Source organism: Treponema sp. Marseille-Q4130 (assembly GCF_014334325.1).
Classification (GTDB): domain Bacteria; phylum Spirochaetota; class Spirochaetia; order Treponematales; family Treponemataceae; genus Treponema_D.
The window spans coordinates 1-44086 of record NZ_JACSET010000016.1 but is presented as its reverse complement, the minus strand read 5'-3'; the positions used below and the strand labels follow the sequence as shown (position 1 = coordinate 44086).

At 48.8% G+C, this 44086-nt stretch carries 59 protein-coding genes, 1 rRNA gene and 1 pseudogene; 11 read left to right on the top strand and 50 right to left on the bottom strand.

Going from position 1 to position 44086, the window contains the following annotated elements; translation table 11 throughout:
* The 5 genes from H9I36_RS12695 to H9I36_RS12675 form a co-directional block, all read right to left on the bottom strand.
* Positions 1-2521: phage tail protein (locus H9I36_RS12695; protein ID WP_486389541.1), on the bottom strand; the 2521-nt coding region annotated here is incomplete at its 3' end.
* Positions 2502-2879 (bottom strand): NlpC/P60 family protein, encoded by a 378-nt coding sequence (locus H9I36_RS12690; RefSeq protein WP_187385710.1) that lies wholly within the window; start codon positions 2877-2879, stop codon positions 2502-2504. The genes H9I36_RS12690 and H9I36_RS12695, both read right to left, overlap by 20 nt.
* Positions 2876-3331, bottom strand: a complete 456-nt coding sequence (locus H9I36_RS12685; RefSeq protein ID WP_187385709.1) for a hypothetical protein — start codon at positions 3329-3331, stop codon at positions 2876-2878. Before H9I36_RS12685 ends, H9I36_RS12690 begins: the two co-directional genes overlap by 4 nt.
* Positions 3328-3669 carry a hypothetical protein gene (locus H9I36_RS12680; protein WP_187385708.1) on the bottom strand — a complete coding sequence of 114 codons (342 nt, stop codon included), beginning with the start codon at positions 3667-3669 and terminating at the stop codon, positions 3328-3330. Before H9I36_RS12680 ends, H9I36_RS12685 begins: the two co-directional genes overlap by 4 nt.
* Before the next feature lie 8 nt (positions 3670-3677).
* On the bottom strand, positions 3678-6113 hold the full coding sequence (locus H9I36_RS12675; protein ID WP_187385707.1) for a coiled-coil domain-containing protein: 2436 nt from the start codon (positions 6111-6113) through the stop codon (positions 3678-3680).
* Positions 6114-6169: 56 nt separating this feature from the next.
* On the opposite strand from H9I36_RS12675, the gene H9I36_RS12990 reads away from it, so the two are divergent.
* Complete coding sequence (locus H9I36_RS12990) at positions 6170-6298, top strand: hypothetical protein (protein ID WP_255422757.1); 129 nt, start codon at positions 6170-6172, stop codon at positions 6296-6298.
* Here the strand turns inward: H9I36_RS12990 and H9I36_RS12670 are convergent.
* The 40 genes from H9I36_RS12670 to H9I36_RS12475 form a co-directional block, all read right to left on the bottom strand.
* A complete protein-coding gene (locus H9I36_RS12670) occupies positions 6290-6835 on the bottom strand; it encodes a Gp15 family bacteriophage protein (protein ID WP_255422756.1) in 546 nt (181 codons plus the stop codon). The genes H9I36_RS12990 and H9I36_RS12670 overlap by 9 nt on opposite strands.
* Complete coding sequence (locus H9I36_RS12665) at positions 6832-7335, bottom strand: hypothetical protein (RefSeq protein ID WP_187385705.1); 504 nt, start codon at positions 7333-7335, stop codon at positions 6832-6834. The genes H9I36_RS12670 and H9I36_RS12665 overlap by 4 nt, the downstream gene beginning before the upstream one ends.
* A gap of 4 nt (positions 7336-7339) precedes the next feature.
* Positions 7340-7729 (bottom strand): phage tail terminator protein, encoded by a 390-nt coding sequence (locus H9I36_RS12660; RefSeq protein WP_187385704.1) that lies wholly within the window; start codon positions 7727-7729, stop codon positions 7340-7342.
* Entirely contained in the window at positions 7701-8069 is a 369-nt protein-coding gene (locus H9I36_RS12655) for a minor capsid protein (RefSeq protein WP_187385703.1), read from the bottom strand. The genes H9I36_RS12660 and H9I36_RS12655 overlap by 29 nt, the downstream gene beginning before the upstream one ends.
* Positions 8066-8395 carry a putative minor capsid protein gene (locus H9I36_RS12650; protein WP_187385702.1) on the bottom strand — a complete coding sequence of 110 codons (330 nt, stop codon included), beginning with the start codon at positions 8393-8395 and terminating at the stop codon, positions 8066-8068. The genes H9I36_RS12655 and H9I36_RS12650 overlap by 4 nt, the downstream gene beginning before the upstream one ends.
* A complete protein-coding gene (locus H9I36_RS12645; protein ID WP_187385701.1) occupies positions 8392-8769 on the bottom strand; it encodes a hypothetical protein in 378 nt (125 codons plus the stop codon). The genes H9I36_RS12650 and H9I36_RS12645 overlap by 4 nt, the downstream gene beginning before the upstream one ends.
* Before the next feature lie 162 nt (positions 8770-8931).
* Complete coding sequence (locus H9I36_RS12640; protein WP_187385700.1) at positions 8932-9807, bottom strand: hypothetical protein; 876 nt, start codon at positions 9805-9807, stop codon at positions 8932-8934.
* A 33-nt stretch (positions 9808-9840) separates the two neighbouring features.
* Positions 9841-10383: a phage scaffolding protein gene (locus H9I36_RS12635; protein WP_187385699.1), complete on the bottom strand. Its 543-nt coding sequence runs from the start codon at positions 10381-10383 to the stop codon at positions 9841-9843.
* A gap of 159 nt (positions 10384-10542) precedes the next feature.
* On the bottom strand, positions 10543-10893 hold the full coding sequence (locus tag H9I36_RS12630) for a hypothetical protein (protein ID WP_187385698.1): 351 nt from the start codon (positions 10891-10893) through the stop codon (positions 10543-10545).
* A 20-nt stretch (positions 10894-10913) separates the two neighbouring features.
* Positions 10914-11072, bottom strand: coding sequence for a hypothetical protein (locus tag H9I36_RS12625; RefSeq protein WP_187385697.1), 159 nt, complete (start codon positions 11070-11072; stop codon positions 10914-10916).
* Between the two features lie 16 nt (positions 11073-11088).
* A complete protein-coding gene (locus tag H9I36_RS12620; RefSeq protein WP_187385696.1) occupies positions 11089-11352 on the bottom strand; it encodes a hypothetical protein in 264 nt (87 codons plus the stop codon).
* Positions 11349-11558: a hypothetical protein gene (locus H9I36_RS12615; RefSeq protein ID WP_187385695.1), complete on the bottom strand. Its 210-nt coding sequence runs from the start codon at positions 11556-11558 to the stop codon at positions 11349-11351. The genes H9I36_RS12620 and H9I36_RS12615 overlap by 4 nt, the downstream gene beginning before the upstream one ends.
* Positions 11555-12148 carry a peptidoglycan recognition protein family protein gene (locus tag H9I36_RS12610; protein WP_187385694.1) on the bottom strand — a complete coding sequence of 198 codons (594 nt, stop codon included), beginning with the start codon at positions 12146-12148 and terminating at the stop codon, positions 11555-11557. Before H9I36_RS12610 ends, H9I36_RS12615 begins: the two co-directional genes overlap by 4 nt.
* Positions 12145-12438: a hypothetical protein gene (locus H9I36_RS12605; protein ID WP_187385693.1), complete on the bottom strand. Its 294-nt coding sequence runs from the start codon at positions 12436-12438 to the stop codon at positions 12145-12147. Before H9I36_RS12605 ends, H9I36_RS12610 begins: the two co-directional genes overlap by 4 nt.
* 158 nt (positions 12439-12596) lie before the next feature.
* Positions 12597-12857 carry a hypothetical protein gene (locus tag H9I36_RS12600; protein ID WP_222864704.1) on the bottom strand — a complete coding sequence of 87 codons (261 nt, stop codon included), beginning with the start codon at positions 12855-12857 and terminating at the stop codon, positions 12597-12599.
* Positions 12858-13205: 348 nt separating this feature from the next.
* On the bottom strand, positions 13206-13478 hold the full coding sequence (locus H9I36_RS12595) for a hypothetical protein (RefSeq protein WP_187385691.1): 273 nt from the start codon (positions 13476-13478) through the stop codon (positions 13206-13208).
* Positions 13475-15319 carry a phage minor capsid protein gene (locus tag H9I36_RS12590; RefSeq protein WP_187385690.1) on the bottom strand — a complete coding sequence of 615 codons (1845 nt, stop codon included), beginning with the start codon at positions 15317-15319 and terminating at the stop codon, positions 13475-13477. Before H9I36_RS12590 ends, H9I36_RS12595 begins: the two co-directional genes overlap by 4 nt.
* Positions 15320-15463: 144 nt before the next feature.
* A complete protein-coding gene (locus H9I36_RS12585; RefSeq protein WP_187385689.1) occupies positions 15464-15730 on the bottom strand; it encodes a hypothetical protein in 267 nt (88 codons plus the stop codon).
* 24 nt (positions 15731-15754) lie between these two features.
* Complete coding sequence (locus H9I36_RS12580; protein WP_255422755.1) at positions 15755-17116, bottom strand: phage portal protein; 1362 nt, start codon at positions 17114-17116, stop codon at positions 15755-15757.
* Positions 17117-17167: 51 nt separating this feature from the next.
* Positions 17168-18463 (bottom strand): PBSX family phage terminase large subunit, encoded by a 1296-nt coding sequence (locus tag H9I36_RS12575; RefSeq protein WP_187385687.1) that lies wholly within the window; start codon positions 18461-18463, stop codon positions 17168-17170.
* On the bottom strand, positions 18447-18800 hold the full coding sequence (locus H9I36_RS12570) for a hypothetical protein (RefSeq protein WP_187385686.1): 354 nt from the start codon (positions 18798-18800) through the stop codon (positions 18447-18449). The genes H9I36_RS12575 and H9I36_RS12570 overlap by 17 nt, the downstream gene beginning before the upstream one ends.
* A 129-nt stretch (positions 18801-18929) precedes the next feature.
* Positions 18930-19184 carry a hypothetical protein gene (locus tag H9I36_RS12565; RefSeq protein ID WP_187385685.1) on the bottom strand — a complete coding sequence of 85 codons (255 nt, stop codon included), beginning with the start codon at positions 19182-19184 and terminating at the stop codon, positions 18930-18932.
* Positions 19181-19684 carry a helix-turn-helix domain-containing protein gene (locus tag H9I36_RS12560; RefSeq protein ID WP_187385684.1) on the bottom strand — a complete coding sequence of 168 codons (504 nt, stop codon included), beginning with the start codon at positions 19682-19684 and terminating at the stop codon, positions 19181-19183. Before H9I36_RS12560 ends, H9I36_RS12565 begins: the two co-directional genes overlap by 4 nt.
* Positions 19685-19691: 7 nt before the next feature.
* Positions 19692-20003, bottom strand: coding sequence for a hypothetical protein (locus H9I36_RS12555; protein ID WP_187385683.1), 312 nt, complete (start codon positions 20001-20003; stop codon positions 19692-19694).
* A gap of 426 nt (positions 20004-20429) precedes the next feature.
* Positions 20430-21176, bottom strand: coding sequence for an ATP-binding protein (locus H9I36_RS12550; protein ID WP_187385682.1), 747 nt, complete (start codon positions 21174-21176; stop codon positions 20430-20432).
* A complete protein-coding gene (locus tag H9I36_RS12545; RefSeq protein ID WP_187385681.1) occupies positions 21173-22114 on the bottom strand; it encodes a DUF6291 domain-containing protein in 942 nt (313 codons plus the stop codon). The genes H9I36_RS12550 and H9I36_RS12545 overlap by 4 nt, the downstream gene beginning before the upstream one ends.
* Entirely contained in the window at positions 22107-22442 is a 336-nt protein-coding gene (locus H9I36_RS12540) for a DUF4406 domain-containing protein (protein WP_187385680.1), read from the bottom strand. Before H9I36_RS12540 ends, H9I36_RS12545 begins: the two co-directional genes overlap by 8 nt.
* A gap of 4 nt (positions 22443-22446) precedes the next feature.
* Positions 22447-22620, bottom strand: a complete 174-nt coding sequence (locus tag H9I36_RS12535) for a hypothetical protein (RefSeq protein WP_187384747.1) — start codon at positions 22618-22620, stop codon at positions 22447-22449.
* Between the two features lie 290 nt (positions 22621-22910).
* Positions 22911-23951, bottom strand: a complete 1041-nt coding sequence (locus H9I36_RS12530; RefSeq protein WP_187385679.1) for a DNA cytosine methyltransferase — start codon at positions 23949-23951, stop codon at positions 22911-22913.
* Complete coding sequence (locus tag H9I36_RS12525; RefSeq protein WP_187385678.1) at positions 23948-24139, bottom strand: hypothetical protein; 192 nt, start codon at positions 24137-24139, stop codon at positions 23948-23950. Before H9I36_RS12525 ends, H9I36_RS12530 begins: the two co-directional genes overlap by 4 nt.
* 1 nt (position 24140) lies before the next feature.
* A complete protein-coding gene (locus H9I36_RS12520; RefSeq protein ID WP_187385677.1) occupies positions 24141-24566 on the bottom strand; it encodes a hypothetical protein in 426 nt (141 codons plus the stop codon).
* 11 nt (positions 24567-24577) lie between these two features.
* Complete coding sequence (locus tag H9I36_RS12515; protein ID WP_187385676.1) at positions 24578-25126, bottom strand: single-stranded DNA-binding protein; 549 nt, start codon at positions 25124-25126, stop codon at positions 24578-24580.
* Positions 25127-25361: 235 nt separating this feature from the next.
* The gene (locus H9I36_RS12510) at positions 25362-25556 is read right to left on the bottom strand and encodes a hypothetical protein (protein ID WP_187385675.1); all 195 of its coding nucleotides are present in this window, start codon (positions 25554-25556) and stop codon (positions 25362-25364) included.
* A gap of 11 nt (positions 25557-25567) precedes the next feature.
* Positions 25568-26485 carry a DUF1351 domain-containing protein gene (locus H9I36_RS12505; RefSeq protein WP_187385674.1) on the bottom strand — a complete coding sequence of 306 codons (918 nt, stop codon included), beginning with the start codon at positions 26483-26485 and terminating at the stop codon, positions 25568-25570.
* 1 nt (position 26486) lies between these two features.
* Positions 26487-27311, bottom strand: a complete 825-nt coding sequence (bet, locus tag H9I36_RS12500) for a phage recombination protein Bet (protein ID WP_187385673.1) — start codon at positions 27309-27311, stop codon at positions 26487-26489.
* Positions 27312-27414: 103 nt separating this feature from the next.
* Positions 27415-28146, bottom strand: coding sequence for a hypothetical protein (locus H9I36_RS12495; RefSeq protein WP_187385672.1), 732 nt, complete (start codon positions 28144-28146; stop codon positions 27415-27417).
* 2 nt (positions 28147-28148) lie between these two features.
* On the bottom strand, positions 28149-28496 hold the full coding sequence (locus H9I36_RS12490; protein ID WP_187385671.1) for a hypothetical protein: 348 nt from the start codon (positions 28494-28496) through the stop codon (positions 28149-28151).
* 15 nt (positions 28497-28511) lie between these two features.
* Positions 28512-28859, bottom strand: a complete 348-nt coding sequence (locus H9I36_RS12485) for a VRR-NUC domain-containing protein (RefSeq protein WP_187385670.1) — start codon at positions 28857-28859, stop codon at positions 28512-28514.
* Positions 28856-29026 (bottom strand): hypothetical protein, encoded by a 171-nt coding sequence (locus tag H9I36_RS12480; protein WP_187385669.1) that lies wholly within the window; start codon positions 29024-29026, stop codon positions 28856-28858. The genes H9I36_RS12485 and H9I36_RS12480 overlap by 4 nt, the downstream gene beginning before the upstream one ends.
* Positions 29027-29230: a helix-turn-helix transcriptional regulator gene (locus H9I36_RS12475; protein ID WP_021329273.1), complete on the bottom strand. Its 204-nt coding sequence runs from the start codon at positions 29228-29230 to the stop codon at positions 29027-29029.
* Between the two features lie 260 nt (positions 29231-29490).
* On the opposite strand from H9I36_RS12475, the pseudogene H9I36_RS13095 reads away from it, so the two are divergent.
* From H9I36_RS13095 to H9I36_RS12460, 4 genes and pseudogenes are all read left to right on the top strand, one after another.
* Positions 29491-29679, top strand: a pseudogene (locus H9I36_RS13095) (helix-turn-helix domain-containing protein); the annotation flags it as partial.
* Positions 29680-29736: 57 nt separating this feature from the next.
* Complete coding sequence (locus H9I36_RS12470; RefSeq protein WP_370586978.1) at positions 29737-30117, top strand: S24 family peptidase; 381 nt, start codon at positions 29737-29739, stop codon at positions 30115-30117.
* 204 nt (positions 30118-30321) lie between these two features.
* Entirely contained in the window at positions 30322-32040 is a 1719-nt protein-coding gene (locus H9I36_RS12465; protein ID WP_187385667.1) for a DNA repair helicase XPB, read from the top strand.
* A complete protein-coding gene (locus H9I36_RS12460) occupies positions 32034-34109 on the top strand; it encodes a helicase-associated domain-containing protein (RefSeq protein WP_187385666.1) in 2076 nt (691 codons plus the stop codon). The genes H9I36_RS12465 and H9I36_RS12460 overlap by 7 nt, the downstream gene beginning before the upstream one ends.
* A 100-nt stretch (positions 34110-34209) precedes the next feature.
* Here H9I36_RS12460 and H9I36_RS12455 read toward each other — a convergent pair whose 3' ends face one another.
* Entirely contained in the window at positions 34210-35058 is an 849-nt protein-coding gene (locus H9I36_RS12455; protein ID WP_187385665.1) for a hypothetical protein, read from the bottom strand.
* 45 nt (positions 35059-35103) lie between these two features.
* On the opposite strand from H9I36_RS12455, the gene H9I36_RS12450 reads away from it, so the two are divergent.
* Positions 35104-36930 carry a hypothetical protein gene (locus tag H9I36_RS12450; RefSeq protein WP_187385664.1) on the top strand — a complete coding sequence of 609 codons (1827 nt, stop codon included), beginning with the start codon at positions 35104-35106 and terminating at the stop codon, positions 36928-36930.
* Here H9I36_RS12450 and H9I36_RS12445 read toward each other — a convergent pair.
* Complete coding sequence (locus tag H9I36_RS12445) at positions 36920-37471, bottom strand: MBL fold metallo-hydrolase (RefSeq protein ID WP_187385663.1); 552 nt, start codon at positions 37469-37471, stop codon at positions 36920-36922. The genes H9I36_RS12450 and H9I36_RS12445 overlap by 11 nt on opposite strands.
* The gene (locus tag H9I36_RS12440; RefSeq protein ID WP_187385662.1) at positions 37468-38133 is read right to left on the bottom strand and encodes a pentapeptide repeat-containing protein; all 666 of its coding nucleotides are present in this window, start codon (positions 38131-38133) and stop codon (positions 37468-37470) included. The genes H9I36_RS12445 and H9I36_RS12440 overlap by 4 nt, the downstream gene beginning before the upstream one ends.
* Before the next feature lie 134 nt (positions 38134-38267).
* On the opposite strand from H9I36_RS12440, the gene H9I36_RS12435 reads away from it, so the two are divergent.
* Entirely contained in the window at positions 38268-38471 is a 204-nt protein-coding gene (locus H9I36_RS12435; protein WP_255422754.1) for a hypothetical protein, read from the top strand.
* Entirely contained in the window at positions 38468-39307 is an 840-nt protein-coding gene (gene murI, locus H9I36_RS12430) for a glutamate racemase (protein ID WP_187385661.1), read from the top strand. Before H9I36_RS12435 ends, murI begins: the two co-directional genes overlap by 4 nt.
* A gap of 62 nt (positions 39308-39369) precedes the next feature.
* Here the strand turns inward: murI and H9I36_RS12425 are convergent, their stop codons facing one another.
* Positions 39370-39642, bottom strand: a complete 273-nt coding sequence (locus tag H9I36_RS12425) for a hypothetical protein (protein WP_255422753.1) — start codon at positions 39640-39642, stop codon at positions 39370-39372.
* A 488-nt stretch (positions 39643-40130) separates the two neighbouring features.
* On the opposite strand from H9I36_RS12425, the gene H9I36_RS12420 reads away from it, so the two are divergent.
* The 3 genes from H9I36_RS12420 to H9I36_RS12410 all read left to right on the top strand — a co-directional run bounded on the left by H9I36_RS12420 (position 40131) and on the right by H9I36_RS12410 (position 43665).
* Positions 40131-41492 carry a PFL family protein gene (locus tag H9I36_RS12420; RefSeq protein ID WP_187385660.1) on the top strand — a complete coding sequence of 454 codons (1362 nt, stop codon included), beginning with the start codon at positions 40131-40133 and terminating at the stop codon, positions 41490-41492.
* A gap of 97 nt (positions 41493-41589) precedes the next feature.
* Complete coding sequence (locus H9I36_RS12415; RefSeq protein ID WP_187385659.1) at positions 41590-42540, top strand: GNAT family N-acetyltransferase; 951 nt, start codon at positions 41590-41592, stop codon at positions 42538-42540.
* Between the two features lie 222 nt (positions 42541-42762).
* Positions 42763-43665: a lysophospholipid acyltransferase family protein gene (locus H9I36_RS12410; RefSeq protein WP_187385658.1), complete on the top strand. Its 903-nt coding sequence runs from the start codon at positions 42763-42765 to the stop codon at positions 43663-43665.
* Between the two features lie 307 nt (positions 43666-43972).
* On the opposite strand, the gene rrf is transcribed toward H9I36_RS12410, so the two are convergent.
* Positions 43973-44084 (bottom strand): 5S ribosomal RNA (gene rrf / locus H9I36_RS12405).
* Positions 44085-44086: the final 2 nt, after the last annotated feature.

Sequence of the window (44086 nt, the reverse complement as noted above, 5' to 3'; positions counted from 1 at the left end):
CAACCGTCGCCGTGTTGTCAAACAATGTTCCGTCGGCTTTGCACGGCACGCTTTGTATTTCGGGCGATACGTCGAGTACATAAAACGACGGGCTTATGATGGTGCGCTGTACGCGCGCCAAATCTTCAGGCGTTACCGTCTGCGCGGGGATCGTGCCTGTCGCGCCCTCGCCCGACTGCGAGATGTTTGGCGTGTAGTTTGGGATATCGCCCGCGTCATAAATCGCCTCGTTATAATCGACGAGCGTGAGCGTATAGCCGTCGTCATCGGGCTGTATGCCCGTAATAAGCATCGGGCTTGTAACGGTTTCCGTTTGATAGCCATAGGATAAAATATCACCTGCGTGCGGCTGTATCGGACTTGTAAGAGGGATAGGCTCTTTAAACTCGATCTCTTTTGTGCGTCCGTTGTAACGATTTATCGCGCGGGCAAGCGGCGCGCAATAGTCGCTTGTGATACACTGGATAATCACGTTAAAATCGTGCGCAGTATCGAGCGTTACGGGTTCGTATAAGCGAAGACCCGTAATATTCGCGCCCTCTGTTATAACCGTTTTTATTTGCGCACTTCCGAGCCCTATTTTAAGCGAGGGGTGTTGCACGAGCACCTTCGCAAGCGGGGTAAAAAATATCCCCTCTTTACCGACGCACGCGGTTGCCGTTTTCGGGCGCAGTTCGTCGCACGCCATAACGTAGCGCGCATATTTTACAATCTGCGCGTACTCGGTAATACCTGTTACGTTCATATCGCGTAAGATACTCTCGCTGTTCCGTACCGAGCCTTTACGCATGACAAGGCACGTGTCTTCGGCGTAGTCCGCTGCGCGGCTGATGTACTTTATTTTTATCCCGTCGGTACGCCGTGCGAGGTCTTTTTCGTATGAAAACGATATGAGGTTTTGCTCGTTCAAAACGGCGATCGCGTTTTCTTTTTTGCTGTCCGATACGACCGATATTTTCCCGTAAATATCCTGATACAGCGTCGCGTAGCACGTTTGGCAGATTTTCTGCAATACGTTTTCTTTCGGCTCGCCGTCCGTAAGTACCATATCGCAGGTGAGCTTTTCGCGTTTGCAAAATTCATAGAGCGCGCCGAACGATGCGAGGTCGATTTCGCTGTCGTCGCACTGCGAGGGCGTATGTGTCGGAGAGGTAAGCACTTCCAAAAGCCATGCGGCGGGATTTCGCGTCGGCGTTTTCTCCGCGCTCCATTGTACACCGTTCCACGTACGGGCGACGCCGCTTGTTATGACGTTTATTTTTTTGAGTTTATCTTGATTGCTTGTCGTCGATTTTATTTTTAAGCCGATAGTCGTCGAGAGCTTCGCTTCGGTCTCCCCGATGATTTTCTCCGGCACAAAACCCGTTTTCGATTCGTCGGGGTTGTAGATTGTCGACTGCACCCATTGCACATAACACTGATCGTATGCGGAGCCCTTATACTTCGGCGTTGTACACGAGAGCTTTATCATAATCGGCTGATTGAGATTTTTTACTTTATTAAAATCAAAATCAATATGCGCGTTAAAACGCAGTTGATTAAGCGTTTTATAAATAAATACATTTTGATGAGCGCCGTTTTGATTAAAATAAAACTGCGTCCATGTTTTCCCGCCGTCGAGCGAGTATGACGGTGCTACAACGACCGCGCGCTCTGTTTTATTGCCTTTATCGTCATACGCCAAAAGCCCGTTAAATAAAATGCACACGTCGGCTGCCATCGAATGACGTTCGAGCGTATAAATCAAATCCTCGTACTGTTCATCATCTTTTTTTCGAAGATTGTCGTTCAGCGTTTGCTGTACGACTTTTTTATTAAATTCGGAAATGTCGAAAGGCTTTCCATCTTGCGCAATTTCGATGATCGATCCCGCGTCATAAAATACGCCTGCGTCGAATTGATATACACCCTCTTGCGGTGTATCGCCGCTCCACGTTTTAAGCGTAACATCGTCGCTTGCAAGGCGGCGTAGAACCTGTTTATTAAAACCGCCCTCGAGAACAAGGACATAATATTGATTTTTCCCGTTCTCGCCGTCGATAACCGAATACCCGCGATATTTACCGCCGGAGTTTAAAATATAAGGCGTGAATAAATGTTCCCCGATGATATACGGTTCGGTTTTACCCGTCGCGACGGTGTTTGATGCACCGCGAATATACGGCAGATTTATGATGCCGTCTTTCGCGCGGTTTTTCATTTTTTCGATTTCTTCTTCGGCGCGTTTTGCCGCCTCTCGCGCCTGATACGCTTTTACCCCTGCGTATACGCCCGCTCCGATTGCAATGACGCCTACGACGATCGCCGTGATGAAAGCCGCCGTTGAAAAAGCAGCCGGCACGGTACGGATAATAATCACATCGTTTTCCTGCACAATATAATCGGCGGGTTGTGTTTTTCCGTTTACGATAACGACGGTATGCTCGCGATCGATTTCGATAATATGATTGATCGACTTTCCGACTGGGACATCGACAACATCAAACGCATCGGATAAGTTTTTATACACAAGCGCTTTCATTTTTTATCACCTCATAAAATCGTACGTGCCGAAACGCCAAGAGCGGCGATACGCGCATCCCCTCGTATGTCATGTGTAAAACGGTTTTTGTATCAATCAAAAAACCGATATGCAAATTCCCTTCATATTCGCATTCGATAACCGCGCCCGCTTCCGCGCGCTCTATCGGGCGAACGTTTACTTTTCGCGTGTAAAAACTAAGCGTATCGGCGGAAATCTCCGTGCCCTCGTAGCGCACGTCGCGGAGCGGCGTTCCAGCCCTTCTGCAGCATTCCAATACAAGTCCGTAACAATCCATGCCAGACATATCGCGTCCGTTCGCTTTATACGGCACGGTCAACAGGTCGTCCCACTTCACGAGTTCCCCCGATTATTAAATGCGCTCCAGATAAGCGCGGGGAATGTCATCGATAAGCGGTCATCTTTTTCAAATGTAAACTTCGCCGTTGCCCTATCGGTTTTAACTTTCCCGTAATGATGACGAAACGATTTCAGCTCCGCTATGTTTCCGTCCTGCATAATACAGCCGACAACCTCAAGACGTACTTCGCGATAAGTTTCGATTAAATCGATAACAGTGTTTCCCTGTACGCTTATTTCAAGCGTCCCGCCGCCGGTAAATCCCTGTTCGCTTGCATTCGGTTTGTAACTAAATGTTCCCGCCGTGTACACGTCGCCGTTAAATGTTACGCTTTTTACGTCGTTTACAAATCGCATAATAATTGTATTTTTCTCGTCGTGTAATTTAATAAGATACGGGAGCGAATACCGCCCGTGCTGCTGGGCGAGCTTTTCAAAACTTGCGTTCATACTTCCCTCACGGTGATCGATACGGTTTTCGGCATCTGCCCCGAAACGGACGGAGTATCGGTCATGATATACTCCGTGTTTCCCGTATGCGTAAACAAATCGGGAAACAAAAACGATTCACTTCCCGAAAGCAACACGTGGTCATACCACGTCCAAAATGCGCGTTCTTCCTCGTCCGACCAAAAATCGATATTGAATGAAAATGTATGTTTCGGCGCAGAATTTAATAAAAACGAACGCGCTTTTCCGCTTTCAAACTCCGTCATTTTGATATTTTCTTTTACGCCCGTATTCATACCGTAGGCTGATTTATTTACCCCTGCAGGCCACAAAACCATATATCCCCCTAATTTGTATATCGCGTACCGCCGAACGATGATTGCGCGGCAATAAGGCTTTTATTCATGCGTCCGCTTCCGATGTCGTCGCTTACGATTTTTCGTATCATGATCCGCATTCCGTCTTCGGTCATCTCCGGCCGTGCCGATACTTCGTTCGAGGCGGAATTAAATATTTTTACGTTCATCTGCGGCTTCGTGCCGAGTTGATTCGAGTTTATGCTGTCGAATAAATGCCGCTGCTGCATTCGGTTTAAAATCATCTCGCCGGAGTTTACATTCGCCGTAACGCGATCGCCGGTATAACTCGTACCGCCGACAATACCGCCGGTTGCAAAATTACTCGGAGGGATCGGTTTATTTGCAATAATCGTTGCAAGCTGCGCCCCGCCTGCGGCGGCAACCATCGCCGCCATTGCGATTTTTAATGCCGCCGGTCCCGCTTCCTGTGCAAGGGTTGATACCATAGCTTGCGCGGTGTTTGCCGTTGCCTGCGCAATGCTTCCCGTCCATTGCCACATCTGTATACGATATGTCTTTTCGGCCGCTTCTTTTTCGATTTCGCTTTTTCGTTTTGTGTATTCTTCTTCGCTGATAATTCCTTGCTGATATTGCTTTTCGACTTCCGCCTGTTTTACCGTCGCTTCGTTTTTTGCCTGCTGTGTTACAAGGTCGGAGATGGTCGCCAAAATACTCGTATACTGCGAGGCAAACGAGGTTATGATTTCGATCTTCTTTTCGACCGATTCAAGCGTCGCCCGCTCGTCAGCCGCTTTTTCTTCGGCGATTAGTTCCTTTCGTTTCTCGGATAATTCTTTTACTTTTTGCGTATATTCTTCATTGATTTCCGCTTTCTTTTCAGCGGTGAGCTTTTCATATTCGATTTCAAGGTCGGATATTTGTTTCGCCATAATTTCCGACTGCTTCAATTTTTTATCACCATCGAGTGCGTCGTCAAGGTCTTTCAGTAGCGCTTTTTTCGCATCTTCGGCTTCCGCTTCTTTTTGCGCGCTTGTCGTTTTTTCTGTAAGCTCAAGTATTTTTTCGCGCTCGATACGCTCGCGTTCGGCATCCCCCGTTATCGTCCCTTGCGCGTCTTGTATCAATTTGATATACGCGGCGATCCGCGTTTGGAGCATTTCCTCGTTTTCCTGCTCCTCTGTTATGTTTTCGCCGAGTTCTTTGCGGAGTTTTAATTCCTGCTCTTTCGCCGCGATAGTTTCACGATATGTTTTCAGTGCGGCTTCGGCTTTGTCGTTGTTTCCTTTTTCAATCGCCGCCCTCGCTTCGGCTGCCTTTTTTGCATCCTCTGCTGCCCTTGCTCTCGCGGCTTCGTCGCTTTCCGACTGCGCCCGTTTTTGTACTTTCGCCGTCAGCTGTTCAATTCGCGATTTCGAGGCCTGCCATTGTTCGGCGAGCTTACCGGTGTTTTTGTTCCATTCATCAAGCTCCCGTTTTGCGGCCTGTACGTCTGCGGAGAATTCGCCGAATACGCCGCTCTTACTCATCGAGTTATATTTCGTAAGCGCCTCTCGCGCTTTTTTATCGGAATGCCTTAACTGCTCGTCAATACTCTTAAATTTTTTCTGCTCCTCTTGTAGTAAGAGCTTATCTTGATCAAGCGTTGTTTTGTCGGATTTCTCCGCTTCCTTTGCGCCGTAGTATTCATCTTTTTTCTTTTTTGCATCGACCCATCCGTTGATAAGGTCGGTAAAAAAATTGGCTATCGGCGTCATCGCTTCAACAAACGGTTTTCCGAGTACGCTCTTCAAATCGTCAAATGCGTTTTTTAATTGCGTGCCCGCACCCGTCGTTTTTGCAACTTCGGACGCCATACCCTTATACTGTTCAGCAACGATTTTTACAGCCTCGCCGTTTTTCAGCTGTTCTTCGGTGAGGTTTTTTATCGCACCGTTTTGCCGGCCGAGCGTCCCCACCATACCGTTATAAGTCGCATTAAGAGATGAGACGGCGCTGTTTAAATCCATTGTGCCGGACGCAGCGATGTCGACAGCCGCACCCATAATATCCATGATCTGCTGTTGCGTACGCCCACTCGCCGATAACTGCGCCATCATCGGCAAGAGCTCGCCCTCACTGTAAACCGTAAGCGACTGGATTTCGGACGCATAATTTCGAAGTGCGGAAACGTTTGCATCGTTCAAATATGGATTATTTCGCGCGGCGATTTCAAGCTGTTTTTCTGCTTTCGTCTGTTCTATATAGGCTGCTGAAACAGCTTTTATACCCTTATTGACAAGAGCCACTGTCCCTGCAACTGTACCGGCTGCCGTTGCAACAGCGGCAAAAGAACCGACAAGTCCGCCAAGACTTGTGCTACCTGATTTTGATAATCCCTTTAGTTTTGCATCAACGGATTTTACGTCTTTATCGAGATTTTGAGTGTTAATTCTAGTATCTATATCTAGGCGTCCATCGCTCATAAAAACTCCTTGACTTTTCCGCGTTTTATGTTGATACTATAGACGAGGTACTTGTTATGGACGTATTCCTTGCAATAACCTTTCTCGTCATTTGTGCTGCAGGCGGCGCTCTCATCGGTGGCGTGCCGGTTTACCTCTTTTTCCGTCTCTTGTCCCGTTCTCTTAAAAAACGCGGACTACTCTGATTTCACTTCCAGCAATTTATTAAACCGTTCCCGTGCCGCTCTGTTTTCCGCGCTTTCCTTTATGGGCAATGCCCAGATACGTTTCAGCTTCGCCATCGTTTTATCTTTGCCGGGCTTCGAACAACGGTAGCTCATAATCTCGTTAAACTTCGTCCCCGTAAGCCCCGCAATAAGCGCGCGTACTTTATGCCAGTGCACCTCGCCCGCGCATAAATCGATCCCGTAGCACTGCATAATAGCTGCATAGATTAAATCTGCATCAATGCTGTAGTCGATGATCCGCTCGCTCGTCGCTTCGCCCGTTGCGCGCGGGATTTCTTTTTTCTCCCAGTAAAAACCGAGTAAGGCATTAAACGCTTCTTTTTTATCTTCCAGTATTTCGTTTTCAAATAAAAAATCGAAGTCGTCGAGCGTCGCATCTTCGTCGTCGATGATTTCAGCAAAACGAAACCAGTACGTATGCCCTGTTTTGATTTTGTAAAATCTGCCGGACACACAAACGCTATCCGGCAGATTGAGTTTCGTCAAAAGGCTCATGCTTCGGTAAACGTCGGAACGGTTCCTGCAACCTCGCAGGTGCCTTTGGTAATCGTTCCATTGATATTGATGTTCACCGTGAGGGTGCCGTCAACGGGGTTGAGGTTGTCGAACGTAAAAAGCACGTTGCACGACCATGCCTTGAATTTCGACGTGCCGCCCGCCGTGTCCTCATCATTGTAAAACACGATGAGCATTCGACCTTTCGCCTTTGCGCCGACGGGAAGCTCGTAAAACTTTTTCCAGAAAAAGTCATAATCGCTTTCCCCTTTTACGAGCGTGAGCGGCTCGCTCAACGAGGGCGAGTAGCGCTCGATGATGGTCGTCGGCGCATGATCGACGATAAAATCGCGCTCGGCCGTCTGCGCGTTGAGCGTGATGGTGTTATCGGTCGATTTGCAAACCTGTGTCCACGTGGGCGCGCCGGTTCCCGCTTCGGCTACAAATAATGCGACGTGATATTTTTTAAGCTCGCCGCCAGCTTCCAATGTTTCCGCCATAGATTTACTCCCTGTAAATAATTTTTACCGTACACGTGTACGTCGTTTTTCCGCTGTCGCTCATATCTACAAATTGCGGCAACGTTACCGCTTCGCACTGGCAAACCAGCCTGTCGTCGTCAATTCGCAAAATATGATGATTGTCCAGCGTTTTAATAATATCATCGAGCGTATCGCGCGCTTTTGTTGCATTCGGGCTTCGGCAATAAAACGACAGCTGTTCCTCAACGCGCCGCGTTCCGTCGATAAACCGCCGTTCTGCAGCTTCACTCGGATCGTAACGACAGATGATGTCCGTCGCTCCCGCCTTATCGTCAGCAAATACGTCGTTGTAAATCGTTAAGTCGAGTTTCTTTTTCAGATACTCATTTACCAGCTTCGCGATACCCTTCATTTGCGATACGCTCCCATTTTTTTATGTGCCGTGCTTTTGCCGTTTCAAACCATTTGCCCGTTGCGTTCGGGTTGCGGTTATGGCGTTTATCGGGATAGTCGTAGTATTGCTTACGCGCATACGGCGTAACCCACGAAAGCACACCGCTTCCGATGACGGTAGCAATAATCGCGCTTTTTTGGAGCGTTCCTGTCTGCATAGGGCAATATTTGTTACTGTCGGCGAGGACTGCGGCGTCAAGTCGTTTTTGTGCGGCGGATGCGTTTTTATTAATTTTTTGCATGATTTTCGCCGTATCAAAATCGAGCTTTGCCGCAAGTTCAAACACCTTTTTACTCATACGAGTGCCGCCTCATAATGGTGTACGTTCGCCGTGTCCGCAAAATAGGGCGTCGCCTGCCGTACGATATACGACGTGCCCAAGAATTCAACTTGCATGCCTTTTTCGGGGATGAACGTCGAGTGGGTACAATCGACGAACAGCGTGAGCTTATCGTCGCTTTGCACACCGTTTCCCGCAAGCGCTTCCGCTTTTACCGGCTCACACCGCACGGGTGCAACCGTATCCGGCGCCGACCAGATAACATTTCTGTCCTCGTCAATGCCGAGATTTCGCCGCACCGTTACCGTGTGTACAAGTAATTTTAACGGGATAGGTTTACTCATAACCTACCTGCCGTTATGTCGCAAAACAGAGAAAGCACGCGATATTTTTGCTGTTCAACGCTTTTCGCGTTTAATTCAACTTGCGTATCGTATGCCTTCGTGTTTTCGCTATGGCTGAAACTTCCGATACTTTCCGACGATGCGGGAAGCGCTTCGCCCGTTGCAATTTGCGCCGCCTTGTAATCGACCTCAATCATCATACAAACGGCGCTGTCAACCCCGCGTTCTTCGCGCTCGACGATAAGACCGTCGCCTAAAAGCCGCTTAACAAACAGCTTATTTTCAAGAGCGTATTTATTAAAATCGGCTTCCGTCGGCACATCGGATCGCCCGAGCGTATCGGAATAAAAGGTATAAGTGACGTTCTCAAACACGGCGCGCCCCTTTTACTTTTTGTCCGCGTCTTTCGGTTTTTCACCGCCGTTTTTGGGCTTTTTCTCACCGTCTTTCGGTTTTGCTTTTTCGTCCTCGACGATTCCAATAGTTCTCATGCTTCCCCCATTAGAAGTGCAGGGCGTTTTCGCGCCCTGCGTTGTTTACGCGGCCGTATGCACGTAAATGCCGTTGGTCTTGTTCGCGAGCACTTCGGCGATGCCGTACGAGCGGTAAAAGAACAGCCAGCCGTCGGACTTCTGATTTTCTTCCGGCGTAACGATCTTCGTTACCGTGTGCTTCGAAAACTGGATAAGCGCGGATTTATGAACCATCATAAAGTTCAAATCTTTCGCGGTCGTGTTCTTTTTGTAGCCGCCCGCTTCCTCGCCGCTTGTAGCTCCGTCCAGTTGGTCGATCGCCGAGTAAAAACGTGCCTGCGGAATTTTCACGATGCGCCCTTCGAGCGTTGCAAGTAATTCACGGCTCTTTGTCGTGTCGAGCGACTTTATCGCATTAAGGTGCGCGGGGGTGATAAACAAATAGCGCCCTTCTTCCGGCACTTCCGCATCGTCCATATACGTGATCGCCGCCCCGATTGCCGCCATGACAGCCCCGCCGTCCGCAAGCGCTGCGGCAACTTTCTTTCCGGCTTTCCCCGCATACTTTGCAAAACGGAACGCGTCGAGTTCCGGCACGACTTTCGTCCGCATAAACTCGCTTGCAAGACGGCCGAATGCAACACCCGCCGTTTCTTCGTTGTCCATCGCGTCAACGGTAAACACACGGCCGCGATCGAAGTCGCATTTGACGGTTTCGTTCGTCAAATCAACCTTGCCGGTTTTGTAACCGTCGCTCCGCGAATAATCACCGAGCCCGTCCATGTCGATTTTCGGGATGATAAACTCACCCGCGTTCGCGCCGTTTTTCACAAGCGCCGCATTGGATTCCAAAATCGCGCTTTTCGATTCGACCTTGTACACCTCATCGATGAGGTCGATATACTGTTTAAACAGCGCGATAGTATTTGCTCTTGCCATATTAAAAAATCTCCCTTGCGCGTTATGTGCGCATTATTTTTCGGGCGGTAAACCCATAACAGCGCGTGCCGCCGCTTTCCCGTCGTCTTTGCCGTTCGGCGTGCCGCCCATAGGGGCAACCACCGGTGGCGTAGGTTTTTTGTCGTCGGCGAAAATGTTTTCTTTGTCTTTCGTCAGCGCTTCAAAAAGTTCGTCGAGCGACTTTCCTTTCGCGGCATCGCTTTCAAGCTGTTTTGCAAGCTCCGACGCGAGCGCTTCGCGCGTCAAATCGTTTACAAACTTTTTCCCGCTCAAAAAATCCTTGACTTTTGAGCTTCGCTCAAGCGCGGCGATTTTATCGTCCGCTTCTTTTTTGATGCGCTCGCTTTCCGCCTTGTACTTTTCGACGTCGGCTTTTACCGCCTCATAATCCTTAAAACCGTCAAGCGTCTTGTTCGCCGCTTCGAGCTGCGCTTTCAACTCGTCATAGTCCGCAAACTTCGCCTTTTCGCGGTTTACGTCCTTGCCGTTTTCTGCCATGATTTTATCAATCACGTCCGCCTCGAGTTTTAAGCCTTCCAAAAATTCCCGTTTCATTGTTTCCCCTTTACGCATATTTAACGGCGTTGCCCGCCGATAGAGTAGCGCCCGTTTTACGCGTCGCGCTCCGCATATAGATAGTCATTCCGATTTTCAAAAAACGACGGCCGCGCGGGTGCAAGTGCGCACGACCGTCGACGCAACGTCGCCGCTGCGTTAAGTTTTACTGTTTGCTGCATCCGGTTTTTTATCAAATAAAATACCGAAAATTACCGTCAGTGCCGCAAGTATCGCGCCCGAAACCGTCTCAAAAATATTTTGCGACAATCCGCCGATACAACACAAAACCCCGCCGATTACCGCAAGCGCGATAACGACAACCGTTTTCCACGAAAATTTGTTTTTCGCTTTCGCGGTTCTTACGGTCGATACAATAACCGCAGTAAGGCCGAATGCGGCAAGAGCGATTTCGATCGCTGTAGCAATCGGAACACTGACAAATTTTGCAACTACGATAGCCGTCGCAAAAAGCAATATTCCGAAAAATCCAATAATTTTGTTTTTCATAATTACCTCCACATATATAGTCATTTTTGTTTTTCCGCTCCGGCGATTTTTAATGCCGTCTGCGTGTCGATGATGTAATTAACAATCTTCCGCCAGTACCACATCGGCATTGATACGGTGTCCGCTTCCGCGTCCAGAACAACCGCACTTGTTCCGTCCTTTTGTATCGGGTCCGGCACCGTTACATACGGGACGCTACCGCTTGTTTTTCGCGTACTTGTGCAGCAGGTCAATACCGGCGCTAAAATCATCGCGACTATTGCCGCTTTGCAATTCTTCTTTTTTCGCGTTTGCATCCGCGATGCTATTTGCCATTTCTCGTTCATGTTCCAGTATCTCCGCATTTTTCCGCTCAATGTTTTTCCTCGCGCGCCGTTCGATGTGCACGAGGTAAAATGCACTCCCTGCAAAAGCCGCCATGACGACGGCAGCCGCTATACCGATTACCGCCACCGTCATTTTTCGTCCGCCTTGCTGTAAATCTGTTTTTGCCACACATTTACGCCGAGATACGCAAGCGGCACAGCGCAGAGCCATTGCGCAATAAGCGTAAACTCCGTTCGGTTTCCGATAACGATGTAACTCACCATACCGACAGCCCAGATCGTTACCCAGAATTTCACCGATTTTAATTTATTCGGTTTCGTTTCCGCCGGTGTTGTCATACGTTCCCCCTTGCCATATAGTCCGCGACGCTCGCCTTAAACGCTTCAAATAAATCGGGATGATCCGTCCAGAGCTTCGGGCAGTTTTTCCAGCCGACAATGTTATGATGCGTCGTGATGTCATCCGTCGTGAGTTTGTGGCGCTTTATTAATCTTGCGCATAGTTCGATCGCCGAAATTATTGTCGCATCGCTAAAATGTCCCGCATCATCTATCGGGCATAATTCAACGCCGAGCGTTACATAGTTCGGCGAGGTTACGGCAGGACGAAGCGCATAATATCCGAAACGCTTTCGTGCTTCGTCGGTGTACGTTCTGCCGCTTACGGGATCGAGTTTATTCGAGCCGCAGTGGTACGCGATTTCGTTTTCGGGAATGCAACGGATTATTTCGCCCTCAAGTCCGATGATGTAATGCGCCGAGCCGTAGCCGCCCATACCCGTTTTCTTTGCCTCGAAATAATTTCGATTGTTCAGCGCCGACACGTTCGGGTTCGCCGTCCAGTGCATGACGATCGCCATAACGCGCCGTATCGGAGTTTTCGGGCGGCTGTATTCGTTCGGTGTCAAAAGCATATCCGTGATGTTCATGCGCGATGTTTCCTCATTTCGTCGATTTTCTTTTCGAGTTTTTCAAACTGCTTGTCGATATTATTACTCATCATTTTGATTGACGTAGTAAGCTCCGCAATCGTTTCAGTCATCGCGAGCCGATACAAGCGGAAGTCTTTAATGTCTTGCCGAATGTCGTCGAGCTCTTTTCTGTACTGCACTTGCGTACTCCGTACATTGGCATAATCGATAATCACCTTTACGACGGTGACGATGCCGGAAAAGCCGATGAAGCCTACAATGCCTAAAAAAATCTGTGTCCCCGTCATAATCCCTCATGTATATAGTCATTTTTGTTTTCTGATTTTCTCGGTTTTTAGCGATGAGACAATAAAAAAAGCCCCGCAATTACGCAGGGCTATACTTTCTCAATAATTATTATAAAACCGCGCTATGGCAATCCTCGCGCCTCCGGCGGGGTGTCTTGTTAACGCATAAGGATTTTGAAAAGGCTTTTTTCGTTTTCTTTTTGAGGACATACTGAAAATGTAAAAATCCATTTCTTCCCGTCGTATTTCAGCGAGAAACTGCCCGCACTGATTACGTCCATTCCGATTATTGCCTCATAGTCGGCGCCGTCAAAATCAATACCGCCGCACCGCTCCTCACTGAAATAACACCGCTTGTTTTTTGCCCTTATATCCGCAATGTAGAACGTGCATAGGCGATCTGCGGTCATATCGGACATCGTTTTTTTGCCGTACTCCTCTAAATTCAATTCGTCCGCTATAGCCTGCGATATGCAAGTATCCGTACACCCCGTATCCCATAGGGCATTACATACCGATATTGTATCGGTATCGGGTTTGCCCACGATTATGCGCGTTATAATCCGCCTCGGGCGCTCTTTGAATTCGGCGCAAAAAAGCGTTATCGCTTCCCGCTTTATATCCATGAAGTCATCGGAAAATCAAAGAGTGCCGAAACGTGCGGGAGTGTTCTTCCATTCCTCGTATTCCCTCATTTCCTGTACTCCTTGTCTATTCTTTAGTGTTTTAGTCGTAAGGTGTGCTTTTTTACTCGGCAAGTTTAGTATTTATATCAAACACGCCTGTCTTTTTTCTTCTTCGGAAAGTTTGTATAAGTTGTTATTGTGTTTCATTACGTATTCGTTTTCTGCGTCAATACTAAGAAAGTATCTCCATTTTTGAAACTGTTCAGCGGAAACATTTGCCTCTAGTTCGTCTTGAAAAGCCCCATCCGCTCCTTCAATATAACTTCTAACTCTTGGGGATATTTTTTGCAGTGCGTCGCAAAACTCATTGTATTTTTTTTCTTTTATAAGTCGGCTGATGTCTTTAACATTCATCTTTTACCTCCGGTTATTATTTCGCATACTACGTTAACTCTTTTATCTGTTACTGCTACATCCAGTATATTCAACCTTTGCCCAATGTCAAGGATACATTCGGATTCTTCTTTATTGTCAGGAAAATAGCAATTTGTTCCTTTGGATGCATGAATTTCAAGCCTAACCCCAAAAGCGTTAAAAAAGTTTTTATCCTCGTTAACACTGCAAGAAAGAAATTGATTTTCTGTAATTGTCTTTCCCTTTAATATACTTTCAATCTGTTTTTTTACATCTGCATTCGGTTTTATGTCTGCTTCAAAATCAAAAAGATGATTTTTTCCTTTTATTCCGAATGCCCCTTCAATCCAGTCAGGTTGAACATTGCGGATAAGTATTGTGTCTTTTTTTAATGTGTTTTTACTTATTGCTTCGCGTAAAATTTTTACCGTCTCTTTATCGTCAGCATTTAGGCTTTCTATACCTATTTTGCGTAAAATTCTATTTATATTTCGACCGTTTGCAGTGCTTACATATCCGCCTCTACTATAGTTATGAGACCATATTTGTTTTATTTGTTTTTCAGTCAAATTCTTTTGACAATTCGCTACTGCATCGTCGTATTCTTTTTGTTGCATTTTCGCATAGACAATTTTTACTTTCTCTTGTTTCTGCATGGCTCCCGCTGCCGGTTTTGTCAACGGCTTTACGGCGCTCGGCTGCTTACCGCTTGCCGTTCCCACGTATTCCCGCGTATATTCACGCTGTAGTCCCGTTTGTTTTGTAAAATCGCGTGCCCGTGCCTGCCATTCGCCGATTTTCTGCCGCGCACGTGTGTTGTCGAGGTTTGCCGCTTTTTCAGATTCGGCAAGGCGTTTGTACTTTCGGATATTCCGTTCAATGCCGCGCTGCCGTTGCTCCGCCTCGTATTGGCTCATCTTTTGCCCGTTATACTCGACTTCTTTGTCGCTCATGTCGTCAAGTTCGTCTTTGCTATAGCGGGCTTCGGCGCCCTCAAAATACGGATAAAACGAGTGTCTGCAGTTTATGCCGCATATCCCGTCCGCTTCTCCGTAGCCGCACGTATCGTAAAAGTTCGGGTATTCGTCCGTGCTACCGTGTAATTTATATATCTTCCCTTGCCATGTTTCGTGATTGCTCCATGCGTTCGGTCCGTCTCGATTTCTCGCTCCGATATGTGCCGACACTTCGACTAAATCGCAGCCTAAATCTTCGCAGTTGCTCATCGTTACCGTCGCCGCTGTATTATTTATGCCGGTTAAAACATTCATACGCACGGCAGCCTCTATCGTGCGCGTTACGGGCTTTCCGTTCTGATACTGCACGGTCGTTATTCCACGTTCAGCCATATCGTTTACGGCGTGCCTTGTCGCGCTCTCATAATCAAACGCGCCCGATTGCACTTCCATAAAAACGCGATTTGCCTGCCGGACGAATTGCTGTTGACTTGTCGCGGCTGTTGTACGTGTCAGACGTGATAAATTACTATGCGCGTTCTGCACGGTTGCAAGCGTCTGTTGCGCGCTCTGGTCGCTTACCGTGCGCCCTGTTGCCGCTTTGAATATTCGGTTGTCGTTCACCGTGTTTTTTTTAAGCGCTTCGGTATACGTTTCCTGTACGGCTTTAATAATTTTTTTGTCGTAGCCTTTTAATATTTTTGCAATGTTTTGTTTTAATCCGCCCGCTTCGGCGAGTATACGCGATTGATAATCGGTCGCGTCGGTAACTCTACCCAGCTTCGCAATGCGCCGCGCCATGTCGCGTAAGATGTCTGTTTCGAGTTGTGAATAGATTTCGACGAGCGTGTCAGCGGCACCTTCAAGATAGCGGGGAGAGAGCATCTACCACTTGCCCCGCACAATTCGCCATGCGATTACAATACGCTTTCTAAGCGGCGTGTTATTCAAAGCATAGCGTAAGCCGTTCAATACGGCTCTGTCATTTCTAGTGATTTCTTTTCTTTGCTTGTTTAATCTTGCCATTGTTTATGCTTCATCATATGTTTTTTTGAAAATATCGGGCTTGCAAGGGTAGAGTTCTCCGCTTACACCGCAAATAACATAATCACCGACATCAACCTTCATAACGCCCTCTAGTGTTGTTATGTCGATAGTTCCGTCATTGTTTTGCGTAACCGCCGAGCCTGCATTAAAAGGGCGGTTCGCTATTGCAAGGAAACAATCATAGCTCCCGTCGTTTATTATCGCCTTAACCTCAACAGGTTTCTTTCTGTAATTTTTCACATATATCATTTTATTTCTCCTTGTTTGTTTTTCTTACACTCCAAAACTAAACGGATCGGGTGCGGCTTCGGGCGGTGGAACGTTCGCCTTTGCCGTCGCTTCGTCCTCGCCGTAAAAATCGCGCCGATATTCCCATTTTGCCGCTATTCCTGCAGTGATTTCATTTATCCGTAACATCTTCGCTTGCGACATATCCTTTCGCGTCTGGTCGTCGTTCCATGTTACGGTTATCGTCGCGTCGTTTTGCCCGATTCCGTATGCCGCCGCCATGTATGCAAATACGTTTGCGCATAACTGATATTTAGCTTTGATTTCATCTTCGATACGATCGACGATTGCATAGAGTTCCTGTCGTCCGCCGGTATACTGCGTCGCCGTCTGCTGGACTGCTTCGGCATCGCTTATTGTGCCTTTGCCGATATTCGAGCTTAATTCGATACGCCGGAATATCTGTTGCAACATCGCGTTTTGTGCTTCGGTTCGGAGCGTGGGCGTATGCTCGATTATCTTTTTTCCCTCTGCGCTTCCGTCGCCGTCAATCATCATAACAAGGCGGTTAAGTTCTTTTGTCATCTGGACGCCGACGGTCTTCCCGTCGCGAAGTGTACGTTTTGCAAACATATCGCGATCCGCAAAAACGCGCGGTTCACCCGCTTTCTGCTCCCAGTTCATGCGCTCGTACTGTTCGTCGGCATCTTTAATAAGATTTTCCACGCCCGCGATAAGCGCAACCGGTACGTTGCTCCCGTCGATTTTATTTACTGCGTGATTGCGAAATTCGATAATCATCGGCTGCTCGACGTTTTGCCATGTGTACACGGGCGTTATATTCGCCGTCTGCGCACACGTGGAAAGCGACACGAGTTTTAATGCGCCGCCCTCGTTTGCGTAAAGTGTGCACTTTACCGTATGGTGCGCGCCGTCAAAATCGTGTTCTTCCGTGAGCAAATACCGTTTGTTGCCGTCGATGATGTTTTTCATGATTAAAGCACCAGTCAACGTGCCATCGAAGTCATAACGGGTAGGCAGGTAGTTTCCGAGTGGGATTGCCTCATACTGCAATTTACTGTTGCTGTAAATCGGCCGGATAACACAGCCGCCGAGTAGAGTGATGTATTCAACGATTTTATCGATGTTATCGTTTAAGTGATACATCGGCGCCTCTATCGCTTCGTTTTCGACTTCAAGCCCGATTTCGCGACTTACAAGGTTGTTAAGCCTGCCCGCGATCTGGTCTAAAATCCCGCACGGCGGCGCTTTGTCGTTCCACGGCGCACGCCCCGCAACCATATCCGCCCATAGCGATATGCGCTCGTACATCTCGCCCGTGATATTTGTTTCGATGCCTGTTATCTGCTCGATTGTGTACGAGCGGAAAAGGTTTAATATATTCATAAAAAATCCCCTTATCTGCGCTAACATCTTTGCCTCTCTTTATATAGTCATTTATTCGCCCGCGTGCCGGAACGTGCTTTCCATCGCATAGCGTACCGCGTCCATCGTGTGGTCGGCTTGCCCGTCGGGATAACCTGTCATAACGTCCCCCGTGCGCTTGTCGAGTTCGTACTCGTAGAGGGTAAACTCATCGGCTGCGTGCGGGCAGCGGTCAGGATCGATGATGATTTTTTTCAAGCCTTGTAACCATTTCAAACCCACAGCAGGGCTGCCAATACCTTTCACGGCACCCTTTAGGTTCGCGCCGAATGCACGGAAGTCCCCGATGCTTTTCGGCTCCGAGCTGTCTGCCGTGATACGCTCAATCGCTATCCGGTCGCCGTCGTCGAGGTTCCCGCCGAGCTTTACAAATACTTTGTTCATGTGATCTCTCAACGCGCAAAACGCTTCAAAGTTCCCGTGTTTATAAAGCCGTAATTCGTCGAAGATATAAAGCGTTTCGTTTCGGTACGACATCGCAACGTATTGAAACGGGTCGGGGTAATAGCCCCAGTCGACGCCGTGTTTTATTACATCAAAACAATTTATTTCGTCGTCGGTGATTTCTCGGAGTTCGACGTTTTCAAATACGTTTAATCCCGTGCCGGTTGCTTTGCCGAGATATATATTTTCATACGCACGTTTATTCGTTTTTTTTGTGTGCTCTATGTCGTGTAGGATAGCCTCGCCGAGCCATTCGCTCGGTATGTCTTTATACGTCGTATGGAGCACCATACGATTCGGATCGCGCGTTCGTGCTTCGATATTGCACCAGTGCCGCTTCGCACTCGGCGGGTTGTAGCTTTCAAAAATATAAAACGTTTCTCCGCCGCGCAAAACCGATATGCGGATATTCTGTAATTCCGCTTCGGCGAATTCCGTTTTTTCCTCAATCCACAAAATCGCAAAATAGCCGTTCGCAACTTTAATCGATTTCAGTTTTTCGGGATCGTCGCACCCTGCAAAAATGATTTCCTGCGTCCGCCCGTTTTTGCGGATATACGTTATCGGGAGCGCCGCCGTTTTACTCGCGGGGATTTTAAACCGCCCCTGTAAACCGAGTTTATGGATCGCCCAGACAATCTGTTCAAACACGCTTCGGCGTAAGGTTTTCGCCGTCTTACGCACAATAAGCGCGTTGTACGACGGAAACATCACGATTAAAATAACGATGACAATGCTGATAAATGACGACTTACACGACGCGCGCCCGCCGGGAAAAGTATAGCGCTCTTTTTCGTGCGCGAGGATTGCGCGGAATGCCTTGTTATAAACCTTTGCAAAAATGCTACTACTGTTTATCGTCATCGATAATTATCCTCAATTCGGTGTCCTCTGCGGCACTTTCGTCTATCACAGGTTTCTCGCCGTACCCGCGCTTGCGCCCTTTTGTTGCAAGGATAAACCGTATCATCGAGCCGTCGCCGTTTTTAGCCTGCGCGTATGCCTTGCCCTCTACGAGGTCAAGTCCCGTCTCTGTCTCTCCGCTAAAGGCTTCCCGTGTTTCTTTGTATCGCTCTATATTTGATTTTGCGGTATGCCAATCGCAATTAAGGGTAAGGGCGACGGTTGTTACAATGCCGCCGCTCCCTTTTATGGCTTCGAGGATATCTGCTTTTTTGTAACTCTTTTTTTTCCTGCCCATAGCCTACCGTTTCGGAAAAATCGGACTTATTTAAACTTTTCGGTCAATGCCGACAAGGGCAGAGTATCGTTTGTTTTACAGGTTATCTCCATACATATATAGTCATTTTTGTTTTACTCTATCGTACTATTATTCTGGACGATACGGATTTGGATATACTTCCTGTTGTTCTTCATATCTTCTTGCAATATGATTTAGTTGCACTATATCAATATCCGTATCGCCACGTAAAAGATATTCAAGTGCTGCTTGATGTCGTTTTCCTTGCTCTTCGGCAAATAACTTACTGCCTTTTGCACTTGACCATGAATTATAGAGACTGAATGCCTGATACCAACCATTCTTATCTATCCTTAAATCGTAAAGCTGTATTTTATTGTTCATTTTGCCCTCTCTCCTATTGGCATAGCTTCGTTATATCCAGTTGCTTCATCTCGTATCATAAAGTGATAAATATTGCCATCATCAAACTTAAAACCTTTTCTACTATAATAAAGAGTAACATTATCCGTCATATCAATATCATCATATATTGATACCAAACTATCTTCGTTTACTTCAAAGCCGGCAAATTCTGCGATTTGTTTAATTGCCAAGAGTGATAGTTCGAGAGTACAATCATAATCTTTTTGTTTTTTACTCATTTTCATTGCTTCAAAGGCTTGTTTTTTGCGATCACTTTTTAATAAATCTTCCAATATTTTTAGAGGAATATTATATTCTTGCGACAATATAGAAATTACCTTGCCTTTTTTAGGTAATTTTATACCCGTTTCAAGCTCTGATAGATACATCGCAGATATGCCTATTTTACGAGCAACCTCGTGTAATAATTTTTTACTTGCCATACGGGCATCATAAATCGTATCACCAAACGTTTTCATATATGCCTCATTGCATGCTATCGATCGCCTTTTGCGCCATCGCCGCAACCTGTATCGCTTCGGCGGCAAGGTTCATCGCTTTTTCTTTTGTTTGATCTAAACAATCAAGCATATCGGGTGCGCCACCATCGCACTTTACGTAAGACCAAAATTGAGAAAGGGCATCTTTTATGAGGGCACATTCGTACTCTGCTTCTTCCGCTTCTTTTTTAATTACAGCGTATGCTTCGTGCGGCGAATTAAACAACGGGTGTACCTTATTCGCCCGCTCTAGCTCGCTTTTTACTGTCAATTCAACTTCTTTAAGCAATTCTTTCATTTCGTTTCCCTCTTACAAATAATCAACATACGTTATCAATTTATCTATCTTGCGCGTGTAATACAGTTCGTGCCGCACTCGCAGAAATAAATACGCCGTAAAACTTTTTGCAATAAAAAACGTTGATACACGCTTGTATCGCGCGATGATGTACGTTATCGCGTTATGCGCCTTTTCCGCCTTGTCGTCGCGGCTCAATAGCTTGACTTTCCAATTTTGCTGTCCTTCTGTGGCGATATAACGCCGAGAAATCACATAGCCAAGCTCGTACATCTTTGAGAGCGCATTTTCTTTCCCCTCGACTTTGTACTGATACTGATATTCGAGCAACTGCTCATTATCGTCTTGCGGGGCGTCAAAATGCGGTATGCTCGCAATCAATTTCCGGCTCCTCAAAATCAAACGGCAATAAAAGCTGTTCGTCCGCTACACTCTCCAACTCTCACATCCCACCGTTGTTATTAAACATTTCGTCGGATTGAGCCGGTCGAGCACCGCCGCCCCGACGTAATTCGCGAAATCCTCAAGCGACAGATTGCTGATGTATACCGTGCTTTTCTGTCGGCTGTCGGCAATGTCGAAAATCGCGTCCTGCTCCCACTGCGTTTTTTTTCGCCCGATTTCGTCCACGACAAGCAAATCCGCGAGAGTAAGCTCGTAGGAAATTCTGTCGCGGGTTTCGTGTGATCCGAACGATTCGGCGTTTTTATATCGCGCCGAAAGCGTCGAGCCGGTAACGTAATCGCCAGACCAGTACGACGGTAAATCATACGCGCTGTCTCGTTTCCGCGTGTGTATAAGCTCATGTATCATCCAGCAGGCAAGATATGATTTCCCAATCCCCGATTCGCCGAGCATTAAAATCGACACGGGCTTCCCCGCTTTTACAAGCTCAAACGCATTTAGAGCGTCGCGGTAAAACCTCGCCCGTGCCTCGCTTCCGGCCGTATTCAGTTCTCGCGGCATGTCGTAAAACTTCGGCGGCACGATTTTTTTATACGTGCTTTCGGCGAGCACTGCGTAGTATTCGCGCTCGACTTCCCGTGCCCGATTGTCCCATTCGCTCGCCGCTTCGGGGTCTGCGAGTAAGTCGTCGCGGATTTTCTGGAGCCGAGCGATTTCGGTGTCGATCGCGCACCCGATTGAGCGTATTTGTGTATTCAGATCGCTCATGCGTATACCCCCGTTTTCCAACTTTTGACGATTTCGCTCGCCTTTGATTGCTGGCTTTGATCGCCGTCCATGCCGTTTTTCGGCGGTGAGCCGCCCCTACTCGTATGCGGGTGTATCATCTGCACATAGAGCACCGGAAATTTCTCGCGGAGCTTTGCACCGCTCATGATATTCGGCAACCAAAAATTACCGTCGGTTTTTACCCAGCGAATAACTTGTTCGATGTCGTCGTAAGAGCGTTTATCAATGCGATTGAGTTTGTCGATGTCGATTGCCCATGTTGCAATATGCTTTTCACTCGGCGCATAGGCACTGTCATAGTTTTTGTGTAGAGCGGCAAGCAAATGAGCAAGCTCCAGTGCTTTATCCGGCGGTGTTATGCGATTTATTTTTGTTTTTGGCGGCTCTTCGGGGGGAATGTCCGAAACCCCCGTAAGGGGTTCGGGTAAATCATTCTCATTTACATTTGCATTTGCATTTACATTTGCATTATCATTTATGGTTTGTGGAATTACACAAACGGGTTTATGTAAATGTAAAGAGTTTATGTAATTTCCCAATTCTGCATCGGAGACTTCATTTAATACTTTATAAATTAAGCTGATAGAGCATTTATACTCGTCAGCAATACGACCGACCGGCACTCCGTCATGATTTTCTAAAGCAATTTGTAATTTTTCTTCTTGCGTAAATCGTTCGGGACGTCCGCCTTTTTTACCGTTTTCTACGTCTTGTAAATAGCTGTTGCGCTTAACTGTATTTGCGTCAATCTGCGGTTTGATAAGTGTAAAAATTATTTTTAAAACACCGGTTAATTTCGGCCATTTATCAAAAATAGCATACTCGTTTATCGCCCGCATAAGTTCGCCGTATTGCTCGTTATTGAGACCGTCCATCGCTTCGGCAAATGAAGCGTAAAAAACAAAACTGTCAGCCATTTTCTTTACCTTCTTTTATCCAGTCTTCTATCCAATCTTCAACCGTTTTTACCGGCATACCTAGTTTTTCCGCAATGTGCATTTCAAGCTCCGATCCGAACGAAACATACCACGACTGAATAATCGCAACGGCATCGCATTTTGTTACGAGCACCTCGATACAGTGCCGCATACATTTATTCCAGTCCCAGCCGTCATCGCAAATATCAAGCGGCGATATTACCTTATAGCCTGCTACGGTTAATTTTTTGTATGCGACTGCAAAATCAATTTTGTAGTTCGGGTTGTTTGTTATCGCGCCGGATAAATACAGTACACGTGCTTTCATTTATTTACCCTCGTTTTTTTCTTTCGTTATCTTCGTGTTCAGACAGTTTGTTATCCGTCCAATCTAAAATCAATGTAAGCCCCTCAGCTATCAACATTGGCACCCATGCAATCATTCCAAACAAAAGAGATAAAAGATACACCGTCTTGTCTATAATCTTAATAATAATTATTTTCATTTATTTACCCCCGTATTTTAATAATTCCGTGTCGTATATGTTTTTACAGAGCGCGATACATTTCCCGTCGTCGCGGCTTATATCGAGTGCGGCGTTGCATTTTAGACTGCACGTCATCCCGATGTTGTACCGGTGATCGATAACAAAATCGCCGTATTTCGCGCGGTTTGCTTTCGTATTGCCGATCCGGTGCGCCCCCTGCACTCGAGCTTCTAGTGGTGAGCCGCACACTTCGCACACCCCGCCACTTATTGCGAGCGCGTATCGGCGTTGTTCTTTCTGTTGCTCCGTCATTTCGTATATCTCTCTATTCTTACTCCGAGCCATCGCATAACTGGCACTGCCATGCTGTTTCCGATCGCTTTATATCGCGGGGCGTCGGGACATTGCTCTTTCGGCTTCCCGCGCCATTCAATCTGCGTCCAGTTATCGGGGAAGCCCTGTAGCCGCTCGCATTCAACCGGAGTAAGGCGGCGCACACGGTTTTTTTGTACTGTAAGATTTTCCGATCCATATCCGTTATCACCGCCGCTTGAACGCAGTGTACCGACGCCATCTTGATAACCACCAAAAGAGGACGTACTGAAAACAATGTTTGTGCGGCCATTTGTATCAAGCGCTCCGGTAATGTTTTTACTTGTAACAGGTTTTTGTCTACCGTTAACAACATACACATCAATTGCGTATTGCCCGCTTGCTATTCCGTCCATATCTAGACCTCTTGCTCCAAAGCCGCTCGTAAGCGTTCCGGCAATTTCTTTCCCCTCTTCTTTGCCCGTCGCAAAATCCCCGCGCAAGCCGCCTTGCTCAAATAATACTTTTGAGGCAAGGTCGCATCGGTTTCCAATATGTCCGACAACGAACACTCTACGGCGTCTCTGGGGCACTCCGAAATATTGAGCGTCAAGCACCCTGTACGCCCACCCATACCCGCATTGCTCCAGTCCGGCGACAAAGCTCGCGAAATCAAATCCGTTGCCGGAAGATAAAACGCCGGGCACATTTTCCCATAAAACCCAGCGGGGTTTATATTTTGCCACAATTCCCAAATAGGAATACATGAGCTGTCCTCGTATGTCGTTTGTTCCGCCTCGCTTTCCCGCGACGCTGAAAGACTGGCAAGGTGTTCCGCCGACCAAAATGTCAAATTGTCCGATGTCCCAGTTTTCATGTTTCGTCATATCTCCATAGTTTTTAACGTGCGGATATTTTTGTTTTAATAATTCACAAGGAAAAGGTTCGATTTCGGCAAAACCTGCGGCTTTCCAGCCGAGCGGCTCCCATGCGATGGAAGCGGCTTCTATTCCCGAACAAACGGAAAGGTAGGTCATCTATCGCCTCGCGTGAGTTTAATTTCAAAATAATCCCGATCGAGATTTCGCCCCGCCCATTCGATAAGCTCTCCGATTGTCGTATTTTCGTCGCATACCTTTGTAAGCAACACGTCTTTCCAGTCGTATTCTCCGATCTGGACTGTTTCCTCAAACGAAGCGACGATTGTCGGATTAGTTTTTTGCATCTCAATCCTCACGTAAAATTATTCCCAAATCCGCCGCGAGTATGTGCGCGGCTTCGATGAGTTTCGCGCACTCGTCGGTACTGCTTTCGCTTTCGCCTTTCGGGGTAATCACCCCGTGAAAATCCGTATACGGATAACCCATCTGTTCAACCGCAAGCATTTTCACGGCGTTTTTTACCGCGTCATAGTCGTTTCCCGTTTCGGCGCATATCTGCATGATATGGCCATTGAGGTGATGATTTTGCGATCCGTCGCCCGTTGTGCGCGGGCGCTTCGGCTGCGCGATGGTAACGAGGACATAATCGTTGTGTTTGTCGCGGCACTTTACGAGTTCGCGCTTTATCGCCTCGCGGATCGTCGTGTCCGTCGGCACAGCGAACGCGATATGTTCTTTGACATACTCTCGATGCAAAATAACCGTTACCATCGCCGCCGCTCCTAAAACTGTAAATCTTCGGGAAAATCATCGCCCCCGCCGAATTGCTGTTGCGCGGCAGGCGTTTGATACACCTGCTGTTGCGATTGCATATAGTTTCCCTGCATTCGCGGCGGCACCTGCGGCGAGTTGCCGTGATACGGCTCTTGTGCGCGTCCGTAATTTTGCCCGTAAGATTGCGGCGCGCTCGCACTTTCGGGCGCGGATGTCCCGCCGCCGAGCAGCTGTACCGAATTCGCAACGATGTTCACTTTGCTGAAATTCTGTCCGTCCTTTTGCCAGCGATCCTGTTTCAGATAGCCGTCGACGGCGATCTGCTTCCCCTTGACAAGATACGGTTTCAGATTTTCCGCAGTTTTACCCCAGATCGTAACGTCAAAAAAACTCACTTCGTCCGTCCATTGCCCGTCCGATTGTTTTACGCTTCGGTTTACGGCAATGCTCACCTTTGCGCACGCCGTTCCGCCCGCCGTGTAAAAAAACGTTCGCGGGTCAGCGCCGAAGTCTTTTGTTAATCTCCCGATAACCAATACGTGATTGATGTCCGTCATAATTTACCCCCGTTTTTGATACAAACTTTTGTGTCGGTTTACGACAAAAAAGCTCCCGCGTCGTTTAAGCCGCGCGCACCGAAGCACCGTATCAACGTAGCAATGTACGCAATCGGGATATATCCGCACAACCGCATTTTTTAAGTCATACCCCGAAAACTGTTTCCCCGCCGGCATACGATCGATCACTACGCCGACCGCTTCGCAGATGCTCGTGATGTCTTTCTTTGCAAGTTTACCCGTCATTTCTACCCCCTTGCTTTTCGATCGCCTCGTCGAAAAAATACCCCGCGTATTCCTTGCCGTTTTTGATGTGCGTTTTAATCCTGCCGGACGTCGTCAAAAACCATTCGGCGCATTTCAGCACCGACGAAAAGATTTTCGGCTTCGCCGCCGTCTCGTACGCGGGAATTGCGATAACCGCCGTCATAGTTTCCTCGCTCAAAAATCCAACCTCTCAAAACTCACGTACTCGATACCGTTTGACGTAAGGAGCGATTTTACCTCATTGACTTCCGACGGCTTTATGCGGATCGTTACAACATATTCAACCGCTTTTTCTTCCGCCGGTTTTTCAATACCGAGTGCCGCTTGCGCAAGCCTGTCGATCGGCGCGTCTTGTATTTTCCGCGCGTTTTCTTCGCGCACTTCCGCGCGTTGCTTTTCGATCTGCTCTCCGTGCTCCCGCGCCTCTCGTTCGGCTTTTTCCTTTGCGACGGCTTCCCGTTGTTTCGCGAGTTCCTCGCCGTAGTCCATCGTATCGGAGATGTTCAAGCACATAAGATAATGCGCCTTGAGTGTCTCGGCGTCATCGCCGTACTTTTCGATGATTTTAAGCTCCGAATAAATCCGTTTAATAATCGCGTCCATCTCGGCGCTGATGTCGCTCTCTTTTGTCGTTTTATTCAACCACTTTGGATTAAAAACTTTTTCAAGCGGTACGACGTCAAATTTTTTAGAGAGCCAAAGTTCATTGACGTGCGCTTCTTTCGCACGTTTTTCTTCCGCCTCTTTCGCCTTGACGATTTCGTCGAGCTTCCCGCTTGCTTCGCCGATTTTCTTTTCAAGTGTTTTGCACCGTGCTTCAAAATCGGCATAAGGTTTCATAAGCTCTTTCATGAGCTGTATTCGCGATTGCGACAAGAGTTTTTGCGCGTTGTTCAATTCCGCCCTGTCTTTTTTCGCCGCGTCAGCGTCTCCGAGATACGTTTCGGGCGTATAGCTTTTGAGCTTCTCATCGACATACAGTTCAAGCCCCGCAATATTTGTTTCGAGTACGCCCGTGATATTTTTTGTGACGACCAACTGCAATGCGTTTGCCTGTTCAAGTGCGTTTTCCGTTTGTTTTTTTTCTGCCATATTATTTACCTACCTGTATTCCTTTTCGTTTGAGATACGAGACGACGCGGTCATACATCGCAATGACTTCCGCGTCGCTTCCCGTACGGAGCGCTTCTTCGGCGAGTTCGTACGGCTTTCCGCTCAATTGATTACCGTATTTTGTCAAAAGCATTTCAAGTTGTATTACTACGTCCGCAGCCGGTGTGTCGTTTTTCGCTTCCGTATTCGGTGTTTCGGCAGCGTCATCGGGAACTATCGTTGCCGACGCTTCGTGAGTGATGTCGCGTTCTTTCGGCGCGTCTACGCCCATTTCGTCATTGGTGTACGGCATACCGCCGAACTCGTCCGAAAAGCACAAACGAAACGCCTGCGCGATTGCGACCTTGCGCACCATAAAGCTCGGCATTTTGCGCCATATCGCATTAGGCTCGCCCGTCTTTTTACTCGTCTGCACGCACTCGGTATAAAACGCTGTATGTGTAAACGGATGCGTCCAGTCCTTGCGCCAGATCGTAACCGTTGCGGCGAGCGTCCCGTCTTGCAAATTGCCCGTGATTTGCGCCTGCCAACCGTCGAGCTTCCCGATACGTTCCGCCCGTTTTAAGTACACCTCATAACCCGTTACGATCGAGCACTGCCGATATTGCCCTTCGCCGTATACCGTACAATAAATTTCGCGCTTAAACGGATTTAATCCGTACAGCCGCGCCATATTCACAAACATCGCCTTTTCTTTCGACAAGAGCGATTTTGTCAATCCGGTCGTGTCGAGATATTCCATGATTGTTTTTTCGTCTACGGGGGTGATTATCTCCGTAGGCTCTTTTTTAATAATTTCATTCATTCTTGCACCCCTTGAAAATTATTAAACGCGCGCGGCCGCTTGCGTTATTCGAGCGCGCGGGGCTTGCACCCGCCGTGTATCTTTGTTGCGCCCGACCTGTGTTTTATGCGATGATTTTTACATCGGGACACGCTTTTGCGATGTATTCGGCGATACGGTTCATCGCCGTGATCCGCCATGCGCCACCGTCCGCTTCAAACAGCGCAACAAGCGGTATGTTGTCGCTGTTAAGACGCATACGGAGCAAAAACTCGCTTTCCGGCTGTTCGATTTCGCGGAACGTCCGATAAGGCGCGAGTTTGACAATCGGCTTCAACGTAGCCTTTCCTGTCATCTTGCCGGACACGCCACGCGATACGCCGACCTGTTGCGTAATACCGTCGTCTTCCGTTGCGATTGCCGTTCCGCCGTGTAATTTGGAGACGAACGACAGAACGTAGTTCGTGTCGTTCTTTTCACTCGGCACAAAAAGGCTTCGGAATTTGATCGCGAATTCTTCCTGCGTCATAAATTGCCCGAACGGGAATTCTTCGACTTCGCAAAGTTCGGCAGCAATAAAAGTTTCCCGTGATTTATCTTTGCCGAACAGCTTGCTAACAAGTTTTGTTCTGTTGATGTCGGAAACAATGACCATACCGTCATCTTTTGTAATGCCGTCAAAACCGTTGTTGATATATGTGCAAAAACCCAAAAGACTATGCACGGTAAGCCGATCCGCGCACGGTGTAAAATACACCGGCTGGAGCTTGTGCTCCGAAAACACCTGTCCGTCGACTTCGACGGTTCGATTTTGCATTGCAAGCTCTTCGATTTTGTCGATCGTTGCTTTATCCATTTTTATTGTCCCCCTGCGGCTTCCGCCATTCTGTAAATACCCGGCTTATCCATGCCGAGTTCCTGCTGATTGTAGTTGTCTTCGTAGGCAACCACTTCGTTGTCTTCCGTGCCGATAAACATCATGCCGTCCGACGATTTGACCGGCGCGAGCTTACTCGTTACGTCGATCTTCGTCGCCGCCGTCTGCCGTGTCTTGTCGGGCTTTATCTGTATTTTGATACAGATTTCCCGCGTTGCATCCGGCTTGACGTTGTCGTCGGCGATGTTGCGCAGCACCTTGTTGAATTCCTCGTCGAACATATCAATCACGACCCCGTGCTGTAAGTTCGACAATTTCACCTTTTCCATTTCCATATGCACCCCCTATATACACTTATTAATTTTTAATAATTCCATTGCTTCCGCGCCGCTTGTTACCACAAACGCAACGCCGCCCTTGCGGTTTATGTCGTCGATCCGCTCCGCCTGTGCGTCCGACAACCTGCCGCCGACAGGTCGTTTGCACTCGATGCCCACGTGCCGACCGCGGTTGTCGTACCCCTCGAAGTCGAGCGTTCCCGCTTCGGCTGTTTTAACAAACCGTTTCGATCGCCCCTCGCCGATTGCAAAGCTCCCCGTGTTTATCCGCTGGAGCTTCAAACCCGTGATTCGGATCACCTCTTTCACTTCGCGGACAACTTCGCTCTCCGGCACGTCGCGTAACGTTTTCATACAAGTTCCGCTGCTTCGTCGAGCGAAAGCCCGTGCAGTTGCTGCTGAAAACCCTCTGCCGCGTGCCGATGAAACTTTTCCATATTCTCATCGCCGCGCTTTTTTGCTTCTTCCGCTTTCGCCGTTTCGTCGGCGACCGTTGCAATAAGCCGTTCGTATCGTGTCATTTATTGCTCCTTGACCCATTTTTCCAATTCGGAGATGTAAAACCGACTGGCTGCTCCGCGTCCCGATTTTTCAATCGGCGCGAGCTTATGCGCTTTTATACGCCCCGCAGACACCCACGCATACAACGTCCCTCGCGATACGCCCAGATACTCCGCAGCTTCCGCCATCCCGACGGGTCGCTCGTATTCCCTTACGTTTTCCATTTTGCACCTCAAAAAAAAAGGCGCACAAAGCCGTCATCTCGCTTTATGCGCCAATTGGACGTTCTCCTTGTCCCCGTCCGTTGCCAAAGGCAACTACGCAAGATGACGTAACGTAGTTGTCTTTTATAAATCACTACATTCGTAATGATTTATAAAAATATTACTACCTACGTAGTGATTTGTCAAGTATTTTCTTTACTTTTTTTATGTATTTTTCTTATTTTTATTGATTTTTTCTTCTTATATGCTAAAATAGCAGTATGGACATAGCTATTTTTTGGGAGGGGATAAAAAAATTGTGCAAACAGCATGGTATAACCCAAAGAGAGCTGTCAGTCAAAATCGGGAAAAGTGCGCATACGATTGAAACTCAAATGTTTCGCGGAACTGTTCCTGATGCACATGAGATTAATCAAATCGCGAAGGTCTTCGGGATATCACCTGGCGATTTATTAATTAATAATTTTGACGGTATTACACGCGATATACCGACAAATGCGTTTGTTGTGCCGATACTCGATCAAGAATTATCTGCGGGTAACGGCGTAGACTTGCCGTCAACCGACGTTGTAACCGGATATTTTCCCGTACCGAAAGAATTATCCCGTTACGGCGAACAGCTCGCAGCTCTGCACGTGCGGGGCGATAGTATGGAGCCGACGCTGCGATCCGGCGATATGGTTGTTTGCGATAGTTGCGGGTGGGACGGAACAGAGGGGCTGTATGCGATCCGCTTAAACGGCTGCGGGTATGTTAAACGTGTGCAGGCGGCGCGCGGAACGTGCATTATCCGAAGCGACAATCCAAAATACGGATCGTTTGAAGCTCCCGCAGACAAACTCGAGCTTATCGGACGCGTGCATTATGTCATACATAAGCTCGATTGATTGCTCGTGTAAGTCGCTCCCGTATGGGAGCGTAGCACGAGAAAAAATTAATAAAAATGTAGCCTGTAATGTAGCCAATTCAAAATTAAAACGCAAAAAATCGCAGAAAATATATTAAAACTCTCTGAATTTGCAATTTCTTTTCTTATACTGATATTTTATTTTGTTTGATTGTTTTTATATTATATGTCATAATACTCTGTTATGCAAAACGATAAGCCGCTCATCGTTCAAAGCGATAAAACTCTCCTGCTCGACGTGCACGCGCCGAAAGCCGACGAATGCCGGAACGATTTGATTCCGTTCGCGGAGCTCGAGCGTTCGCCCGAATATTTGCATACGTATCGTTTGACGCCTCTGTCGCTGTGGAATGCGGCGAGTGCGGGTTTTACGGCGGACGATATCGCAGCGGTTTTGAAAAGGTACAGCCGCTTCGACGTACCGCAGGCGGTCATCGCGTGGATGCGCGAAACGGCGGAGCGTTTCGGAAAGTTGAGGCTCGTCGCTTGTCCTTCTTCGAACGCGGAAGAATATCTCAAGCTCGAAACGGATTCAGAGCGCATCTACCGCGAACTGTGCGCGAACCGCGGGCTGGCAAAATATTTATTAATCGATGAAGACGGCAGCCGATGCTTCCGTGTCCGCCTCACCGACCGAGGCACGGTAAAGCAGGAATTGATAAAGACGGGCTGGCCGGTAAAAGACGAAGTGCCGCTTGCAGACGGAGAAGCGCTCGACATCAGCCTGCGCAAAACGACGTCGAACGGCTCTCCGCTTGTCGTCCGCGAATACCAGCTTGAAGCGGCGAAAGCGCTCGTCGGGGACAAAGGCCCCGGCACGGGATTCGGTACGATCGTGCTTCCGTGCGGCGCCGGCAAAACGATCGTCGGTATGCAGATCATGGACATGCTCAAAACGAGCACGCTCATCGTTACGACGAATATCACGGCCGTCCATCAGTGGATCGCGGAACTCGTCGATAAAACGAATCTCACTGCGGACGATATCGCCGAATACACGGGCGAAGAAAAATCGATCAAGCCGGTGACCGTCGCGACGTATCAGATATTGACGTGGCGGCCTGAAAAGGACGGACCGTATCCGCATTTTTCTCTGTTTCGAAAACGAGCGTGGGGATTGATACTCTACGACGAAGTGCACATGCTGCCCGCTCCCGTTTTTCGCGTCGTTGCGGAATTGCAGGCGGTGCGCCGCGTGGGGCTGACGGCGACGCTCGTGCGGGAAGACGGCTGCGAAAGCTATGTGTTCAGCCTCGTCGGGCCGAAGCGTTATGACGTTCCGTGGAAAGAACTCGAACAGTCCGGCTGGATCGCGTCGGCGGAGTGCATCGAAGTGCGCCTCGATTTGGATGGCGATGAAGAGATCCGATACGCCGTCGCAAACGCGCGCACGAAACATCGCATCGCAAGCGAAAATCCGATAAAAGATCGGGTCGTACGGGAAATCGTCGATCGTTTTCCGAACGATAAAATCCTCGTCATAGGCCAATACATCGACCAGCTCGAAAAGCTCGCGCGTATGCTGCACGCTCCTATCATCACCGGAAAAACGCCCGTATCCGAACGCGATTCGATCTACGGCGAGTTCCGCAGCGGCAAACTGCACGTACTCGTCGTCTCGAAAGTCGCAAACTTCGCGATCGATCTGCCGGACGCGTCGCTCGCGATCCAAGTGTCGGGTACGTTCGGAAGCCGTCAGGAAGAAGCGCAGCGTCTCGGACGCATACTCAGACCGAAAGAACGCACGGCGCGTTTTTTTACGCTCATCACGCGGAACACGGTCGAAGAGGACTTCGGTGCGAACCGACAGAAATTTCTCGCTGAGCAGGGATATTCCTACCGCATTGTCAGGTATCGCGATACAAGCGATTTCGATGAAATCACGGAAGACGATCTATGTTGAACGAATCCGATAAAAAACGGCGCACGGCTTTATGGCAAGCTTCTCTCGCGATGCTCCCCGACAGCCGCTTTTTCGATATGCTGCGCGCCTATCTCGGAAAAATCAAAACGCCGTACAACAAACAAAATCTCATCGAACAGCTGTCTTCTTTTTTTTGCAGGGAGCAAAACAGAAAAAATCTCCTCACTCTGCTCGATGATTTCGACGAAAAAATCATCACCGCCCTCGTCCTCGTTCCCGAAGCGACGGAGGAAAAACTTATATGCTTTTTTTCAGGAGAATATACTTCTTCGGAAATTACCGCACGGCTTTCGAATCTTACCGACAGATTAATAATTTATAAAGATGAATCGAACAAAGACGATCCTCAGCGCCTGTACGTAAATCCGCTGCTTGAAGATTTGCTTGCTCCCCGTATCGATATCGCACGCATCATCCCCGAAGCACAGTACGCATCCCGCACGGAAGGTGGAAGTTTTTCGATCTCGCCCGAATTTATCGCCGCCGTCATTTCTTATATCGCCGAAAGACCGGATCTTTGCAAAGCGGACGGTTCTTTAAAAAAGATCGACGCGGCGCGCTTGGAAACCGTGTTCGCCTGCGGAACCGCCCCCGTTCAAACGCTCATCACCGCATTATTAAATTTGTCGCTCGTCAAACGGAACGAAAGCGGCATCACCGTCGATTATGCACGATCGCTTTCGTTCGCGGAACTTCCGCCTGAAAAACAATACGCCTACCTTACTGCTGCATCAAGCGCTTCGCTCGATCGGGAAGGACTGCGCTCGTACGCCGAACTCATCCTCGACATTGCGGCTTCCGTTCCCGATTCAGGTCTTACGAAACGCGTCCTTCTCAGATGTATGTCGCTGCTCGGAAGTTCCGTTCGGGAACAGCGCCGTTTTCGTGCGCTCATCGACCGTTCGCACGGCAAACGCGACGACGGAAGCGATGTGCGTCCGCCCTTCGAGCGCATCGTCGATGCGGCGGAAACGTTCGGTCTCTTTACCGTCGCCGGAAAAACGAAAGAAGGCGATGCTATTTACCGCGTCGGAAAAACGCTTTCGGACGAAGAGAAAGCGGATACGAACACACGCTTTCTTTCGATCAATTCGGGCTTTACGGTTACGCTTTTACCGGGACTCTCGCTCAAAGCGCTTTTGCCGCTGTCGCTTTTTTTACGCGTCGTCAATTTCGATACGACGGTCGAATTCGAAATCGATAAAGCGTCGGTGATCCGAGCCTTCGATTTCGGCTACACTGCCGAAACGATCAGCTCGCTCCTCGAAAAATACGCCGCGCACGGCGTTCCGCAAAATCTCCGTGTCAGCATCGAAGACTGGCAGCAGCTCTACTCGTCGGCGGTTTTGTATAAGGGCTACGTTTTAAAACTCGATGAAAAAAATTCGAAGCTCATCGAAAAAAATCCGAAAGCGGCGCGCTTTATTCAAACAAAATTGGCGGAGGGGGTATACCTCTTGAATATTCGCAGCGACGAAGATGCGGCGGCTTTCGGCAAAGAAGCGGGTTTCGATTGCATCGGAAAAATAAAAACCGATGCCGCCGACCGCACGCCGCCGTCATTTCCGCCGATCGGAAGCGGTGAAGACCAATTCAAAGACGTACGGAAAAAGAATGCCTGCCGCCCCGAAAAAAAGCAACGCGACAAACTGCTTTCGGATCTGCACCGCACGCTCGCGTCGCTCGATCTTTCCAAAGCGCAAAAAGAAAATCTTTCAGCCCGCATCGACAGTAAAATCATTTTGTCGGCGGAACAGCTCGGCAAAGATACCGTGCGTAGCGAAAGTGCAGAAGCGGGAGGCATGGATTTTCTCGGCAAAGTGCGCCTCGTCGAAAGTGCGATCGCATCCGGCGACATGATCGAAGTGCGTATGCCGAAAGCTGACGGTTCGGCAAAACTCGAAACGATTTTGTGTACGCCGCTTTCGCTTGCAAAAGCGAGCGGAGATGCGGAAGTAACCGTGCATATCGAAGCGACGAAAAAAACGGCGACGCTTTCCGTCGGCGGAGCCGCCAATATAAAACTTATTAAGACTTCGATATTTTAATAAGTTTGATGCCGAGGGTCGAAGTGTTTTTAATAAATCTGCATATTATGATTTTAAAAATCGTTATTGTCTGCGGCTTAGTACACTGTATTTATTATTTTTAAATTTTTACCCAAAGCGATGTGTTTACGTGCCACGCACGAAGATGCATACCGTCGGTATCGCCGGTATTCGCAGATGTATCTTCGGAGCGTTTGTCGGCGATTTTATTGCCCGCAGTTTCACCGTTTGCAGCTTTGCTTTCGTCGATTTTCGCATCTGCAATTCTGAATACGCGGCAGGAGTACGGAAATCGGCCGAATGATTTTTCTTCGGGCTCAGCATCAAGGATTGCGTCTGCGTTGTCACTTGTTTTTTTGACAGCACGGAGCGGCGCTTCTTTTTTATCGTCGCACAGGCTACCGTCTTCGCTTCTTTTTGTATCACCTGCCGTCTCTTCGATATATATTTTTCCAGCGAGTATCTTTCCGTAAACAGAGGTATCGTTTCGAAAGTACAATGCTGCAGGAAAAAAAAATTCGCCGTTTGACATTTCCGGCGCATCGATCGTAAACGATGCGATTGCGCGATGTATCGTTTTCAGTTTTGCTGTATCGAATGTCGAATTCACATCGCCGATGCTTTGCAGCATGGCATTATATGATGCATCGAACGCATCCTCATTACAGACATTTTTCAGCGCCGTATCATATGGCACGATTTGTGCACAATCCGTATTGTACGCGTTTTGCGTTCGTTCGCAGTCTTTGTCCTGAGCACAGTGCGTTTGCTTTTTTTTTGCCGTATCGCGTTCCGCCACTCGGCAATCGAAATTATTAAAAAATGCCCACAGCGGAAATACCGGAACCCAGCAGGGTTTTCCCGCTTCGGCGTTGAGGCGCGAAAGCGTCGCTTTTTGCGTGCGGGACAGAATGAGCGCTTCCGTCGGGTGAGGAATAAGGGCGAACATAACGGCAGTATAGCTATTTTTATAAAAAAAATGTAGTATGATCCGATGACGACTTTTTTTAAAAAATTAACAATAAAACAAAAAATTATTTTAGGTGCGCTCACGTTCGTGTTCGCGTGCGATATCGGCTTGCTTGCAAAAAAATATCTGTCGAAAACGTCTCCGCTTTCGCTCGCCTTTACGGAAGAAATGCAGGTGTCCACATCGAAGCTTAGGGCGCTGAATGCAAATGCGAAATCGAAAAAAGCTCGGGCCGGCTACGCATATTATCGTTTTACGGAAGAGCAGCGGAAGTCGTTGGTTTCATACATTGAACGTTTCGGCGATGCCGCACTTTCGGTGCGCATACGGGTTTCGCATAAGACGGCGGGTGCGGATAAAGCGTTTATGCTCGGCTTTTTATTTGCCGACGATTTTACGTTTCGAGGCAGGCTGCAAAAAGAGATCGAAAAGCGGCCGCTTGCGAGCTTCGTCGCGCAGAATCTTGCAGAATTCGTTCTCGCGTTTTCGTTTGAAAAAGATGAAATGAAAAACGGCAAAAATGTACCGTACGGTTTTTTCGTGTATGCGGCCGTCCCTTCGTCGATTATCCGTGCGGAAATTCGAAGAGGGGCGATAGGCTGGGATAGAAGCGCTTCCGTACCGCTCTTTGCTTTTGCGCCGAACGGAGGCGTCATGCACGAGTCGCCTGCGGAGGCGGATTTTTCGGGCGCATCGCTCGTCTTTCCGTCGCAGAACACGGATGCGTCCGTTATGCCGAAGATCGTCGCGGCGTTTTATGCACCGGACGATTGGGGTACGGCGCAAAATCCCGCAAAGACGGAGCTGAATGCGGGCGGCGAAAAATTAATAATATTCCGTACGGATAAAGCGCAGGTCGCGGGTTCCGAAAAAAAAGCGTACGCATACGATATTCAGACGACGGCGCTTGCAAATCCTTTTTCGACGGTTTCGTGCAGCGACAAAATTAATAATATTTCCGTTCTCATGATGACGCGGAGCGATGTCAAAAACGAATTGAATACGGGCGGAAAAATTCTTGCACCGTTTGCGACTGATCCCGGCCTGATCATCTCCTGGCCTCGCTCGAAGTGGCGCACGGGCGATTACGAACTTTTCGAGTGGGACAGATTTCCCGGCGTACTCATCATCGATACGAAAGACTTTGCGGTGCAAAACGATTTTTTTAAACGGCTCGCGTTTTTTTCCGAAAAGATGGGCTACCGCGGTACGCTTCTTACCGACGAAGCGCTCGAAGGTATGCACGGTTTTAACGCGCACGATTACAGTGCCGCATCCCTTGCAGCATTTTTTACGAAAGCCCGGTCGGAAAATTTTCCGCTCAATCAGCGGGAGCTTCTATTGCGCGATATCCTGCTTACAAACGGCGTGATCGCAGCCGACGGCGCTTCATACGCCGCAAGGAAGGGTGCCCTCATTTCGATTTCGCAGGAATCCCCGGAATGGCTCCGCAATCGCTATATTGCGCATGAAGGATGGCACGGCATTTTTTTTACCGACGAAAATTTCCGTAATGCGACGGCGGCCGTTTTTTATACGACGGACGAAACTTCGCGCGATTTTTTGATGAGCTATTGGCAATTACATCCCAATCTCAACTACGATTTGAACGACGAATATCTCGTGCACAACGAATTTATGGCGTATATCATGCAGCAAAACGTTTCCGCCGTCGCCGCATACTTTGTCAATCTTGCGAATTGGACGTCGGTGCAAAAAGCGATCCCTTCGCTTGCAGCATACGTGCGGCAGACGCACGGCATTCCGTTTGAAGATGCGGCAAAAGTATTCGATGAATACGCATTCGACAATTGGGGGCTTTCGTGCGGCCGCGTGTGGCTCATACGATGAACATGCGTTCCGCACCGACGCAGGTCGGCGGCCCGTGTCCCGGCATGATGACGGTCGCGTCGTTTTCAGACAGGATTTTTTGTTCGATGTTTTTCCGGAGTACGAAATCGGAATAGCTGCTGTTCGTGCTTCCGATTTTTCCGGCGGAGAGGCTGTCGCCGGTAAAAAGGACGTTGCCGATTTTGTAGACCATGGAATCGGCGGTGTGACCGGGCAGCGCCATGTAGCGCACCGTAAAACCTGCGATGCGGATTTTCCCGTCGCCGGTGATGACGTGCGTGTCGTTTCCCGCCACTTCCCAATCGGCCGCATAGACGGCGGGCGTATATATTTTGCGCAGCGTTTTTAGGCCGTGTACGTGACTTCCGTGATTGTGCGTGATAAAGACACCCGCGAGTTTATACGATTCGTCTTCGATGCGCTTGATGATATCGTCCGTGATTTTGCCGGGGTCGATGATAATCGCTTCTTTGTTAAATTCGTTTTCGATGATGTAACAGTTTGAAAATCCGCCGATGTTGAGATGAAAATATATTTTCATATACCGCCCCTCATCTTCGGCGCGATTCCCTGAAAAAGTTCGCTGCCCTTACGGTCGAAAACGGCTTCCCTCGTGTTCGACATTTTCATTGAAACGTTTTCGCACGAGCATTCGAGAAAAAGAGTGTTTTTGATATTGCAATTTCTAAGCGATGTGTCGACGAGGCGCGCACCGATAAAGCGCGAATTGTACAAGTCCGAATCGTCGAACGATGATTGAAAGGCCTGCACGCCGTTGAAATTGTTTTGCACCATGTCGCTGCCGGTGAATATCGTGTGCGAAAAGGTACAGCAGGCGAACGACGTAAACTGCATAGTGGAACCGGCGAGCATGCAGTCGGCGAATGTTGCAAAATCGAACATGCACAGTTTGCCGCGCAAACCTTCCGAGCGGAGATCGGTAAACGTGCAGTGCTGAAAATTGCAGCCGTAAAATCGCTTATTCGATAAATCGATGTCACGGAACATAATGCCTGCGGCGTTTAAACCGACTATGACGTCGTGCGTTTTAATATAATCGTAAATCGATCTTTTTGCGCGGCCGGGATCGGGCGTGTGGTTGAGACAGTATCCGCGTTCTTCGGTCATACCGTTCGTTTCATCGAAGACGGAAAGCGAAAGATTTTTGCACGAGTGAACGAAGCACTTGTTCAGCGTAAACATGGTTTTATCGTACGCTATTGCGTTTGTTTAGTCAAACGATTACAATCGATTCCATGTGTTGGAAGTGCAAGCGCGCGATACGCAGTTCCGAAAAAATATTCAGGACATCGGTATGTGAATTTTGCGGAGCCGATTTGCATGTCTGCCGCAACTGTACGTTTTATTCGCCGGGTGTGCATTACGATTGCCGGGAAACCGTGGAAGAACTTGTAGCCGACAAAGAAAGGGCGAACTTTTGCGCAGCGTTTTCACCGCGCACCGATTTTGCATCCGGCGGCGACAAGGCGGCAAAAGCGCGCGATGCGTTCAACAGTTTATTCGGCGGTATCGTGTTATGAATTTTGCGTTTTTAGATTCGGGTACCGGCGGCATCCCCTATATGCTTCGTCTCAAACGGTTTGCTCCCGACGCGACTTGCGTCTACCTTGCCGATACCGTGCATTTTCCGTACGGAGAAAAAACCGTTCCCGAAATAATCGAATACTCGACGGCTGCCGTTTCGCGCATCATCGACACGTGGCGTCCGGAAACGATCGTCGTTGCGTGCAATACGATTTCCGTTTCCGCCCTCGCCTCCCTTCGCGAACGCTTTCCCTCCGTGCCGTTTATCGGTACGGTGCCTGCGATAAAGCTCGCCGCTTCGGTGACGAAAAATAAAAAAATCGGTTTGCTTGCGACGAACGCGACCGTGCGCGACGCATACATACGCGAGCTCGAAAAAGGTTTCGCATCCGGCTGTACGATATATTCGCGCGGAGATGCCGACCTCGTTTCGTTTATCGAACGGAAGCTTGTTACCGCCGACGAAAACGAAAAGATGCGCGCGGTTATGCCGGCGGTCGATTATTTTGCGGAAAAGGGCTGCGACACGATTGTGCTCGGCTGTACGCATTTTACGCATCTTGCGGATATCATGCAAAAGGCTGCGGGAAAAAACGTAAACGTCGTCGATTCGCGCGACGGCGTTGCGCGTCATGCGATCGAAGTACACGGCGATTTTATTCATTCGGGAAAAAAGAGAAACGAAAATATTTTCACTGCAACAGCCGATTTTCTTTCGGACGTGCCCGACGAATCGTTTTTCGTTACCGGCATTTCGGACGATAAGGCGAAAGCGTATTACGAGGCGTTTTGCAAAATGCTCGCGATCCCCTTCGGAGGAACTCTCGCGTAAGACGCCTTTATAGAGGCAGGCCGACACCCCCGTAAAAAAATTGCTTAAACACCGTTGCCGGTTCAGCTGATCGATTCCACTTCTTCTTTGGTAAGACCGGTCATTTGCATAATAAAATCACGTTTGCAATTCGTATGTTTCATCAATTTTGCCGTTTCAAGCTTTGCTTTGTATGAGCCTTCGGAAATGCCCTCGAGCTTTCCCTGTGCGATGCCCAGCGAAAAACCTTTCGCTTCACCCTGCACAATACCTTCCTGCAATGCGATTTCTCTTTCTTCTTCTCTCTGCACGGCGATGTCCACATCGTAATCGTACTCGGCAATTAACATATTCATCACCTCTCAAAAAACTTTTACAGGAAGTTAGAGCCTCCGGCTCGTTCTGCAAAGAACCGATTCTACGTGTCCGCTTTCGCGGACTTCGAATCAACTTCCGAAAAAGTTTTTTCTGTGCGTGTATCTCGCAACAAGCGCGTCAGCGCGCCGTTTCGAGCGGAGCGCACACGTTCAATCGGCGAGTTTGCAACGCAAACTCGAGATAAGAACGCTGCGATTTCGAGCAATGCGCAGAAATCGCGAGTGTCTCCTACAAAAGAAAAACGCTCGGCGTTTTTCGTCTCCGGACTTTAGCGGAGGCGCTATTTCAGTCGATGCTTGTTATCGTACCTCCGCTATATAAATCGCGGAAATAGTGCGATTTCGGAGTTTTTTGAAGAAATTCTTAACGAACAGGAACACGAAGCAGGAAAGCCGTATCGTTCATACGCGTGCATCTTGTATGCGTTCCGATTTACTTTATTTTCGCCAACTGCTAAAATACCTCTATGATTTTTTCAGCGACCGAAATCGAACAGACTGTCAATATGTTTATGCGGCAAAAGCTCGACATCCGCGCGATCACCATGGGCATTTCACTGCGGGACTGCATTTCAGACGACGGCAAAAAATGCCGAAACCGCATCTACGATAAAATTATGAAGCGGGCGGGAAACCTCGTCAAAGTCGGCCGCGAAATCGAAGCGGAATTCGGAGTGCCGATTATCAACAAGCGTATAGCGGTCACACCGATTGCGATGATTGCGGAAGCGAGCGGCGAACAAAATTACGTCGCGTGGGCGGAAACGCTTGACAAAGCCGCAAAGGAACTCGACGTCGATTTTGCCGGCGGCTTTTCGGCTCTCGTGCAAAAGGGCATCACTGCGGGAGACGCCGTCCTCATCGATTCGATCCCCGAAGCGCTTGCGTGCACCCAACGGGTGTGTTCGTCGGTCAATCTCGGTTCAACGAAGAGCGGCATCAATATGGACGCCGTAAAGCTCATGGGACAAATCGTCAAAAAAACGGCGGAGCGCACGAAAGAAAAAGACGGCATCGGCTGCGCAAAGCTCGTCGTGTTCTGCAACGCGCCGGAAGACAATCCTTTTATGGCCGGCGCCTTTCACGGCCCGGGAGAAGGGGACGCGGTACTGAGCGTCGGCGTTTCGGGACCGGGCGTCATTCTCGCCGCCGCAAAAGAATACAAAGGAAAGCCTATCGATGAACTTGCCGACGGCATCAAAAAAACGGCGTTCAAAGTTTCGCGCATGGGACAGCTTGTCGGAACGGAAGCGGCGCATCGCCTCGGCGTCGAATTCGGCATTCTCGACCTGTCGCTTGCGCCGACTCCCGCCGTCGGAGATTCGGTCGCGCGCATCCTCGAAGAATGCGGCCTTGAAAGTGCGGGCGCTCCCGGTACGACGGCAGCTCTCGCTATGCTCACCGATATGGTAAAAAAAGGCGGCGTTATGGCGAGTACGAAAGTCGGCGGTCTTTCGGGCGCCTTTATTCCCGTGTCGGAAGACGAGGGGATGATCCGCGCGGTAAAAGAGCACTCGATTACGCTCGAAAAACTCGAAGCGATGACGACGGTGTGTTCGGTCGGCCTCGATATGATAGCGATCCCCGGCGACACGACAGCATCGACGATCAGCGGCATCATCGCGGATGAACTCGCGATCGGCATGGTCAACAACAAAACGACCGCAGTACGCGTCATCCCCGTTCCCGGAAAAACGACAGGCGATTGGGCTGAGTTCGGCGGCCTTTTGGGCGGCGCGCCCGTTATGGAGGTCAACTCGTTCGGCTGCAAAGAATTCATCGATCGCGGCGGGCGTATTCCCCCTCCCATTCACAGCTTCAGAAATTAATAAGTCGAACGTCGAGTTTTAGGAAACTCGAAATTGAAATTAATAATTTGCAAGAGTCGCCGTTTATTGATACGCGAAAAAATCGGAAGGTATCTTTATGCGCTTTATTCCGGTCGATGAAAAAAAGAAAGCGGAAACGCTCGCCTTCCTTGCAAAGCACGAGCGCACTTGCGTATCGCTTGTAGAACATCTACGGCTCGGAAGCGGCGACAGCTTTACAATCGAAAGCGATGCGCGCGAAACGCTCGGCGTCATAAGCGTCAAAAGCAGAATGCTCCTGTGCATCCCGAATGCCGTCTCTTTGCAAAACAACGGAGCTTTTTGTACCTCCGTGAAAGCTTTTTTGTCGGACAAGAAAATATCATGCGTAAACGGTGAAGCCGAAGCGGCGCACTTTATCATGAAAATTCTTGCCGAAATCGGCAGGACGCCGCTGCACGTAAACGAATACGCGCTTATGACGCTTTCCGAATCGGCGCTAAAAAATCTCGAAGCAAAAAGCGAACGATATGCGGCGGTACGGGGAGAGCCGCAAATGTGCGGTATGCGTACGGAGTGCGCTGCGGCAAATCCGATTTCGGAAAATGCGGCGGCAGCCGGCGAAAAAGCGTGTTGTGAAAAATTTAAAATAGTCCGATGCGGTATAAGGGATGCGGATACGCTCATGCCGCTGCAGCTCGCATACGAAGCCGAAGAAGTGATCCCTCCGTGCAGAACGCAAAACCTCGCTGCGGCACGAAAAAACCTCGAACGCATTTTAAAAAACGAATATGTCGTCTCGCTGCAAAACGCCCGCGGCGGTGCAGCTGCAAAAGCGAACACGAACGCCGTCGGCATCCGCTGGGTGCAGATAGGCGGGGTGTACACCGTTCCCGATTTCAGAAGAAAAGGATGCGCATCGCTCCTCGTCGAAACGCTCGCCGAAAAAATCGTCGCATCGAATCGGCTGCCGGTGCTCTACGCACGGAACGGAAACGAAGCCGCGCAAAAAGCGTACGCGGCGCTCGGTTTTACGAAGACGGGCGGCTTTACGATCGCGTATTATTAAGTCACATCAATCTTATTAATTAAAATTGAAACCGCTGAAAAATTCGATCGCGTCTTTGGCAGAGCACGAAGGGTTATTGTTCTGTCATCCGGCGGTTTCGACAATATGACAAAACAGGTTGAATTGTCGGATTTTGTTTCGGCGTTGACATATTGCGCTTTCGAATTTACTATAGCGGTAGTATCGGTGTACAGTGCCGAAGTTCAGTATCAGGAGACTTACATGGGAATACCCCTCGCAGAAAAATGTAAAAAATATTTTGCCGAACTTACGGAAGCGTCGCGCGCTGCGGCAAAGATCCACGAAGAAAACGTATATCAGGAAGCGAATCCCTTGACGCGGAAAATCATGGACCAACTGTTGTCGGATGTTATGCTTCCCGACTCGGGGATCGTCGATATCGAAAACTTCAAAGCGTTTTACCGCGCGATAACAGAAGAAGGCAAAAGCGGCCTCATTTTGATGGAACACTATACAAATCTCGATTTGCCGGAAATCTGCTATCTGCTCGAAAAGCAAGGTGAAGACTGGGCGAAAGATTTATCGAAGCGGATCGTCGCCGTCGCCGGTATGAAGCTCAATGAAGAAAATCCGATCGTGCGCGCGTGGGCTGAAGGCTTTACACGGGTGGTCATCTATCCGACGCGCAGCCTCGATAAAATCGAAGCGAATGCGCAGTCTGAAACGGAAATCGAAGAAGAAAAAAAGCGCGCACGCAAAATCAATTTGGCGGCGATGCACGCTATGGACGATTGCAAAAAAAGGGGACAGGCGATCCTCGTGTTTCCGAGCGGCACGCGCTATCGTCCGGGCAAGCCTGAAACGAAACGCGGTCTTCGGGAAATCGACAGCTATCTGCGTCTATTTGACGTGATGCTGCTCGTGTCGATCAACGGCAACTGTCTCCGCATCAATCCGGAAGCTCCGGACAATATGATGATGGATTTAGTCGAAACCGATACGATCACGCTGTCGGCCTCTCCCGTCATGGATTGCAAACAGTTCCGGCGCGACGTGCTCGCGAGTTTGCCCGAAACCGAAGAAGACGCAAAGCAAAAGATAGTCGACCGCGTCATGGCGATTTTGGAAGAAGGGCACAAAGCGGTCGCAGCAGGACGAAAGTAAGCCCGGCATCGCAGATATGAGCCGATGATGCACCGCAGGAAAAGCATGCCGGAAAGCAAAACGGGAACCTGACCTTCGCAAGTGCGGCGCACGTAAGGCTGCAGCGACAATAGAGGCGCGGTACTCGGTTTAGTTATTATTTTCCCGAATTTTATAATGAGCGTGTAAATCAACAACCTCGACGCAGAGCGTCAAGGTTGTTGTTCTCATAAGATGGTTGCAGTCGGCTTTAATACCCTTTGCTACGACGCGGCATATGAGATAACCCTCCGCACGAATAAGTTAGTAAAAAATTAAAGAAAAAAAAGCCCGGCAGCTGCCTACTTTCCCGCATTTAGAGCAGTATCATCGGCGCAAGGGAGCTTGACTTCCGTGTTCGGAATGGGAACGGGTATTTCCTCCCCGCTATGGCCACCGGGCA

Coding starts and splice junctions, on each gene's coding strand:
- H9I36_RS12575 (WP_187385687.1), bottom strand. CDS start 18,463: ATGACGATAAACAGTAGTAGCATTTTTGCAAAGGTTTATAACAAGGCA.
- murI (WP_187385661.1), top strand. CDS start 38,468: ATGAATTTTGCGTTTTTAGATTCGGGTACCGGCGGCATCCCCTATATG.
- H9I36_RS12660 (WP_187385704.1), bottom strand. CDS start 7,729: ATGAAGGGTATCGCGAAGCTGGTAAATGAGTATCTGAAAAAGAAACTC.
- H9I36_RS12475 (WP_021329273.1), bottom strand. CDS start 29,230: ATGGAAAACGTAAGGGAATACGAGCGACCCGTCGGGATGGCGGAAGCT.
- H9I36_RS12570 (WP_187385686.1), bottom strand. CDS start 18,800: ATGGGCAGGAAAAAAAAGAGTTACAAAAAAGCAGATATCCTCGAAGCC.
- H9I36_RS12615 (WP_187385695.1), bottom strand. CDS start 11,558: ATGACAACACCGGCGGAAACGAAACCGAATAAATTAAAATCGGTGAAA.
- H9I36_RS12620 (WP_187385696.1), bottom strand. CDS start 11,352: ATGACGGTGGCGGTAATCGGTATAGCGGCTGCCGTCGTCATGGCGGCT.
- H9I36_RS12600 (WP_222864704.1), bottom strand. CDS start 12,857: ATGTCCGATATGACCGCAGATCGCCTATGCACGTTCTACATTGCGGAT.
- H9I36_RS12510 (WP_187385675.1), bottom strand. CDS start 25,556: ATGACGGCGGTTATCGCAATTCCCGCGTACGAGACGGCGGCGAAGCCG.
- H9I36_RS12490 (WP_187385671.1), bottom strand. CDS start 28,496: ATGGAAAAGGTGAAATTGTCGAACTTACAGCACGGGGTCGTGATTGAT.
- H9I36_RS12555 (WP_187385683.1), bottom strand. CDS start 20,003: ATGAAAGAATTGCTTAAAGAAGTTGAATTGACAGTAAAAAGCGAGCTA.
- H9I36_RS12515 (WP_187385676.1), bottom strand. CDS start 25,126: ATGACGGACATCAATCACGTATTGGTTATCGGGAGATTAACAAAAGAC.
- H9I36_RS12480 (WP_187385669.1), bottom strand. CDS start 29,026: ATGACACGATACGAACGGCTTATTGCAACGGTCGCCGACGAAACGGCG.
- H9I36_RS12535 (WP_187384747.1), bottom strand. CDS start 22,620: ATGAAAATAATTATTATTAAGATTATAGACAAGACGGTGTATCTTTTA.
- H9I36_RS12655 (WP_187385703.1), bottom strand. CDS start 8,069: ATGAGTAAAAAGGTGTTTGAACTTGCGGCAAAGCTCGATTTTGATACG.
- H9I36_RS12680 (WP_187385708.1), bottom strand. CDS start 3,669: ATGGTTTTGTGGCCTGCAGGGGTAAATAAATCAGCCTACGGTATGAAT.
- H9I36_RS12650 (WP_187385702.1), bottom strand. CDS start 8,395: ATGAGTAAACCTATCCCGTTAAAATTACTTGTACACACGGTAACGGTG.
- H9I36_RS12520 (WP_187385677.1), bottom strand. CDS start 24,566: ATGGTAACGGTTATTTTGCATCGAGAGTATGTCAAAGAACATATCGCG.
- H9I36_RS12640 (WP_187385700.1), bottom strand. CDS start 9,807: ATGGCAAGAGCAAATACTATCGCGCTGTTTAAACAGTATATCGACCTC.
- H9I36_RS12585 (WP_187385689.1), bottom strand. CDS start 15,730: ATGATATATGTGAAAAATTACAGAAAGAAACCTGTTGAGGTTAAGGCG.
- H9I36_RS12465 (WP_187385667.1), top strand. CDS start 30,322: ATGCAAAACGATAAGCCGCTCATCGTTCAAAGCGATAAAACTCTCCTG.
- H9I36_RS12665 (WP_187385705.1), bottom strand. CDS start 7,335: ATGGCGGAAACATTGGAAGCTGGCGGCGAGCTTAAAAAATATCACGTC.
- H9I36_RS12595 (WP_187385691.1), bottom strand. CDS start 13,478: ATGAATGTTAAAGACATCAGCCGACTTATAAAAGAAAAAAAATACAAT.
- H9I36_RS12550 (WP_187385682.1), bottom strand. CDS start 21,176: ATGAGCGATCTGAATACACAAATACGCTCAATCGGGTGCGCGATCGAC.
- H9I36_RS12670 (WP_255422756.1), bottom strand. CDS start 6,835: ATGAGCCTTTTGACGAAACTCAATCTGCCGGATAGCGTTTGTGTGTCC.
- H9I36_RS12545 (WP_187385681.1), bottom strand. CDS start 22,114: ATGGCTGACAGTTTTGTTTTTTACGCTTCATTTGCCGAAGCGATGGAC.
- H9I36_RS12485 (WP_187385670.1), bottom strand. CDS start 28,859: ATGAAAACGTTACGCGACGTGCCGGAGAGCGAAGTTGTCCGCGAAGTG.
- bet (WP_187385673.1), bottom strand. CDS start 27,311: ATGAATGAAATTATTAAAAAAGAGCCTACGGAGATAATCACCCCCGTA.
- H9I36_RS12415 (WP_187385659.1), top strand. CDS start 41,590: ATGCGCTTTATTCCGGTCGATGAAAAAAAGAAAGCGGAAACGCTCGCC.
- H9I36_RS12440 (WP_187385662.1), bottom strand. CDS start 38,133: ATGTTTACGCTGAACAAGTGCTTCGTTCACTCGTGCAAAAATCTTTCG.
- H9I36_RS12675 (WP_187385707.1), bottom strand. CDS start 6,113: ATGAGCGATGGACGCCTAGATATAGATACTAGAATTAACACTCAAAAT.
- H9I36_RS12425 (WP_255422753.1), bottom strand. CDS start 39,642: ATGAATATGTTAATTGCCGAGTACGATTACGATGTGGACATCGCCGTG.
- H9I36_RS12635 (WP_187385699.1), bottom strand. CDS start 10,383: ATGAAACGGGAATTTTTGGAAGGCTTAAAACTCGAGGCGGACGTGATT.
- H9I36_RS12455 (WP_187385665.1), bottom strand. CDS start 35,058: ATGTTCGCCCTTATTCCTCACCCGACGGAAGCGCTCATTCTGTCCCGC.
- H9I36_RS12685 (WP_187385709.1), bottom strand. CDS start 3,331: ATGAACGCAAGTTTTGAAAAGCTCGCCCAGCAGCACGGGCGGTATTCG.
- H9I36_RS12420 (WP_187385660.1), top strand. CDS start 40,131: ATGATTTTTTCAGCGACCGAAATCGAACAGACTGTCAATATGTTTATG.
- H9I36_RS12540 (WP_187385680.1), bottom strand. CDS start 22,442: ATGAAAGCACGTGTACTGTATTTATCCGGCGCGATAACAAACAACCCG.
- H9I36_RS12450 (WP_187385664.1), top strand. CDS start 35,104: ATGACGACTTTTTTTAAAAAATTAACAATAAAACAAAAAATTATTTTA.
- H9I36_RS12560 (WP_187385684.1), bottom strand. CDS start 19,684: ATGAAAACGTTTGGTGATACGATTTATGATGCCCGTATGGCAAGTAAA.
- H9I36_RS12495 (WP_187385672.1), bottom strand. CDS start 28,146: ATGGATAAAGCAACGATCGACAAAATCGAAGAGCTTGCAATGCAAAAT.
- H9I36_RS12610 (WP_187385694.1), bottom strand. CDS start 12,148: ATGAACATCACGGATATGCTTTTGACACCGAACGAATACAGCCGCCCG.
- H9I36_RS12990 (WP_255422757.1), top strand. CDS start 6,170: ATGGACGTATTCCTTGCAATAACCTTTCTCGTCATTTGTGCTGCAGGC.
- H9I36_RS12565 (WP_187385685.1), bottom strand. CDS start 19,184: ATGAACAATAAAATACAGCTTTACGATTTAAGGATAGATAAGAATGGT.
- H9I36_RS12505 (WP_187385674.1), bottom strand. CDS start 26,485: ATGGCAGAAAAAAAACAAACGGAAAACGCACTTGAACAGGCAAACGCA.
- H9I36_RS12445 (WP_187385663.1), bottom strand. CDS start 37,471: ATGAAAATATATTTTCATCTCAACATCGGCGGATTTTCAAACTGTTAC.
- H9I36_RS12525 (WP_187385678.1), bottom strand. CDS start 24,139: ATGCAAAAAACTAATCCGACAATCGTCGCTTCGTTTGAGGAAACAGTC.
- H9I36_RS12410 (WP_187385658.1), top strand. CDS start 42,763: ATGGGAATACCCCTCGCAGAAAAATGTAAAAAATATTTTGCCGAACTT.
- H9I36_RS12630 (WP_187385698.1), bottom strand. CDS start 10,893: ATGAAAAACAAAATTATTGGATTTTTCGGAATATTGCTTTTTGCGACG.
- H9I36_RS12580 (WP_255422755.1), bottom strand. CDS start 17,116: ATGAATATATTAAACCTTTTCCGCTCGTACACAATCGAGCAGATAACA.
- H9I36_RS12590 (WP_187385690.1), bottom strand. CDS start 15,319: ATGCTCTCTCCCCGCTATCTTGAAGGTGCCGCTGACACGCTCGTCGAA.
- H9I36_RS12530 (WP_187385679.1), bottom strand. CDS start 23,951: ATGACCTACCTTTCCGTTTGTTCGGGAATAGAAGCCGCTTCCATCGCA.
- H9I36_RS12605 (WP_187385693.1), bottom strand. CDS start 12,438: ATGACGGGGACACAGATTTTTTTAGGCATTGTAGGCTTCATCGGCTTT.
- H9I36_RS12460 (WP_187385666.1), top strand. CDS start 32,034: ATGTTGAACGAATCCGATAAAAAACGGCGCACGGCTTTATGGCAAGCT.